This window comes from uncultured Pigmentiphaga sp., assembly GCF_937950555.1.
Taxonomy (GTDB): domain Bacteria; phylum Pseudomonadota; class Gammaproteobacteria; order Burkholderiales; family Burkholderiaceae_B; genus Pigmentiphaga.
Genome location: NZ_CALFCW010000072.1, coordinates 1 through 57127 on the forward strand (window position 1 = coordinate 1; position 57127 = coordinate 57127).

Below are 57127 nucleotides of genomic sequence, written 5' to 3' on the forward strand. Positions count from 1 at the left end.
AAAGACAAGGACGGCTGCGCCGTCCGCGCTATCCTTCCCCGCCCTGAACGGCGGGGCTTGTCGCGCACCGGGTCAGCCAGGCGCTGGGTGAGCGCGGGGGAGCGCAATGTTGCGTTTATCGCATCATTGAGCTTTTGTACCACGGTGTCGGGGGTTTTTGCCGGTGCGAAAACGCCCCACCAAGAACCGAGGGCCAATTCGGGCATCGGCTTGCCCAGCGCTTCGGAGAAGGTCGGCACGTCAGGGAGCAGGGGGGATCGCTTCGTGCCCGTGATGGCGAGGGGACGTACGCGATTTTCCTTGATGTAACCGATTGAGCTGCTCAGCCCGGTGATGACCATGGAAATCTGCCCGCCCAGCAGGTCGGTCAAGGCCGGGCCCGAGCCCTTGTAGGGAATCTGCTGCATGGTGATGCCGGCGGCTTTTTTCAGGACTTCGCCTGCCAGGTGGGTCAGGTTGCCGTTTCCTGCGGTGCCATTGGTCAGCTTGTCAGGATTGGCCTGGGCGTAGGCGACGAGCTCGGGCAGGCTCTTGGCGGGAACGCGAGGGTGCACCACCAGGGCAAGGGGCGCAATGCCTACCGATGCGACGGCGCGCAAGTCCTTGAGCGGATCGAAGGGCATTTCCCGCATCAAGCTCGGGTTGGTCGCGAGGGTCAGGTCGCCGAACAAGAGCGTATAGCCGTCCGCATTCGCACGTACGACTTCCATGCCGCCGATATTCCCATTGGCGCCCGGCTTGTTCAGGACCACGATGGGTTGACCAAGGGTCTTGCTCAGCTCGGCAGACAGCTGCCGGGCGAGGATGTCCGTCGGCCCGCCGGGGGCGTATGGGACGACGAGGGTGACGGCCCGGTCAGGGAAGGAAGCTTGGGCGTAGGCCGGCGTCAATGCGGCCAGACCGCCGATGGCGCCTATCATGCGCAGCATCGTTGTCTTGAATTTGTCCATGGATGTCTCCAGAAAAACGGTATGAATCAGGTACCGAGGTCGTGGGGTAGGCGGACGAAGAGATCGTCAATGGCCACAGGCTCGGGAATGAAACGCTGCTCGTGCATGTACTGGACAAGCGCTTGCAGCGTGGTGCGGTTGGCGTCTACGCCGTAGGGAAAGGCATCGCCGTGGAAAACCTCGTCGATCTCCTCCACGTCATTCCATTGCCATGGCAACATGGTTGCCAGCGTGCCGGAGAAGCGCAGCCGGCGCATCGCCAATCGTTTCGATTGCACGAACGCTTTGTACAGGCTGCTGGCCACCCAGGGATGCGCCTCGTAGAGTTCGCGGCGCATGGCAACGAGATGCATGATCGGGAATATGCCCGTTTCTTCGTAGAATTCGCGCTCTACGTCGCGATAGTTGGGAAAGAGGCGTGCGACGTCCGGACTGGTGTCGAGCGATTCCGGTTTGCGTGAGCCGATCAGCGCGTCGATGTCTCCACGCGCCAATAGCTCGCTCAGCGAATAGGGCGTTTCGTTCTGCTCGATGGATACGCCGGGCGGCAGGGGGACAACGGGCGGCTGGCCATGGGGGCCGGCTTTCTCGACGGCACCTTGTACCCAGTGAACCCCGCCCAGGTCAATGCCATATTGGTGCATGAGGTGGCCGCGTATCCAGATTGCGGCGGTTTGCGTGTACAGCGTGACGCCGATGCGTTTCCCGGCCAGGTCCCGTGGCGCCTGGATCCCGGCTCGTCGGTTGATGTAGATGTGGCCGTGCCGGAAGGCGCGCGACGGGAATACCGGCAGGGCGACGAACGGGCACTGCTTGCGTGCCGTCATGGTGATGAATTCGGAACTCGAGAGTTCCGACACGTCGAACTCAAGGCCACCTACCATGCGATCGAAGGTCTCGCGCGAGTCTTCGATGGGGATGTAATTCAACTCGATGCCTTCGGGTTGGACTTCGCCGCTGCGTAAAGCTTCCATTCGGTCGAAGCGACCACATGCAAAGGTGAGTTTGAGACGAGGCATGGCACATCAGTGGACGGATTCAGTCTCCTATTATTGGGCCTGCGGCCAGGCCTGATGGCCTGGTAAGCGTGATATGACCCATCTCATTTCGGAATGGCGCGGGGGTGACGCTTCCTTAGAATCGGCGCAAACAACAACCCTGCTCCGAGACCATGAACCCCCGTCCTCCTATTCGGCGTCGCGTCCTTGCGCTCGCCGGCGCGCTGCTGAGCCTGAATGCCGTCCCTGGTGCGTGGGCAGCCGACCCCTATCCCTCGCGCACGATTAACCTGGTCGTTCCCTATGCGCCCGGCGGCTCCACGGATCTGCTCGCGCGCCAGTATGCCCAGGCCTTGGGGCGCCGCCTGGGGCAGACCATTGCCGTCCACAACAAGCCGGGGGCGAACGGCAATATTGGCGGGATGGAGGTCGTGCGCGCCAAGCCCGACGGCTACACGCTCTTGTTCGGCGATTTGACGCTGGCCACTAACCCCAGCTTGGTCCGCGACATGCCGTTCCAGCCCATGCGGGATCTGACTCCCATCGTTCCCGTTGGCCATGCGCCGCTCGCTTTGCTGGTCAATCCCAACAAAACGCCGTTCAAGTCGGTACGCGATTTGATCGACTTTGCGCATGCCCATCCCGGCGAACTGACCAACGGGACGGCGGGGAACGGCAATCTTGGGCATTTGGGATTCGAGGTGTTCAAGCTCGCCGCCAAGGTAGAGATCCGCCAGGTGCCTTACAAAGGCTCCGGGCCCGCCGTCACCGATTTGGCAGGAGGGCAAATTTCCATGGTCATGACGGGGCTCAGCGGCACGGAGGGCTATCTGGAATCGGGCCATTTGCGCGCCCTGGCGATCACGGGGACCGAGCGGTCGCAGCAATATCCGCAAATTCCCACTTTGTCCGAGGCGACCGGGTTGCCGCTCCCCGAGCTGAACCTCGGGTCATGGTGGGGCGTCTTCGGTCCGGCAGGGCTGGCTACCGATGTGGTGGCCCGCCTGAACGAAGCCAGTATCCAGGCCATCTCGGATCCGGAAACCGTTGCCCGCTTGCATCGCATGAATGCCCGTCCGAGCCCCGGTTCGCCGCAGGTGTTGCGAGAGCAGCTCAAGAGCGAGACGGAGACGTGGGGCAGGATCATCCGCCAGATCGGATTGCAGCCCAACTGAACTAGCGCAAGGCGTCATCGCTCTCGTTGAGGTGACGGTCGAGTGTCGCGCATGGCGAATGTGGCCCATCTCGCGGGCTAGCCAGGCTGCTGCCCTAATAGGTTGCATGCGAACTAATTTTGAGGAAAAATGGTTCGCATGCAACCTAATTCTTCCATTTCATCGCCAGGCGAGCCGCATGCCCATGCGCGTTTCGGCAGCCTGATCGGCGCGGTGTTTCGTAAATGGCGCCGCGAGGTGACCCAGGATTTCAAGGCCATGGGGCTCACGGATGCCACGTGCGCCCCATTGCTTGCGCTCGTCGAGTGGCCGGTCCAAGCCGTTCGCCAAAAGGATTTGGCCGAACGCCTGTCGCTGGAGAAATCGTCGCTCGTGCGGATCCTGACGCAATTGCGCGACATGGGGTTGGTGGAATGGGAAACCGCTGAGGATGACCGTCGTGCGAAATCCATCCGCCTCACGCTACAGGGCCGGCGCCTGGCTGAGCGCATCGTGGCCAAGAGCATGGAGATCGAAGCCCGCATCCTGGAGGGGCTGACGGCCGAGGAGCTCCAGACTACCCGTGAGGTGCTGGGCAAGATCGTGCGCCGTTTCGAGGTGCAGGAATGAGCGCCGCGGGCCAACCCTTCGCCCCCGCCGTCCGGGCGCCGCTGTGGCTGCTAGTGCTGGTCACGTTGAGCGGCACGATGGCCATGCACATTTTCATGCCTGCCTTGCCGCTGGCGGGAGCCGACCTGGGCGCGAGCCCTTCGGGGATGCAGCAGACCATTACCCTGTACGTCCTCGGCCTGGCATTCGGCCAATTGATCTACGGTCCCATTTCCGACACGATCGGTCGCCGCCCGACGCTGTTGGCCGGATTGGGGCTGTACTTCGCCGCAAGCGTTTTCGCCTTGTTCGCGACGTCGCTGGAGTGGCTACTGGCGGCACGGCTCGTGCAGGCGCTCGGGGGCGCTGCTGGCATCACGCTCGGGCGTTCGATCGTGCGAGACATCTCCACGCCCGAACGCGCCACGAAAGACCTCGCGCTGCTCAATCTGCTCACGCTGGTCGGGCCGGGCCTTTCTCCCATCGTCGGATCCTTCCTAGCCGACAGCTTCGGCTGGCGCGCCGTGTACGTATTCCTGGTGAGCATCGCCAGCGTGATGGTGCTGTGTGCTTGGAAGCTCCTGCCGGAAACCAACCTGAACCGGGCCTCGTTGGCCTTCGGCACCATTGCCAAGGACTACGCCCGATTGGTGAGCAACCGGCGCTTTGTCGGATTCGCGGTGGGCGGTGCGTGCTCCAGCACTGCGCTTTATCCGTATCTCGCCTCAGCGCCCTACATCGTGCACGAGCAGTTGCACTTGCCCATCTCGCACATTGGCTGGTTCGCTGCAGTCACCATCGTAGGCGCCAGCATGGGGTCGGCGCTCACCCGGCGCCTGGTGGGCCGCATCAAAGTCGAGCGCTTTTTATACGCGGGCGCCGGCTTGAGTTTGACGATGGCCTGCCTGCTGCTGATCGTGCAATCCCTGGGCTGGCTGAACATTCCGTGGTTGATCGCCATCACTTTCACGCTCACCGTCGGTTGCGGGCTGTCCAGTCCCGCCGCCTTGTCGCGGGCGCTGTCCGTGGCCCCGGGCTTGATCGGGTCGGCTGCGGGGCTGTACGGTTTCGGCCAGATGGGGGCGGGGGCGATCGGAACCATGCTGGTCGGGTATGGCGCGGATCCTGCTATCTCCTGCGGCGTGGTTCAGGTCTTCCTGACGGTGTCGGCGTTACTCGCCTTCCGGCTTGCCACGTTACCCAAGAAAGAAGAATAGAGACAGCCATGAAATCCGGCATCGAAAACATCGACCTGAATCTACTACTCGTTTTCAAGCATGTTTTCGACTGCCGCAGCGTCAGCAAGGCCGCAGAAAAGCTGGGGCGCAGCCAATCCATGGTGAGCTACGACCTCGCAAAGCTGCGCCGCCACTTCGGTGATCCGTTATTTACCAAAACGTCGACAGGGGTCCAGCCGACTGAGTTGGCCTGCGAATTGGCCGGCCCCATCGCCGGAGGACCTCGCTACGGTCGTGCTCTCGGCGGAAAGGGGTGTAGCCCGAAGGTTCTCTTTTCGAGATAGCTCATATCTCCTGCCTTGTGAAGGGGGGGCGGCACTGATTAAATCCACGCATCGAAAATAATTACGTTGCGAGGATGACTTCGTCATGAAAGTGCTGCGGTTCAACCATGGGCGCCTGGGAATCTCGGATGGCGCCAAGGTCATCGACGTGACCGAGCAGTTCGGCGGCGAACAATGGCCTCCCGTTGGCGTCAATCGCTTGATTCGCGATTTTGCCCAGCATCGTGCCAGGTTCGAGGAAATGCTGGCTTCCGAGGCGGGCGTGCCGCTAGAGGCCGTTCGCCTGGAGACCCCGGTTCCGTGGCCGAACAAGTTGATGGCGTACCCCGTCAATTATCACGACCATGCCAAGGAAATGGCCTCCAAGGGGCTTGCCAGCGTGCAAGGCTATTTCCTGAAGGCAAATTCGTCGTTGGTCGGCCCGCAGGATGAAATTGAGCTGCCGGCTTTGCCGGGGCGGGAAGTCCATCACGAATGCGAGATCGCGCTGATCATTGGCAAGCAGGGGCGCCAGATTGCGCCCGAGGATGCGCATCATTGCCACGGGAACGCCGGCGGGCGTGGACAAGGTCCTGCCCGGGGATGAGGTGACGATCGAAGTCCAGCATGTCGGTAGGATGTCCCTAAAGGTGATCCAGGGCACGAAAGGTGCAAACCTGGTGTTCGACAAGCCGTATGAGTTCGTCCGGGCGGGGTAGTGCCATGAAGGATTGCGCCGCTACGGGATGCGCCGGTTCGTGCTCGATACCCCGGCACACATTCCCGCGGTAGAGATTTCTGATCTGGGTGTCAGCCCAGGCCGGTTCACAGGTCCTGGAGGTTTCCGGCAAACCCGTTCTTGAAGAGGCGGGATGCTTCCGGACGAGCCGACGCTGACGCGTACGCAATGCAAAGGCTGTTCTTCACGCCATCTGGGGCTGCCACTTGTTTCTCGAGGATTTGTCCGCTTTTATCGCCGTCGCCGAGCGGGGCAGTTTTTCGCGCGCGGCCGTGGAGTTGTGCATTGCTCAATCCGCCCTGAGCAAGCGGGTCAGGCGGCTCGAGCAGCGTACCGGTGCGGTGCTACTCGAAAGACGCGCCCGTGGAGTGGTGCTGACGCCGGTCGGCGAGGCATTTCTCCAAAGGGCACTTGCGCTGGTAGAGGAAGCCAACTATCTGGAGCGGCATCTGAGTTCCGCCATCCAGGTCCCCGCCGGCGAGGTCAGCATTGCCTTGCCGCGCCGCTCCGCGGGACTGATCGCTCCGAGGATCGTCGAGCGATGCCGGCTCGAGATACCGCGCGTGCGCCTGAACCTGTTGGAGGGAACTGCTGCGAACGTACATGGCTGGATGGTTCGGGGCGAGGCCGACGTTGCGTTGACGTACAACGCCGATCTCGGCGCAGGCTTCCGTGTGCTCCCTTTCATGTCGGAGCGGTTGGTGCTCTTCTCTTCTCCGGGATTGGCGCTCCAGCACTTCGGCATCGAGGGGCCGCCGCGGGTTTGCGCAGTACAGGACCTCTCCCGCGTGCCCTTGATTCTGCCGCGCAAGCCGGATGTCGTCAGGGTCCTCGTGGAGCGACTGGCGGCGGGCCACGGCTTCAAGCCCAACGTGGTGTTCGAGGCCGATGGCCTATCGACGATCAGGGGCATGGTGGAGTACGGGCAGGGCATGGCCCTCTTGAGTTTGAGTACCTCCTGGAACTATTCGGTCGAGCAGGGGAGGTTGGTGGCCATTCCTTTTTCGTCCCCGCTCGTGAGCTGGAAGCTTCACCTTGCACATAGCCTGAGGTCCGAAGGCGGTGCAGCCGTAAGCCGCGTCTTCGAGATCGTCAGGCGCGAAGCAATCGCGTTGCGCGAGTGCCCGACGTTCCCAGCGCGACGGAGGCGGGCGTGGCCCATCTTTCGTTTAGCTCGTGGAACGGCATCGTGGCGCCCAGCGGCACGCCCAAGAGTGTCATTGCCGTCTTGAACCGTGCGGTGAACCAGACCATCAGCGACCCGGCGGTCCGCAGTGATTTGGAGAAGCAAGGGTACGAGGTCGAAGCGCTGGACGCCGACCAATTCCAAGGCTTCGTGCGCGAGGAGTTCGAGAAGATTCGCGCCATCGTAAAACGGCTCGATGCGACGGTTCGCGATTAAGCCCGTCAGCGCGAGTTCGCGTCCCTACATTTCAACTGGAGTCTGATTCATGTCGTCAAGTTCTCAAGCCAACTGCCTGATTGCGGGCGCCGGCCCGGTCGGGCTTACCCTGGCATACTTGTTGGGAACAAGCGGTGTCAGGGTAACGATCGTGGAAAAGGATCCCGCCTTGCAGAAGGACTACAGGGCTTCCACTTTCCATGCCGCCACGCTCGACCTGCTCGAGCCCTATGGCATTTCCCAGCCATTGATCGAACGTGGCATAAAGTGCCCCATCGTCCAATACCGCACATGGTCCGACGGCGTTATCGCGACGCTGGACCATGCATTGATCGAGGATGAAACGCGCCACCCGTATCGCCTGCAATGCGAGCAATTCAAGTTGTCAGAGTGGTTGCTGGGTGCCCTAGAGAAGATTCCGAACGTCGAAGTCCGATATGGTTGGGAATTGACGGGCTTTACCATGGCCGACGATGCCGTCACCGCGACCGTCACCGACGGGCGCAGCCCCCGGCAGGAGACCTATTCCTACCTGTTCGGCGCGGACGGTGGGAGAGGAGTGACTCGTCGCATCCTGGACATTGCCTTCGAAGGATTCACGTATCCCGAGCGCATTTTGGTCCTGGGGACGCGGGCGGATCTCTCACAGCTGATTCCGGGGCTGGCATCGGTCAATTACGTCGCCGACCCGGAGCACTACGCGCATATTTTGCGAATTCCGGACATGTGGCGCTTGAGCCTGCCTTTGCCGGAACAGGTCGATGATGTGCAGGCCCTCGAGAGCGACTATATCCGGTCGCGGGTGGAACCGCTCATCGCTGGCTTCGATGCGCGCGACATTGCGGTAAAGAAGGTCTATGCCGTTCACCAGCGCGTGGCTGCCGCCTACGGCAGGGGGCGCGCCTTGCTGGTCGGCGACGCTGCGCACCTCAATAACCCCAAGGGAGGCATGGGCCTGAACGGAGGCCTGCACGACGCGGTTAGCCTATTCCGGCACCTGACGGGCCACTGGGACGATCCGGCCATGGTGCTCAGCCTGTATGAGGCCCAGCGCCGGCCGGAGGCAATCCAAGCCATCCATAAACACACGCAAGCCAACTACAACGCACTCAAGGGCGTCAATGTTTCGCGGGAGGCATTGGTCGCACGCTGGCAAGAACTCGAGCGGGACAAGGACGCGCAGCGACGGTTCTTGTTGGATGCTTCCATGCTTTCCTCCGTGCGCCGGTGCGGGTTGCTGACGTAAAGAGGACCATTGCTGCGAATCTTTCCGGTACGCAAAACGCGGGGTTGCGGGGAGGCCGCCGGTTTCCTCCGCACGGAGGAGGCGCGTCCCCGCCGCCACTATGATAGGGGTTCTCATCTTCATCCCAGCGGAGCCCCTATTGTCTGCCACAGCATTCCCCACGAGGTCGCCCGCCGCCGCGCGGGGCATTGCGTGCGTCCTGTTCGGCTGTTTCTGCCTGAGTGTCAGCGATAGCTTTGCCAAGTGGCTGGGCGAGTATTTCTCGCCTTTGCAGCTGGTTTTCATGCGCGGAGTCATCGCCGCCCCACTCGTGGCCTTGGTCGCGATACGTGCGAATGGCTTGCAATCCCTGGTTACCGTTCATCCCTTTCTCCACCTGGCCCGCGGCGCCATCAATGTGGCTGCCGCGTTTTGCTTCTATCTGAGCTTGACCTACATTCCGCTGGCCGAGGCGACGGCCATTGCTTTTTCGGCCCCTTTGTTCGTGACGCTCTTGTCCGTGGTGGTGCTCAGGGAGCGCGTCGGCGCGTGGGCGTGGTGCGCAGTGTGGATGGGTTTTGCGGGTGTGTTGGTCACGGTGCGGCCAGGGTGGGGCGGGTTTCATCCTGCGGCGCTGCTTCCGCTGACGGCAGCCGTGGGCTATGCAGTGATGATGCTGACGGCGCGGCGCATCCGGGCTGAGGAGCGGCTGACCACGACGGCGTTTTACATCGTCGTGGCCCAGGTGGCTGCCAGCGCGCTACTGCAGCCGTGGGTATGGCGACCGATCGATGCCTCCCAATTCGCGGGCATGGCCGCCCTGGCTGTATTCAGCACGCTCGGCTTGACCTTCGTCACGCAGGCGTTCCGGCTGGCGCCGCCCGCGGTGGTGGCTCCCTTCGATTATTCGGGGCTGATTTGGGGTGCGTTGTTCGGGTGGATATTTTGGGGAGAGGCGCTCGACGCCTGGACGTACGTGGGCGCGGGCCTCATTGCTGCGGGAGGGATCTTGGTCGTGACCCGCCAGCCGCGGGGCGATGAACACGTGGCCGCGAGCGAGGAGCGGTGCTCGAGGAATAACGAGGCCGGCGGGAGCAAGGCTGATGCACTACCACAAGTCGGAAAGTGCCAAAATTGCGATTAAATGCGGATTGTTGTAACGTATTTAGCAATTAGAATTAAGTGCAACGTCCCATGGAAAGTTCTTACGACGCGTCCGGCCGGCCATTGCTCAAGCGGTTCGTCCGTGTCCTCGTCGCATTCCTGATCGTCTGTTTCCTCAACGCGGCAATCCTACGGCTGGCCTGCCATTCGGGTGGCGTACCCGAATCGCGCCTCCTCTCCAGCTTTGCCGTGGGTTGCTTGTAAGGCGCGCCGCGCATTCGCAGCGGCGCACCTTCCCCATCACATCCGCCCGTAACCCCCGCCACCCGGCGTTTCGATCTCCACCCTGTCGCCAGCTTGCAGCTCGGCCTGATCGGCATGGTCGAGGGGTTCGACGCTGCCGTCCGTCCTCAAGATGCGCGCCTTGCCCGGCGCGCCGGCTTCTCCGCCGGCCAGCCCGAAGGCAGGGTGGCGCCAACCATTGGCGAGCAGGGACACTGTCATGGGCTCGAGAAATCTCAGCGTGCGCAGGCCGCCGTCTCCTCCGCGCCACCGGCCGGCGCCCCCGGATCCACGGCGGATTTCATAGCGCTCCAGTCGCACCGGGAACCGTAATTCCAACACTTCCGGATCGGTCAGTCGCGAGTTGGTCATGTGGGTCTGCACCACCGACGTACCGTCGAAGCCGCCGATCAGCTCGCCCGCTTCGTTGAACCGGCCACCCGCGCCGGAGCCGCCGGAGATGGTTTCGTAGTACTGGTGCCGGGCGTTGCCGAAGGTCAGGTTGGTCATGGTCGGCTGGCTGCTCGCCATGATGCCCAGGGCCCCGTACAAGGCATTGGTGACGCAAGTCGAGGTCTCGACGTTGCCGGCCACGACCGCTGCCGGATAGCGCGGATTGAGCATGGAGCCTTCCGGCACCACGATGGTGAGCGGCTTCAGGCCTCCGGCGTTCATCGGAATGTCCTCGTCGAGCAGCGTGCGGAAGACATAGAGCACCGCGGCGGAGGTCACCGCGCGGGGCGCGTTGAAGTTGTTGGGCAGTTGCGCCGATGTGCCGGTGAAGTCGAGCGTCGCGCTACGCGCGGCGTGATCGACGGTGACTTTCACGCAGACCTGCGCGCCGTTGTCCAGCGTGACGGTGAAGCTGCCGTCACGCAAGCGGCTGATCGCCCGCCGCACGGACTCTTCGGCGTTGTCCTGGACGTGCTTCATGTACGCCTGTACCACGTCCAGGCCGAAGTAGCGCACCATGGCCATGAGCTCTTCCCGGCCCTTCTCGTTGGCCGCTACCTGGGCGCGCAAGTCGGCAATGTTCTGGTCAATGTTGCGCGCGGGATAGCGGGCGCTCGCCAGTAATTCCCGCATCTCGGCTTCCCGCATCCTGCCGTCGCGCACGAGCAGGAAGTTCGTAATCAGCACGCCTTCGTCTTCGATGGTGCGCGAGTTGGGGGGCATGGAGCCCGGCGTCAGCCCGCCGATGTCGGCGTGATGGCCGCGCGAACCGACGTAAAACAGCACCTGGGAGCCGCTTTCGTCGAAGATGGGCGTGATGACGGTGACGTCAGGAAGATGGGTGCCCCCGGCGTACGGATCGTTGAGGACGTAGACATCTCCCGGCCGCATCGTCTCGCCCGCACTGTCGATGATTGCGCGCACGCTGGCGCCCATGGATCCGAGGTGCACCGGGATGTGCGGCGCGTTGGCGACGAGGTCGCCCTGGGCGTCGAAAATGGCGCAGGAGAAATCGAGCCGCTCCTTGATGTTGACCGAATGCGCCGTGTTCTGGAGCCGCCACCCCATCTGCTCGGCGATGGACATGAACAGATTGTTGAAGATCTCCAGCATGACGGGGTCGGCTTCGGTGCCCACCGCGCGGCGTTGGGCCCGGGGGCGCGCCCGCTCGAGCACGATGTCGCCGCTGGCCAGGGCCTTTGCGCTCCATCCCGGGTCGACGACAGTCGTGGCGTTGGCGTCGGAGATGATCGCGGGGCCGGTGACTTCGTCGCCCGCGCGGAGGTCTGATGCGGCATAGAGCGGCACGTCCCGCCATTCCTCGTCGGCATGCATGGCAACGTGCCCGAGAGGTTCGAGCCGGGTGCCCGCTTGGCGTGCAGGACGGGAAAAATTCGCCGCCCTCGAGCCGTGCAAACCGCCGCAAGCCGTCGCTTCGGCGACCGCAGAGTCGATCACGAGGGCCCGATCCGGCATCAGGAAGGCGAACCGCTGGCGATAGGCGCGCTCGAACTCGCCCAGCATCGCATCCGCTTGCCCGAAGGGCACCGGCAGCGCGGTGTCGGTGCCTTCATAGCGCAGGTAGACGCGCTGCGCGATGCGTATTTCTTCGGGCTTGGAGCCTTGCCCGACCAGCTCATTGCATGCTGCGGCGCCGAGATCGTCGAGCACGCGGCTGAGTTCGGCCAGGCCGTCGGCATCGAAGCGCCGCTCGACGGATCGTTCGCGCACCGCGGTGGCCACTGCCAGGCCCATGCCGTAGGCCGAGAGCACGCCGGCCAGGGGGTGTATCAGCACGCGGGGCATGGCTAGGGCGTCTGCCACGGCGCAGGCGTGCTGGCCGCCGGCACCGCCGAAGGTCGTCAGGGTATAGCGCGTGATGTCGTAGCCGCGCTGTACCGAGATGAGCTTGATCGCGTTGGCCATGTTGGTGACGGCAATTTCAAGGAAGCCGTGCGCAAGCGCTTCCGGCGTGACCAGGCGACCCGTCGCGCGCGAGACCTCCTCGGCCATTTCGGCGAAACGCGCCCGGACGATGTCGGCGTCGAGCGGCTGATTGCCGTCGGGACCGAAGACGGCCGGGAAGTGGGCGGGCTGGATCCGGCCGAGCATCACGTTCGCATCGGTCACGGTCAGCGGTCCGCCGCGCCGATAGCAGGCCGGGCCAGGGTCGGCACCCGCCGATTCGGGGCCCACTCTCAGCCGGGAGCCGTCGAAGCGCAAGATGGAGCCCCCGCCCGCCGCAACGGTATGAATGCTCATCATGGGGGCGCGGAGCCTGACACCCGCCACCAAGGTGTCGAAGGTCCGCTCGTATTCGCCGGCGTAGTGGGAGACGTCGGTTGACGTGCCGCCCATGTCGAAGCCGATCACCCGGTCGAAGCCCGCGGCGGCCGAAACGCCGGCCATGCCGACGATGCCGCCCGCCGGCCCGGACAGGACGGAGTCCTTGCCCTGGAAGGTACGGGCGTCGGTCAGGCCCCCGCTCGATTGCATGAACTGCAGGCGCACGCCCGGCAGGGCTGCAGAGACGCGATCGACGTAGCGGCGCAGGACGGGAGAGAGGTAGGCGTCGACCACGGTGGTGTCGCCACGCGCCACGAAACGGATCAACGGCGATACCTCGTGTGAGACGGAGACCTGCACGTAACCGAGTTCGCGCGCAATCGCGGCCAGGCGCAGTTCGTGGGCGGGATTGCGGTAACCGTGCATCAGCGCGATGGCGACGGACTGATAGCCCTGTTCCCGCCCGCGGGTCAATTCCGCTCGGGCTTGTTCTTCGTCGAGCGGGGCGACGATGCTGCCGTCGGCTGCCATGCGCTCGTCGATTTCCACCACGAGGCTGGCAAGCTGTTCAGGCAGTACGATTTCTCGATCGAACAGGCGGGGGCGGTTCTGGTAGGCGATGCGCAGCGCATCGCGAAAACCCCGGGTAACGGCCAGCAGCACGCGTTCGCCTTTGCGCTCGAGCAGGGCATTGGTGGCCACGGTGGTGCCCATGCGGACCACTTCGATGCGATCGGAGGGTATGAGGTCGCCGGGGGCGAGGCCGAGAAGCCGGCGGATGCCTTCCACGGCGGCGTCTTCATAGCGGCCCGGGTTCTCGGAGAGCAGCTTGGCCGTCACCAGCGATCCGTCGGGCCTGCGCCCGATCACGTCGGTGAAGGTGCCACCTCGGTCGATCCAGAATTCCCAGCGGGCATCGTCGGAGGAAGTAGGGCGGGAGGATGCGGTCATAGCGATGAGGCCGCACGCGCGGCTTGGTCGTAGAGCCCGGAGAGCATGCGCAAACGTCGCGCGACGTCTGATAGCGAGGCGTCGTCCGCCAGTTCCCCTTCGATGCTGGGGAGCAGGCAGCGTCCTCGTATGTCGCGAAAGCGCTCGATCAGCGCGGCGCCTTCGTTCGTGGTGGCGTAGAAGACTTCCTTGCCGATTTTCTCTCCGCGTACCAAGCCCATGCCGGCCAGTTTTTTCAACGAATAATTGATGACGTGGGTGTCTTCGTAGTTGAGCGTAAAGCAGATATCGGCGAGCTTCTTGCCTCGCTGGCGGTGATGCACGTGATGCAGCACCAGGACGTCCGTGATCGCCAGTTCGGCTTCGCCCGCCGCAGCCATGCAGCGTACCACCCAACGGCTGAACGCGTTGTGCGCGATGATCAGGCCGAATTCCAGTTCGGAAAGCTCTGCGTGCGGGCCGGTGGCCAGGTGGGCCGAGGACAGGATGCGCAGGCGTTCGCCCACCCCTTTGCCCGGTTCGCGCTTGCGATCATTCATGCCGCGCCTCGCTCCGGGATGCGGCGCGCCAGTTCGGGACCGGTGCCGATCATTCCTCCTCCTCGTCATCTCCGGCGAACAGCCGTTCCTTGGGCGGCGCGATTTCGGTGATGAGGTCACGCACCAGCGGCTTGTTGGGCAGGGGGGCGACGGTATGCACGGCGCCCGGCTGGAGTTTGGCGAGACACGCGTAGACTACCTTTCCGTCGAGCCGCATCATGCATTCTTTACAGGCGTTGGCGTTGATGCACGCGTAACGGAAAGCCAGCGTGTCGTCGCGATGAATGCGTATCCAGCGCAGGGCGTCCAGCAAGGAAGCAGCCCCTTCGGGCGGAACTTCGAACTCCTCTTCACGGGCGGGCGAACCCGCGCTGGCCCGCTGTATGCGCAGGCGGATGGGGGCGGGGGATGAGGTCATGCGATTTCCTCCTGCCCGGCCGCGAGGCGCTGGACCGGCTGCGTGGCCAGGGTCCAGGCGCCGTCGTGCCAGGCGATGATCTGGTTCAGGGTCCAGGCGTCGTCCTGCGCGGGAAAATCCTCTCGCTGATGGGCGCCCCGGCTTTCGCGGCGCGCAATCGCGCAGCGTGTCACAGCTTCGGCTGCCAGCAGCATGTTTCGCAGGTCGAGGAAGTCCAGGCGCACGGGGTCTTGCGGCCCGCCTCCCGGTATCGTCTCGCCGGCGCGGTCCCGCAGTTCAGCCAGCGCCGACAGCGCGTGCTGCAGGCCGGCCTCGGTGCGGAACGGTCCGACATGCGTTTGCATCACGTCCTGCAAGGTGTTGATCAGTGCGGCGGAATTCGGTTCGCTTCGTCCGGATGGGCGCGGGACCAGTGCTGCCAATGTCGGGGCGGCCAGCTTCTTGAGCTCGGCCAATGTCGGGGCGGAAGCCCCTTCGGCGGCCGTGGCCGCCGAGCGTCCGGCCCTCAGCCCGAACGTGACGGCCTCGGTGATGGCATTGCCGGACAGCCGGTTCGCGCCATTGGCGCCGCCCACGGCTTCGCCGGCGGCGTAGAGGCCTGGGACGTCGGTAGCCATGTCGGTGTCGACGCGTATGCCGCCCATGTGATAGTGGGCGATTGGGGCGACTTCGATCGCCTGTTTGGTCAGGTCGATGCCGGCCTTGGCGAGCTTGTCGATGATGGGGCCGAACGCAGCCCGCAGCTTCGGTTCCGGTACGTGCTCAAAGCTTAGCCACGCCCCGCCTGAGGGCGAGCCGCGACCGGCCTCGACTTCTTTCAGGATGGCATAGGTCGCGGCGTCGCGCGTGGTGGTATAGCCTTGTTCCTCGGCTGGGTTGCCGTAGCGTTCGACGAACTCCTCCCCCTCGCTGTTGAGCAGCTTGCCGCCTAGCTTGTACCGGAAGGGATCCCACATGATGGGGTCGAAGCCGACCAAGCGCGGCGCCAAATGACCGATAGGGAAGAACTGCACGAATTCCATGTCGATGAGCCGTGCGCCGGCGCGCAGCGCCAACGCAAAGCCGTCGCCTCCCATGTTCAGCGACGCGCTGTTGCGCCGATACAGGCGGGTCAGTCCGCCGGTCGCGATGATGGTCGCCGACGCGCGGACCAGGACGGGGTCGCCCGTCGCGAGGTGCAGTGCGACGGCGCCGACCACGCGATCGTCCTTGCGCAGCAAGTCGACTATCAGCAGGTCCCCGACGCGTCGCACGCCCGGTTCGCGCGCGACCTGGGCCCGCAAGGTTTTCGCCACGGCCGGCCCGGTGTTGAGATAGTCCACGTAGACGCAGCGAGGACGATCGTGGCCGGGCGCGCGGGTCTGCGCCAGGCGTTCGCCGTTGCGCGCCCAGCCCACTCCCCAGCGGTCGAGCAGGCGAATGGCTTGCACGCCCTCCTCGCACAGCAGCCGGGCGAGCGGTTCGTTGCACAGGCCCCGTCCCGCCGCGAGGGTGTCCCGCAAATGGTATTCCCAGTGGTCCGGCCCCTGTTCGCCGAGGGCTGCGGCCACCGTCATCTGCGCCATGATCGTCGCGCCGCCGCGACCGATCAGGCTGCGGTCGGCCAGTAGCGCCAGCCTGCCGGCTTGGGAAACGGCGATCGCCGCACTCATGCCCGCACCGCCGGCACCGATCACCAGCACGTCGGTTTCGAGGGTATGCAGGGTGGAATCAGACATATCTTGCTCCGTGACGTCATGCGTCTTGCCCGTTGGGGGCGGGGACCATTTCCGGGCCTTCTCCGCCCAGATAGGCTTCTTGTACAGCGGGGTCCGCGGCAAGGTCGGCGGCCCGGCCGTGCAGCACCACGTGCCCATGTTGGAGCACATAGGCCCGGTCTGCCAGTTCGAGCGCGATGCGCGCGTTTTGCTCGACCAGCAATATCGTTTGTCCGGCATCCTTCCAGCGGAACAACACCTCGTAAACCGCGTCCACGAACTTCGGCGACAAGCCCATGGACGGCTCGTCGATGCACACGAGCCTGGCCCGGCGCAGCCACGCGCGCCCGAGAGCCAGCATTTGCTGTTCTCCCCCGGACAGGGTGCCGGCTAACTGGGAGCGCCGTTCTGCCAGCCGCGGAAAGGCTTGGAATACCTCGTCGAGGTCTGCGGCGACGGCCGCTTTGTCGCGGCGCCGGGGATAGGCACCCAGGAGCAGATTCTCGCGCACCGACATGTCGGGGAACACGCGGCGGCCCTCCGGCACGCTCGCTACCCCCAGGTCAATGACGTCTGCCGGGCGCAGGCCCTGGATTTCTTTCCCGTCGAGTACGATGCGGCCTTTCGACGGACGCACCAGCCCGAGTACGGACTTGAGCGTGGTGGACTTGCCCGAGGCATTGCCGCCGAGCACCGACACCACCTCTCCGGCACGCACCTCGATGCTGACGCCGAACAAGGCTTGGACCGCGCCGTAGTGCACGTCTACGGCATCGATGTGGAGGAGGGGGCGGATAGACGAATCAGCCAAGGTGTGCATCCGAATTGACGGGCCGCTTGCGTGCCCGGCCGAGATAAGCTTCGATGACTTCAGGGTGGCCCAGCGCTTCCCCAGGTTCGCCGGAGGCGAGGATGCGCCCTTGGTTGAGCACGATCACCCGGTCCGCGATCCGGCGTACCAGCGAGAGCTTGTGCTCGACCACGACCATGCCGAGCTCGGGCTGTGAGGCTCGTAGCGCCAGCAGTAAATCGGTGAGCTCCGCGGTTTCGCTCGGGTTCATGCCGGCCGCGGGTTCATCGAACAGGACGAAGCGCGGACGAGCCGCAAGCACGCGCGCCAGCTCCAACCGCCTCCGATTGGCATAGGACAGGCTGTAGGCAGGCTGGCCGCGGCGCGGCCAGAGGCGGTCGCCGAAACGCTGCAGCGCCTCGCGCGCGTCTCGTTCCGCACGTTCGCGCCGGCGCCGCCATCCGGCCAAGCCGAAGAGCTCGCCTGCGACCTCGGCCAGCGGATTGATCAACCCTCCCGAAGGGGACCGGGCGAGCAGGCTGGCCTGGGTTCCGAGCATGGCACTGTCCCAGACGCTGAGCATGGGGAACACCCGCGACGTCTGGAAACTGCGGCCCAGCCCCAGCCGCGCGATCCGCTCTGGCGCCAGGCCGTCGATGCGCTTGCCGTCCAGGTACACGTGGCCGCTGGTTGGCCGCTCCACGCCACTCAACAGCTGGATGAGCGTAGACTTGCCCGCGCCGTTGGGGCCGACCAGCGCCACGGTTTCTCCCGGCGCTACGGTGAAGCTGACGTCATCCACGGCCTTCACGCCCCGGAAGTGCCGGCTCAGGCGTTCAACGCGCAAACCGCGTTCGGAAGGGTAAGTCATGCTCAGCGTGCTCCCAGCAAGCCGTGCGGCCGGACGCGCAGCATGACGAGCAGCGCGATGCCATAGGCCACCATGCGCCACTCCGCGAATGGCCTGAGTAGTTCCGGCAACAACGTCAGCGCGAAACCGGCCAGCGCTGCCCCCGTGAGATTGCCCAATCCTCCCAGCACGGCAATGGTGAGGATCAGGATGGAGGCGCTGACAGTGAAGCTTTCCGGACTGACGACGCTCTGCACATAGGCAAAGAGACCTCCCGCAGTACCGGCAAGCGCACCGGACAATGCGAATGCCAGGAGTATGTAGCGATGTACCGGAAGGCCGGCGGTATGCGCTGCCAGCCGATCTTCCCGTATCCCGCGCCACGCCCGGCCGATGCCGGAGTCCAGCACCCGCTGGGCAACGAAAAGCGCGAGCCCGGCGACGGCAGCCACCAGCCAGAATTTTTCGGCCAGCCCGGTCAATGCGTGGCCGCCGAGGAGGGCGAGGCGAGGGGCCGGGATGCCGATGAAGCCCATGGGCCCGCGCGTGACGTCGAGCCAGCTCATGAACACCAGGTAGCCGATCTGCCCCACTGCAAGCGTGCCGAGCGCAGCGGTATGGCCGCTCAGTTTGAGCAAGGGCAGCGCCGCGACGACGGCAACGAGCCCCGTGACCAGCGCGGCGCCGGCGAGGGCGGCTTCGGCGGGCCATCCCATATTGCGCGCCAACAATCCCACCGCGTAGGCACCGACTCCGTAGAACGCTGCGTGTCCGATGGACAGCAGGCCCAGTGCACCCGAGACCAGGCTGACGCTGGCCACGAGCACTGCGAAGAGTATGCCGTAGACCACGGCCTGCAGCAGGTAGGCACTTTGCGTGACGAGGGGCAGCAGCGCCAGCAGGCAGCCCACGGCGAGAAATCCCCAGGGCGGAAGCTCCCAGGCGCGTACGGTGCCACGCTGGCTGGATGACGAAGCCAGAACGCTGGAGGTCGGCATGGCGCCCGCCGCCCCGCTCGCCCCGCCGAGCGCATCGAGCCTGCGGTCTCCCAATATTCCATGCGGACGGAAAACCAGGAACACCAGCACCAGGCAAAAGGCCACGAGATCGCGCGAGCCCTCGCCCAGATAAGCGCTCGCCAGCGTTTCCACCACACCGAGCAGCAAGCCGCCGAGCACGGCGCCAGGCGTGCTGGTCAGGCCGCCCAGCAGCGCTGCGGCAAAACCCTTGAGCCCGAAGGGCAGGCCCATTTGCGGAAACACGCTCTTGAAATAGAGCGCCACCAGGATACCGCTCAGTGCCCCCAGCGCACCGGCCAGGCCAAAAGCCAGGCTCTTGACGGTTCCGGTGCGAATCCCGAGTTGCGCGGCGGCATCGCGGTCTTGCGCCGTGGCACGTAGCGCCCGGCCCCACCATGAGCGGGACAGAAACACAGACAGTGCCAGGGTGGCGAGCGCCCCGAAGCCGAAGATCAAGAGATCGGTGCTGGTGACGTAGGCGCTGCCGAAATAGTAGGTGGTTTCCTCGAAGGTGACGGGGAAAGCCTGGCTCTCGGGCGACCAGAGGATTTCGGCGAGTTGTTCGATGATGAGGCTGATGGCCAGCGTGGAAAGCACCGGCGCGATATAGGGAGCATTCTCCAGCGGCCGCAGCGCCACGCGCTCGAGCAGCATGCCGAGCAGCGCGACACCGGCGACGGACAGCGTAGCTGCCGCGGGCAGGGGGAGGCCGAAGGCAGTGACGCCAGTAAAGGCGAGGAAGGCGCCCACCATGAAGAGGGCACCCTGGGCGAAATTGATGAGATTGGATACGCCGAACACCAGCGAGAATCCAAGCGCGATCAACGCATAGACTTGGCCGATGGCAAGGCCGTTGAGAATCTGACTGGCGAAAAGCTCGAGCATGAGTAAGCTGCGCAGGCTGCAAATGGCCGTCGCCGGCCGCGCTGGAAGGCGGGCCGGCGACAGCCTCGAATGGAATTATTGGTTCAGTTGGAACTGGCCATCGCGGATGACCAGGAAGGTGGGAGCCTTGCGCACGTTGCCGTTCTCGTATTTGGTCACGCCGGTTACCCCCTCGTAGGCCGGGCCGTTGGCCAACTCGTCGCGAACGGCTTGTCCCGTCAGGGGTTTGCCGGATGCCAGCACGCGCCGGATGGCGGCGACCCCGACGCCGGCTGCGTCATAGGCCAGGGCGGCGAATTGGTCCGGGGTCTTGTTGTACTTGCTGCGGTATGCGTCCACGAAGGCTTTCTTGGACGGATCCCCTGCGAAGAAGATGCTGTGTACGACCACGCCTTCGGCCGCCTTGCCGGCCAATTCAATGAACTTCGGCGAGGTAAGCGGTACGCCGCCGCCCGCCGGGATATTCACCCCCGCCTGGCGCAGCTGCTGGATGAAGATCGACGCTTCCTGATAGGGCAGGGCCAGGAAAACGCCGTCGGGCCTGAGGGACTTGATCTTGCTCACCAGCGGGCGGAAGTCCTTGCTGCCCGGCATGACAGCTTCCCTCAACAGTACTTGGGCACCGTCCTTCTCAAGGGCTTCCGCGGTGGCCTTGACGGTGAATAACCCCCAATCGTCCTGCGAGTAGGGGATGACGATGCGAGTGGCCTTGAGCTGCTTGTGGATGGTGTCGGCGTTGTACTGCGCCAGCACGTCGTCGGTATTGTTCTGGCGGAACTGATACGGGCTTTGCTTGCTGAAGTCGGGGTGCGAGGAGGTCGGGCTGATCTGCGGGATCTTCGCTTCGGTGAAGATGGGGGCCGCAGCCAGCGAGGCCGTGGTGGACCAGGATCCGATAGCCAAGACCACCCCCGGCGTGGCAACGATCTTGCGCGCGACCGTCGCCGCTTCCTGCGGGGAGTTGCGGTCGTCTTCCACCACCAGCTTGACCGGACGGCCGTTGATGCCACCCTCGGCATTGAGCTTATCGAGGTAGAGCTCCACCGCGTTCTTGAAGCTCGCGCCGTACTCGGCGAAATTGCCGGACAGGTGGGCAAACAGGCCTATGGTGATCGGCGGTTCCGCGGCCAAGGAGGGGGCAGACAATAGGCCGGACAGGGCCGCGGCCGCCAGCAGGCGGCGGATTGAAGTACGCGTCAGCACAGCAGTTCCCGAGCGATGGTTGGAGAAACCGGCACCGCCCGCGGCGGTGCTGCAAGTGCGACAACGTTATTCTTTCATCGATAAAACATCAACGTATTGTTACTAATAAGCTTATAAGCTAGAGGGGTGCAAGCCTATCGCTCGCGCCCCTCGCGCGCGCTCTTCCTGGTTCATGTGGGCGGCTGCCCAGCGTGCCAGCTCGAGTCCGGGTAACGCATGCGGCCGCCACTGGCGACGCGGTTCCGGTCCTCGGCCAATACATTCCCTGAGTCGCCATGGGATCAGCGTCCTGGCTCGAACCGGACGATGTAGCTTTCGTCGAACGAAATCTCGTCGCCTATCTCCATCCCGTCGAATTGCGGCGCGCCGTGGCTGAAGCCTGTGATCTCCGCATTGAATGCAAGCGAAACCCGGTTTTTCAGTTTGGCGTAGACGAGCACGTTCGGATCCGCGGCGCTGCGCAAGCAAGCCCGGCTGCCCATTCGGTCTTCCGCATCCGGAAGTGAGTCCGCCAGGGTGAGTGGCTCGGCCGGCACGCTGTCCGCCGGGGTATTCCAACGTTGCGTCAATTTGCTGGCGTCGTGATGTTTCATGAAAAGCTCCCGGCCGTCATGCAATCGTTCAGGCTGCTGGTCCGTTCGATCCCTTCGAGCGCCAGCGTCGCCGCATCCAGCGTATACCAAGATACACTCGCGAAGGTTACAACTCGTTCTCCGCTAGGTACCCGCACCGTGTCCGCTGCCTCCGCACGCTCGTCTCGCCCGTTGGTCATCGCCTCCGTCATGGCCTCGATGTTCATGATCGCGATTGAGGCGACCATCGTCGCGACCGCCATGCCGCAAATCGCTGCCGACTTGGGCGGGCTCAAGCTCTACAGCTGGGTCTTCGCGTCGTTCCTCCTGACCCAGACGGCCATGACGGTCGTGTTCGGAAAGCTGTCAGACGTCTATGGCCGCAAGCCGGTGATGCTGGCAGGCATCGCGGCATTCCTGCTGGGGTCGATCCTGGCGGGCTTCGCATGGTCCATGCCATCGATGATCGTTTTCCGCCTGATCCAGGGCATAGGCGCCGGGGCGATCCAGCCGGTGGGAATGACCATCATCGCGGACCTCTATCCGATGCATGAGCGGGGCAAGATACAAGGCTATCTCGCGAGTGTCTGGGCCGTATCCGGCGTCATGGGGCCCATGCTCGGGGCTTTGATCATTCACCATTTTTCGTGGGCGTGGATATTCTGGATGAACGTTCCCGTGGCATTGCTCGCCAGCGCGGGGTTCATTTACTTTCTCCATGAGCGCCGCGAGCGTCGGCAGCTTTCGATCGACGTGCCCGGGGCCATACTGTTCACGGGGGCGGTTGCGGCGTTGATGGTCGCGCTGACCGATGCCGGAGACGGGCGCGCGACGAGGGCGTGGATCGCGACGGGCGCGTTCCTCGTCTTGCTGGTGCTGTTCATTGCGCAGGAGCGGCGGGCGGCTGACCCCATGGTTTCGTTCTCGCTATGGGGGCGGCGTCCCATTGCTGCCGCCAACGCCGCGATGTTGTTGGGCAGCATGGTCATCATGGGCTTGACGACCTTCCTGCCCATGTACGTGCAGGGTGTCCAGCACCGCACGCCGGTGGTGGCCGGTCTCGCGTTGACCATGATCATGGTGGGATGGCCGGTGGGCTCGACCTTCGCGGCGAAAGTGTTTCCGCGTTACGGCCTGCGTCCCATGATGATTGCCGGCAGCATCCTCGTGCCTATCGGCGCGTGCGCATTCTTGCTGCTTGGACCGGACAACTCGCCCGTGCTGGCCGGCGCCGGTTCGCTGGTCGTCGGCCTGGGCATGGGGTTCATGGGAGTGTGTTCGCTTGTCCTGATCCAGGAAATCGTGGGGCTTGCGGAACGAGGGAGTGCGACCGCGTCGAATATCTTCGCGCGCAATCTTGGCAGCACCTTGGGCGCCGCGGCCTTGGGGGCCGTGTTCAATTTCGGATTGTCGCGCGCGATGAACGGCACGCCGGTCAGTTCTGAGCAATTGACGGCTGCACTGCAGTCCGGGGCGGGGGTCAGCCCGGCCATCGAACACGCGATGCAGCAATCGCTGCATGGGACGTTCTGGGGCGTGCTGCTCATGTCGCTGCTCGTCATGATAGCGACCGTATGCATTCCGCCGACTACGATCGGCCGCCGGCGGCAGGCGGAGGTATCGGGTCCATCCAACGGCACGCATTAGTCCGTGGGTCCTTCGTTTCGACACGAGATGTAACTGCCCTCGCAGCCGCGCGCTCAATACGCTTGCCGGGGGCCGCGGGGCTGTCCTGCGGGGAGCGCGCCGCATGGCGCGCGCTGCGCCACCCGCGGGCCAAGTCCGAGGGCGCTTGGTTCAGCAGTTGTAACGATGCGTGAGCGGGTAGATGGTCGCATTGCATACATATCGCTACCTCCGGTTCGTCGCGCTCTTGGCACCATGGGCGCGTGTAGAAACGAACAGGGAGTAGTTCATGAAATCCATGACCGGCTTGAAGCGGGTTTTCGTTCCAGCCGCAGGCGCCTTGCTGCTCGCGGCGGCGTCGGCGGCTTTTGCGCAGCCGGCCGGCCAGGCGCCAGCTCCGGGCGCTGCGCCGACGCCGCCGTCCGCGCCCGCGCAAAGTGTTTCCGACGACCAACTGCGTAAGTTCGTCAACGCTGCGCAGAAGGTCGGGCTCATCTCTCAGGAATACACGCCCAAGTTGCAGGCGGCACCGGACGCCGCAGCCCAGCAGCAGGTACACAAGGAAGCCGACGACAAAATGGTCGAGGCCGTGCATGCGGAGGGCTTGACGGTGGACGAGTTCAACGGCATTGGGCAGGCCTTGGAGCGCAACCCGGCGCTTGCCCAGCGTGCCCGGGAAATGGCCAAGTAGTCGCGGCGGTATCGCGGCAGGCAGTCAGGGCTTGAACGCGCCGATGAAGATTGCAGGATCGACACGGGCGTCGTTCAGGCTTACGTTCCAATGCAGATGGGGGCCGGTGGCGCGGCCCGTGGCGCCGACCCGGCCGACGATGCCGCCGCGCGCCACGTCCTGACCAGGTTTGACGTCGATTGACGATAGGTGGCAAAACATGCTGATGAGGCCTTGGCCGTGGTCCAGGAAGATGGTCTTGCCGTTGAAGAAGTAATCGCCCACCAGGATCACTTTGCCGTCGGCCGGAGCCTTGACGGGCGTACCCGCCGGGACGGCGAAGTCCAGGCCGGAATGCGGGTTGCGCGGTTCCCCGTTGAAGAACCGCCGTAATCCAAACGGGCTGGACAAGTGGCCGCCGTCTACCGGTTTGTCGAAAAGCACGTTGCTCGGGATGCGCTCCCGGTAGCTGCGATACGCGGCGGTTTGTTCCGCGAGTTCTTTTTCGATGCGCGCCAGGTCCGCCGGTGTGGGATTTACTTGGCGCTTGTTCCTGAGGCGGATGTGCTGCGCCTCGTAGGTCTTGTCGCGTACGGAGAAGTCCAGGGTGCGGGTGCCTTCCGGGGTGCGCACGGAGATCGCCTGGACGCCAGGCTTGACGTCGAGGGGGATGCCAACGATCGCGAGCCAGTCTCCCGCCTCGTCACGCAACACCATGGTCCGGTGTCCGCGGTAGGTCACTGTCGGTGCGGTCGGGGCGTTTCCCAGGGGGATCACGGCTACGCCGCCGGGAACGGGTTTATCGAGCAGGCGCTGGATGAAGCCCCCGGCTTGCGCCGGGATCGATGCAAGCGCCGCGGCGGCGAACAGCATGAGGGAAATTGCAAACGACATGGGCGCGCATAACGATGACAATGGCCCAAGCGTAGCGTCGTGGCGGACCTCGTGCAAACCCGTTATTTGGCGTCCAGTTCCTGATAATGGCGAAACACCCCATCTCCCCAGGGGAGCCGGCGACCGCTTGATAGATACGCTTGCAGTTCGGGCAGTTTGCTTACGCGCTCGTGCAGGGCCATGACCCGGGGATAATGATGGGCGAGGGTGGACATGCGCTTGGGGAATGCATAGAGCAGTCCGTCGACCAGGTGGTAGAGAGAGAGGTCGGCGTAAGTCCACCGTGGCGCGCCGACCCAGCCGTCATCGTTCGTCAGCACGCGCTCGAAGTACCCCAGGAACTTAGGCATCCTGTGACCGCGGAAATGCTCGGCCCGGCGTCGGGCTTCGGTTTTTTGTTCCTCGTAGTAGAGCTCGGAGGCGATCGGATGGTGCACGTCGTGCGCTTCAGCCACCATGTCCGCGATGGTGAGCTGGATTTGGTTTACCCACAGGCGCCCTGAAAGGTCCGCGGGCGCAAGGCCGTGGCGTTCGCCGAGGAACAGCAGGATATTGGCGGTTTGCGCGATTGTCATGCCGTCGGCGACGAGATAGGGCGGCGCGAACGGCGGATGGGTGCGGTCCGCAATCATGTCCGCGACCAGGCCCGATGGTCCGGCGGCTTCCTCGCGCGCGCAATCCCGGTAAGGAATGCCGCCGGCTTCCAAGGCGAGCCGGACGAATTCTCCGCGCCCGGGGATGCCGTTCCAGTACCAGAATTCATAGCCCATGACGGCTCCTTGGCAGTATTTACTTATCTTGCTCTGGCGGGCGGCTCGCGCAAGCGCGAGCTGCAACAAAGTGCAAGCCGCATCGGTCGGGAGCGGGGCATCCTGCGGCCGTGGGGCTCGGTCGCAGCCCGGGGGCGTCGTTTACGCTGAGGCCAGCAGTCCAGCGTCGCCTCCTGCGGCGGCGGTGTTGATGCTGACAGCCCGCTCCACGAACAAGCGCTCGAGCGGAATGTTCGCTTCGCCCGGGGAGAGGTCTACGAGGGGCACTACGGCGTTTTGCGACTCGCCGAGTTTGAGCAGGATGGAACGTAGCCGTTCGCCCAGGGCATGTACTAGTGCGGCTTCGAAACGGGACGACGCGGGATCGCCGAGCCGGATCCGCCCGGAGACGGGAGCAGGCAGCGCAGCGTGCATCGATCGGGCGCGGGTTTCGCTGGGCCAGAGTGCGAAGGCCCCGGTCGCGAGCACGGCAGCCAGCTGGCACAGCCTGTCGGACTCGTCGTCTGCCATGCATAGGATGGTCTCCCGGGGGCAAAGTGCGTAGACGTCCAACTGGCCAGTGGGGCCGGGAAGCCTGACGGCGGCCAAGGAGGCTGCACGGGCTTCGAACGCCTCGCAGCAAGCCGCCAGCTCCGGCATGCCGCGTTGTACGGCCCACCCTTTCAGCGCAGCCAGCGCGGGATTTTCTGCCAGTCGCGGAAAAAGCCACGCCGGCGCCCGCGGTTGCTCATGAAAGATCCGCAGGCCGGCATCCCGCGGCGCGGATGCCAATAAGCGCGGGACGTATAGCGGTCCACCCGCTTTGGGACCCGTGCCCGAGCGATTTTCCCCCCCAAAAGGCTGCACGCCGACGACCGCGCCGATCATATTGCGGTTGACGTAGATGTTGCCGACTCGTGCGCGAGCCACTACGCGTTCGATGGTGTCATCGATGCGCGTGTGCACCCCCAGCGTCAGGCCGTACCCGAAAGCGTTGATTTCGTCGAGCAGGGTGTCGAGCGCCTGCGCTGCATACCGCACCACGTGGAGCACCGGTCCGAAGACTTCCCGGGCCAGTTGACCAGGATGGTCGAGCTCGATCAAGGTAGGCACGACGAAGTGGCCGGCCTGGCATTCGGAGGCGTCCATGCTGCATCGCCTGAACACCCGGTGCCCGGCAGCCTGCATGGCGGCGATGTAGGCTTCGATCGCTTCACGCGCGTTGCGATCGATCACCGGCCCGGCATCGGTGTCGAGCCGGTCGGGGCGGCCGACGCGCCATTCGCTCATGGCTCCGCGCAACATGGCGAGCACTGCGTCCGCCACGTCTTCTTGCACGCAGAGCAGCCGCAGCGCCGAGCATCGTTGTCCAGCTCCATCGAAGGCGGATTCCATCACGTCGGCCACGACTTGTTCTGGTAGGGCCGACGAATCGACGATCATGGCGTTCAGGCCGCCCGTTTCCGCGACGAAGGCAATGGCGTGGCCGCCCTCGGCGAGACGTTCCGCGAGCTTGGCGCGTATTCTCCCGGCAACTTCCAGCGAGCCGGTGAATAGCACGGCTTGCACCCGCGGGTCGGACACCAGCTGCGCACCCACGGTTTCACCGGGGCCGGGCAGCAGTTGCAGCGCACCGCGGGGGATTCCCGCTTTCCGAAGCTCTGCTACCGCACGCGCCGCGATCAAGGGCGTTTGCTCTGCCGGTTTGGCCACGACCGCGTTGCCTGCCACGAGCGCCGCAGCAATCTGGCCGATAAAGATCGACAGCGGGAAGTTCCAGGGGCTGATGCAGGCCACCACGCCCCACGGGCGGTGGGGAACACCATGAAGGGCCGTGCGCGCCTCGGCAGCGTAGTAGCGGAGGAAATCGACGGTTTCGCGCACTTCCGCAGCCGCAGCAGGCAGCGTTTTGCCGGCCTCGCGCACCAGCACAGCCATCCAGTCGGCCATGTCGCGCTCGATCCGATCGGCTGCGCCCTCCAGCAGCGCCGCTCGTGCCGCCGCGGAGACGTCTTGCCATGGCCGCGAGGCGTGGGTTGCGCCTTCGAGCGCCGCGTCGACCTCGGCGGGCGTCGCCTCATACACGTGTCCAACCAGGTCTGTCGCCAGGGCGGGATTACGTATCTCGCGCGCGGTACGGTGTGGGACGCCGCCTTGCTGCATGGGCGCGGCGATGAAGGGGCCAGGCGGCCCGCCGGCCAGCTGGTGCGCGAGCGCGGATAAACAGGCTTCGTTCGACCAGTCCACGCCGCGGGAATTCAGCCGTGCGGGGCCGTAGAGGTGACGGGGCAACGGCAGGCCGGGGTGGAGAGCGCCGACCCCGCCATCGGTTTCGTGCAGCGCATCCAGGGGATCCTCTAGCACGGTGTCCAGGGGCAGGCCGGGATTGGCGATCCTATGGACGAACGAGGTGTTGGCACCGTTCTCGAGCAGCCGGCGCACGAGATAGGCGAGCAGCGTGTGGTGCGGTCCGACGGGTGCGTAAATGCGGCAAGGCCGTTCCAACCCTCCCCGGTGCGAGGGGGCGACTACCTGGTCGTAGAGCGCTTCACCCATGCCGTACAGGCACTGGAACTCGTATTGGCCGGGGCGGAATCGCTCCGGGCGCGCGAGGTGATAGATGCTGGCCAACGTGAGCGCATTGTGCGTGGCGAATTGCGGAAACACCGCATCGGGCGCTGCCAGCAGTCTCCGGGCGCAGGCGAGATAGGCGAGGTCTGTATGGGGCTTGCGGGTATAGACGGGGTAGTCGTCCAGGCCGTGAAGTTGCGCCTGCTTGATTTCGGCGTCCCAATACGCGCCTTTGACAAGGCGCACCATCAGTCGCCGCCCATGGGCGCGGGCCAGGGCGATGAGATGCTCGACGAGGCGCAGGCTGCGTTTCTGATAAGCCTGCACTACGAAGCCGAGGCCGTTCCAGCCGGCGAGGTCGGGCTCGGTGCAGAGCCGCTCGAGCAGGTCCAGGGATACGTCCAGCCGCGCCGCCTTTTCGGCATCGATGTTCAGCCCCATGTCGTAAGTGCACGCGCTGCGCGCGAGCGCAAGGAGCCGGGGGTAGAGTTCGTCCATGACGCGGCCCCGCTGGCTGCGCGCATAGCGAGAGTGGAGTGCGGAGAGCTTGATCGAAATGCCCGGGCCGTCGTAGGGTGTTCCCCCTTGCGATTGCTGGCCGATGCGATGGATGGCTTGTGCGTAGGACCGCGTGTAGCGGTACGCGTCCTCTTCGGTCACGGCCGCTTCGCCCAGCATGTCGTAGGAGTGCAGGTAGCCCCGTTTTTCCCGTTCGCGCGCCAGTTCGAGTGCTTCTTCGATAGTGTGGCCGGCCACGAACTGCTCTCCGAGCAGGCGCATGGCCCCGTTGACTGCGGCCCGCAGGAGAGGCTCGCCGCCCTTGCCGATGAGCCGGGCGAGCGCGGCGTGCAGGCCCGAGCTGTGGCGGGCCTCGTATACGCGGCCCGTTATCAACAACCCCCAGGCCGCGGCATTGACGAATAGGGAGGGGCTGTGGCCGAGGTGGGCGGACCAGCGCCCGCGCCGGATTTTGTCCTGTATCAACGCGTCCCGGGTGGCCGCGTCCGGGATGCGGAGAATGGATTCGGCCAGGCACATCAGCGCCACGCCCTCGTCCGAAGAGAGCGAGAACTCCTGCAGTAGCATTTGCGCGATGCCGGCCGGGGCTGGGGTTTCCTCGCTGGGACGAAGCCGGGATGCGAGCCGGTGCGCGAGGTCCTGGACGGACGGCGTTGCACGCAGGTCGCCGACTTCGTCCAGCAGCTCCTGCACCATTTCCGGTTCGGCGCGTCGATAGTCGGCCGTGATTGCCGCCCGCGCACCCGATTGCTCAAGGACTTGAGATCGCAGCGCGGCGAAGGGCTGGGCGGAGGTTTCAGTGCGCATCATTTTCCACCTCCAGCGTTTCGAGGTTCAGCAGCGTGAAACGTCCGTCGGGCGTCCACCCGCCAGTATCGATGTGGAAAACGTTGCCCAATACCGTGGGCGAGGCGACGGGCGTATGCCCCACCACCAATGCGCGCAAGCCGGCAACGCTGCTCGCATCTTTCCGCTGCAGCCGCTCGCGGGCCCAGATGGTGTGGTCCCGTGCCGTGCGCCGCAATCGAAGCGCCAGGGGGAGGTGGCGCCAGTCGCGGACGGGGCAGTCTGCGTGAACGATGCCTACGGGGCCCCGAGAAGTCTCGACCTCCACGGCAAAGGGCAGTTGCGCAAAACTCCGTGCATAGTCGGAACGCAGGGCGGGATCCAGCGCGATGAACCACTCCCCGCCGTTGGCCAAGTAAATCCCGACGTCTACCGGATGACCCGCGGCATAGCGGATGGCGAAGTCTTCGTGATTACCCCGGACGGCATGGAACCACGGCTGCCCCAGCCACATCAGCGCCTGTTCGCATTCGGGGCCGCGGTCGACCAAGTCGCCCACGCTGAAGAGCCTATCCACGCGCGGATCGAACCCCACGCTTTCGAGGGCTGCCAGCAGGCGGGTGAAATGGCCGTGGATGTCTCCAACCGCGAAATCGCGGCCGCAATCATTACGGGCAAAGCGGACGAGATAGGCGGACATGGGGAAGCTGCACCGAACCCCTGGACATCACAATGATATGCCTGTCCTCTCTCGCTGGCTCGCGCATATGCCCGCGAGTGGGAATCGGGGGGCGATGGCAAGAGACCAAGCGCGGTGTGCGGCACGCCTGCGCTGCGCTTGTCCCCGCCCGGGTTTGGTCGACGGCCTCAGTGCACGCTTGGCCTGGACGGGCCCTCGGGCTGACCGCAGGCGAGGTTGGCAGGAATGGCGACATCCATCAGGCGGGGGTGCGGAAGCTTCAGGTTGCGCATGATCGCCACGTATTCAGACTTGGTCTTGCCCGCGATGCGGGGGTTGTGGCGTTTTTCTTCTCCGATGCTCGATGCCGTCCAACCTTTGTAGTCATGAGCCGGATAGACGATGGTGGAGTCCGGCAGGGCAAACAGGCGGCCGACGATGGACTCCCACGAGCGCTCGGCGTCGCCCCCCTGGAAGTCCGTCCGGCCCGTGCTGCGGATGAGCAGCACGTCTCCCGTGAAAACGGCTTTCGGCGCTTGGGGATCCAGCACGAAGCTAAAGGACTCGTCCGTGTGGCCCGGCGTGTAAACCGCCTGGAGCTCGATGCCATCTATCCGCAGGATTTCTCCGTCCTGGACGCGCCGGGAAACGCATTCGGCGCGCGAGCGCTCGCCCATGAGCGTCGTGCACGCGGTGGCGTCCCGCAGGTCTCCCAACGCCGTAATGTGGTCGGCGTGCGTGTGGGTGTCGATGGCGTGCACCAAGCGCAGCTCCAGCTCCCGGATTGCCTGCAGGTAATGGTCCAGGCGTTCTTTGACAGGATCGATGATCAATGCCTCGCCGCCTGCCCTGGAGGCGAGCAGGTAGGTATAGGTGCTCGATGCGTCGTCAAAGAACTGGCGGAAAATCATATTTCAATAAGAAATAAGCTAATTCTCTAGAAGAATATGTTATGTGCTCGGCGCACCGGCGTCAAAGGTCGGGATTGGGCGGAAGCAGGCCCATCCTGCGCTTGGCCCGATGGGCCGAGCCATTGCGGACCGCCCACCGTAGCACGGGTGCCACGCGGCCGACCGCCAATTCGATCGCCCGCCGCTGCCAAACAGGTTTTTGTAGCGCCAGCATGTCGGCGGCCCAATCGGGCAAAAGTGCTACGCCCGCATGCAGCATGAGTTTGCTGACAGGCTGGGCCCATGGGCTCACCGCGGGAGGATTCGATAACAGGATGTCGGCAATCTCGCGGGTACGTTCGTCGCAGACCAGCTGGGGCTTCATCCGCTCGAGATAGGCTGCGACTTCCTTCCTCGACCGCGGCACGTCGCGCGCCCCGAGCCGATAAGCGATCAGAGCGATCTCGTCGTAATAGCGGTCTTGGTCGGCTTCCGGTAGATGCGGGTTGCGGTAGCGCAGATGCGAGGCCAGGAAGCAGCTGACTTCTGCTACGTGCACCCAGGTGAGCAGATCGGGATCGTTCGCGTGATAAGGCCGTCCGTCAGGCGCCACGCCGCGCACATTCTCGTGGATGTCGCGCACGCGCGCGATGAGCCGTTCGGCATCGGCCGTGCTGCCATAAGTGGTGCCGGATATGAATTGCCCGGTGCGGCGCAGCCTGCCTAGCATGTCGCGCCGGAAATTGGAGTGATCCCAGACGCCGGCGAGCGCGAGCGGGTGCAGCATCTGTATCAGCAGCGCCGCGACGCCGCCGATGAGCATGGACGTGAAATCGCTGTGTACCTGCCAACTGATCGAGTTTGGGCCGAAGAGCCCGGGATCTCCGGGCGGATTCTCGAAATCGACGCCGCCAAGGGCGAGGCCGGTCAGGCCGAGTATTTGTGCTTCGATGCGCTTGCGAATCATCGTGGTTCGGGGACGTCCGGGCGCCATGCGCGGGAGGCGGCGGTTGCCGCCAGGGTGCCGGCGGCCATTGGACTCGAAAAACGCGAGGTGAGCAAATGGCCTGGTGGTTTAGGCTGCCACCTCGATCGCGCGGTGTCGCGGCGTGGAGCCTCGTCTCGGGAACGGATTCTGCTGTGTGCAGGTGTCACCAGGGAGTACGCCATGCGCAAACCGATGCTGCAAATCGTTTTCTTGTCCTCCGTCATCCTGGCCGTGCCGGCTGCCCTCGCGCAGGCCGGCTCCGGCGCCAGCCCGGGCCAAAGCGGCGGCAGTCACCAGCCTAGCGGAACGAGTGCCGAGGGCCCGACCCGCGGCATCTCGAACGCAGGGCCGTCCGGCGCGTCGGGCAATGCGCGTCAAAGCGGATCGACCGAAGGCAAGCCCGGCCCGCGCGGCGACGGAGCCGACCGGTCGCCCGGCACGGCGCAGGGACGCACCGGCGACCGTCCCGCCGACCAGGGAGGGATCGCTCCGGGCACCAAGGATCCCTCTGCCGGCCAGCCGCCCGCTACCGGCAGGGATCGGTCGACGGGCACCGACGCTTCGGGGACGGGAGATCGATCCGGGTCGAATCGAACCGGGAGCCGGCTGTTGCGGTAATACCGGGGCATAGGGAAAAGGCGGGCCGTCGACGTCGTGCGTCTGCGGATTCACTTTCCGGTGAATTAGGGTTTACCGCAGGGCCGGATGACTCTATCCGGCCAGTATTATGTGTTCGCCTTACCCAAGGGTGGCACTTTTGGTTGCACCTTTTGCATGGTGCCACTCGGGGGATTCCCTAGCAAAATCCCAGGAGAACTGCATATGCATCGCCGTTCCTTCTTGACCAAGGCAACCGTGGGCGCCGCCGTGGGCGGGGCGACGCTCTCTGCACCGGTATTCGCCCAGGATTCGCCTACCGTTACGTGGCGGCTTGCCTCGAGTTTCCCTCGCAGCGCCGACGCCATCTACAGCGGTGGGGAGGCCGTGGCCAAGTACGTCTCGGAGGCAACCGGAGGAAAGTTCACCATTCGCGTATTTCCCGCAGGTGAGATCGTTCCCGCCCTGCAGGTGCTCGACAGCGTCCAAAACGGGACGATCGAGTGCGGCCACACAGCTTCGTATTACTACTACGGCAAAGACCCTGTCCTCAGCTTCGATGCCGCCGTGCCGTTCGGCTTGAACACGCGGCAGATGAATGCCTGGATGCGCCACGGGGACGGCCTGAAGCTGCTGCGCGAGGTCTTCAAGAAGTACAACATCGTCAACTTTCCGTGCGGCTATACGGGAACGCAGATGGGGGGCTGGTTCCGCAAGGAGATCAAGTCGGTCGACGACCTCAAGGGCCTGAAGTTCCGGGTCAGCGCATTTGCCGGGGCGGTGCTGTCACGCCTGGGCGTCGTGCCGCAGCAGATCGCGGGAGGCGACATCTATCCTTCGCTCGAGAAGGGCACCATCGATGCCGCGGAATGGATCGGCCCCTATGACGATGAAAAGCTCGGGTTCCACAAGGTTGCCAAGCATTACTACTACCCGGGCTGGTGGGAAGGCACGTTGCAGGTTTCCCTCTATGTCAACCAGGATGCCTACAACAAGCTGCCCAAGCACTACCAGGCGGTCCTGGAGCAAGCCTGCGCCGCGGCGACCAACGACATGATCGCCAAGTACGACGCGGAGAACCCTGCCGCGCTGCGCCGCCTGGTTTCCCAGGGCGCCCAGTTGAGGGCCTTCCCCAAGTCCGTGATGGACGCCTGCTACAACGAGGCCACGAAGCTGTATGCGGAAATGAGCGCGAAGAGCCCCGAGTTCAAGCGGGTCTACGACAGCATGGTCGCTTTCCGTGGCGACGTACTGCCGTGGTTCCGCGTGGCCGAAGGCAATTTCGACGGTTACATGTCCACGATTCGCAGCTAATCCCAGGGTAGCGTGACAGTCCACAAATGCCTGTCACGCCCCGGAAGCCGGAATCGTTCGCCTGGCCCCGGTGCCGGGCGTTTTTTGTTCAGCATCAGGCACAACCATGAATGCTCTACTAGCCTTTTCCCGCCTGGTCGACAAGCTCAACACGTTTGTCGGCAAGTCCGTCACGTGGCTCACCCTCGTGGTGGTATTGGTCAGTGCGGGCAACGCCACCGTGCGCAAGGTTCTCCATACCAGTTCCAACGCATGGCTGGAATTGCAGTGGTATTTGTTCGGCGCCATCTTTCTCTTGGCGTCTGGCTATACGCTATTGAAGAATGAGCACGTGCGGGTGGACATCCTCGCACAGAAGCTCTCGCAGCGCGCGCAGATTTGGATAGAAATCCTCGGCGTCATTTTCTTCCTGATGCCCGCGTGCGTGTTGATCATGTGGCTCTCCTGGCCAGTGTTCGTCGACTCCTACGTCACGAACGAGATGTCGTCGAATTCCGGGGGGTTGATACGCTGGCCGGTCAAGTTGCTGATTCCGGTCGGATTCTTCCTGCTGGTGCTGGCCGGGCTGTCGCACCTGATCAAGTGCATCGCGTTCCTCTTGGGCAAGGGGCCGGATCCACGGGAGCGCGACCGGGCCAAGACTGCCGAAGAGGAGCTGGCCGAACAAATCGCCCGTGAAGCGCAAGCCCGCGAAGCGGCCGCGGCACGCGCGGCTGCTGGGGAGGCGCGCTAATGGCTGAGTTCCTGACTGCCAATTTGGCGCCCATCATGTTCGCCAACCTGGTGATCTTCCTACTGCTGGGATTTCCGGTGGCGTTCGCACTGGCTGCAAACGGCATGCTGTTTGGGCTGATCGGCATCGAGCTGGGGTTGCTTACCCCGGTTCTCTTCCAGGCTTTGCCCCAACGGGTGTTCGGCATCATCGCCAATGACTCACTGCTAGCCATACCTTTCTTTACATTGATGGGGCTGGTGCTGGAGCGATCCGGCATGGCCGAGGACTTGCTCGAGACCATCGGGCAATTGTTCGGTTCCATCCGGGGCGGACTGGCGATCGCGGTCGTGGTGGTTGGCGCCATGCTGGCGGCCACGACCGGCGTCGTGTCGGCCTCGGTCATTTCCATGGGGCTGATTTCTCTGCCCATCATGCTGCGCTACGGATACAACCGGCCGCTCGCGACTGGCGTCATTGCCGCCTCGGGCACGTTGTCGCAGATCATCCCCCCGTCGCTAGTGCTCATCATCCTGGCCGACCAGCTCGGGCGCTCCATCGGCGACATGTATCGCGGCGCCATCCTGCCGGGCTTTTTATTGGCCGCCGTCTATATTCTCTATGTCGTCCTGGTTTCGCTCATCAAGCCGTCGAGCGCCCCGGCCCTGCCGGAAGAAGCCCGCCGGTTCCAGGAGCCCAACGGCACGCGGGGCGGGCGGTCGCTGCTGGTGTTGATGGTGATCTCGGCTGTGATCGCGGTCGTTGCCGGCCGGTATCTCGAGCACGAGACCGCGCCGGTGGATGAGCGCATCGTCGTTACCTTGCTGATTTGGGGGCTTTCCGCCTTCGTCATCGCACTGGCCAATAAGTGGCTGCGCCTCGGATGGCTCTCCGCGCTCGCCGAGCGGGTCACGTTCGTGATGATCCCGCCGCTGTTCCTGATCTTCCTCGTGCTGGGAACCATCTTCATCGGCGTCGCCACGCCGACCGAAGGGGGCGCCATGGGGGCAGTGGGGGCCATCGCCATGGCCCTGGTCCGCAAGCGGTTGACTTTGAACCTGCTCAAGCAGGCCATGGACACCACGACCAAGCTGTCATGCTTCGTCGTGTTCATCCTGATCGGCTCCACCGTGTTCGGCCTGACCTTCCGTGCCGTGAGCGGCGATTTGTGGGTCGAGCACCTGCTGACCTCCGTGCCGGGCGGTCAATGGGGCTTCCTGATCGTGGTCAGCATCCTGACGTTCCTGCTGGCCTTCTTCCTCGACTTCTTCGAGTTGGCATTCATCATCGTGCCGCTGCTGGGGCCGGTGGCGGAAAAAATGGGCATCGATCTCATTTGGTTCGGCGTGCTGCTCGCGGTCAACATGCAGACTTCGTTCATGCATCCGCCGTTCGGCTTTGCCCTGTTCTACCTGCGGTCGGTGGCGCCGAAGGATGACTATACCGACAAGGTGACCGGCAAGCGCGTCGCCAAGGTCACGACCGGCCAGATCTATTGGGGCTCGATACCCTTCATCGTCATCCAGCTGTTGATGGTGGCGGCGGTCATGGTCTTCCCGTCATTGGTCACGCACTACAAGGCCGACCATACCGGCGTGGACCCCAACACCGTCAAGATCGAAGTCGAAAATCCCTACGGCGACGGCTATGGCAGCGGCGGCGCCTATGGTCCGGGCCAGGACGGGCGTGATCCGACTCTCGATTTCAAGTGAGGCAAAGGGGAGGCGGCCGGCAGTCCGGCCGCCTCAACTAGTCCGTTCCGCTGCGGCGGCGATTTTTTCGGTGATCGTCGCCGCACAGCTGCGCACGAGTTCCGCGTAGCCTTCTTCGTTGACCAGTTTTTCCCGTCCTTTCTCGTAGACGAGCGTAATCGCCCCCACGACGTGCTGTCCGTCGTTGAAAATCGGGGCAGCGATGCCAACGAGCCCGGGGTCGATTTCTTCGCGCGAGATGTAATGCCCCTCCTTGCGGATGCGCCTGTAATGCTTGGCGAATGACGCCCAGTCCCGGATGCCTTCGGGCAAGTCGGGATGCGTCGCGTTGCGTTCGTAGAGGCGCTTGAGGCGCGAGGCGGGAAGATTGGCGAGGATGACGGCGGACGAAGCCCCCTTGAAAAGAGGCATGGTATGGCCCCGGTCCAAGCTCATGGGGGCCAGCTCGCCGCCGAGCTCGTGGTGGCTGTGCACGATCTCATCGCCGTAGATGTTGCATAGCACGACGGTCATCGCGGTGCGCTGGGCGAGCTCCTTCATGCTAGGCCGGCTGGCCTGCAGGATGGGCTCGGAGCGCCGGATTCGGTAGTCCAGTTCGATGATTTTCGCGCCGAGCGCGTAGCGGCCGGCGAGCTTGGCCAACAGCCCGGTCTCGCAGAGCTGCTTGACGTAGCGGAAGGCGGTGGGCCGCGATACGTTGAGTAAGTCGGCGATTTCCTCGGCGGCCAGGGTGGTTCGGTCCTCGGAGAACAAATCCAGGACCTTGAGCACTTTTGCGAACTGTGACATGGAAGGGCGGGATCGATGCTCACGGAAAATGAAGCGCCGGCGCCCCCAAGGGGGCGTTCGGCGCCTCAATGGTAATCAATCCCCGTCCGGGCGATGGCTCATTTCGCCTCGACCGGCGCCGCGCTCGACACTGCGAAATCCGGCGTGATCTTGCGGCGGGTCCAATCGATGATGGTCGAAATGCACTCCGCAAGCTGCTTGGGCTGGCCGAGATAGTAGTGGGTGGCGCCATGGATCTGCACGAACTCCTTGTCGGGCGTGCCCAGTGCCTTGTGGATGATCGGGTTGTGGGTGGCGGGCACCGCGTCATCGGCCTCGTTTTCGATCTGCAGCACCGGAACGCGCCGGATGCGGGCTGCATTGACCGGTCCCTTGATGTTGGAATGATCGTAAGACCATTGCGAAAGCCAGCTGCGCAGGGTGCTGAAGCGAGCCAGGCCGACCGGGCCGGAGTTGACCACGCGCGGGTCGCCCAGGTAGCACCAGCCGGGCTTGCGGCCGTTGGGGTCTATCGTGGGGTCTATCCAGCGCACGTCGCACATCGTGCGGTGCACGACGAAGCCCCGTTCGCGTTCACCTTGCGGAGAACGCTTGAGTTTGTCCAGCATCTCCAGCGCCCAGTTGCTGATGCGGCGGTTCCGCGCCAGCTGGGCCGCGCGGAAGTGTGCGACGAAGGCCGGGTCGAAAGGAGGCTTGTTCGGGCAATCGGGCGAATAGATATCGAGTTCGGGATCCCGGTCGTCCGGGTCGAGCTCGTTGCGCAGCGAAGGATCCATCCACTCGGTCAGCGTCTCGGGGCGGCTCAGGTGCGCCGCGATGAAGATGATGCCGTCCGCGGGAGTGAGCCCGGCCTGTGTCAGGTCGTAGGGGTCGCCGGCAGGCGTATGCGTAATCGTCGGCTCTTCGGCCTGGGCTTGGTAGAACAGGGAGAGCGCCCCGCCGCCCGACCAACCGACTAACACGACTTTCTCGTAGCCGAGCTCTTCGCGCGCATAGCGCACATAGGCGCCCATGTCCGCCGCCACTTTTTCCATGATCAACGCCGAGTCGTTCTTGGCATAACGGCTGCCGCCGCACAGCACGTGCAGGCCAGCTTCGGCCAGCGCGACAGGCATGGGCAACAGTTGTAGCGTCGTGGCGGGATGCATGAAGAGGAACACGACCTTGGACGGCGCGTTTTTCGGCACGAGGCGCTGCCCTTCGAGGACGGTGTAGCCCTGGCTTCCATTGAAGCCGTAGGTCTCGACCATCTCGACCGTTTCTCTGAACTGGAGAATGACGGGAATGCGGTCGAATTCGTGCTTGGGGGGCATGGACATGTTGCGGTCTCCGGAAAGAATCATGATGCTTGACGCGCGCCCGGGCCGCCCGCTGGGGGAGGGCCCGGGCGGGCGCGAGCATGCGTGCGTGGCTTATGCGTGGGCTTATGCAGCGGCTGCGGCTTTTTCCCGAACCCAGTCGGCCAATTGCGCGTGGGCCCGTTGCTTGTAGGTTTCGAGCTGTTCGTCAGGCACTGTCCGGGTCGTCAACTCGAGCCGGATGCCATTGGGATCGAAGAAATAAATGGATTTGACGAAGCCGTGGTCGGTGACGCCGACCACCTCGATGCCGGCTTGTTCCAACTTGGCCTTGGCTTCGTGCAGTTCGGCTTCGGAGCCAACCTGCAGGGCAATGTGGTTGACCCAGTCCGGCGTGTTGGGGGATGGCGCGGCGGCCTGTCCGTCGCCGAGGTCGAAGAACGCCAGGTAGGAGCCATCCTGCATCTCGAAGAAGATGTGCACGTACGGACAGTATTCGCCCGTGCTGGGCACGCGTTCTGCGCGGATGACGTGGACGAGAGGAAGGCCGAGGATGTCTTCATAGAAACGGCGGGTTTCCTCGGCGTCCCGGCACCGATAAGCGTAATGGTGCAAGCCGTGTATGGGTACGAGCGCTGCCATGGTGTGTCTCCTTGAGTCGCTCCCCGATGCCGGACCGGGGAGGAACTTCCGTTATCCATGCAGCGAATTCTACGGAAATTTCAAAAAGTATCAATATCAGATACTTTAATTTTGTTTATCGCGAATTCTCTTCGATAAATTTCACAAACTATTTCGGTACTTGCGACAACAAAAAAGCCGCCCCAAGGGCGGCTTGCCAGGTGGTTCGAATGCGTGGCGTCAGAGGAAGGAAGGCCGGGCTTTGAGCGCGGCCGGGCTGTAGCCGGCGATTTTCTTGTAGTTGTCGGAAATGGCCTGCAATTCTTCCTGCGAAACGAAGTCTTCCAGGCGCTCGAAGGGTTTGCCGCCCGTGCGTTCGTACACTTCGCGCAGGATGGTGTCGGGCGGGTTGGCGCGGTTGGTCAGGACGACCTGGGTGGTCGCCGCCACGCGGACCTTGTCGTAGACCTGGAGGGCCTCCGGAACCAGCCCTTTCTCCTTGAGCTGGCCTGCCAGGAAGCGCGCGTCGATGATGGCTTGGCCGGCGCCGTTCGAGCCGCGGGGCACCATGGGGTGCGCCGCATCGCCTAGCAGTGTGAGGCGTCCCTGGGTCCAGGTCGGCAGGGGGTCCTGGTCGACCATGGGATATTCCAGTATGGCGTCCGAGGCACGGATCAGCGCGGGAACATCCAGCCAGTCGAAGTGCCAGTTTTCGAACGTGGGCAGGAAGTCTTCCAGGCGCCCCGGGCGGCTCCAGTCGCGGATGGCGGGATTCGGGTCAGTGATCTCCGCCACCCAGTTGATGAGCTGGTTCCCTTTGCCATCCACGTTGTTGCGGATGGGGTAGATGACCATCTTGCCCACGTCCAGCCAGCCTGCGCGCACCATGCTGGCCTCGCTGAGGAAGGGTTTCCAGACGGTGGTGCCGCGCCACATGTTGACCCCGGAGTAGCGGGGCGCGCCTTCGTCCGGGTAGAGCTGCTTGCGCAATGCGGAGTGCACGCCGTCGCAGCCGATGACGAGGGCGGCTTGCACGCTTGGCAGCTTCTCGCCTTCGGGCGATACGAAATGGGCCGTGATCGAGTCATCGTCTTGGGAAACGCCGGTGCACCGCGCGCCGCACACGACGGCGTCCGCTCCCAGGCGTTGCTTGACGGCGTCGAGCAGCACGGTTTGCAGGTCGCCGCGGTGTATCGAGTATTGCGGCCAGTCGAAGCCGGCGTCGAGCCCGGCCGGCTCGCGGAACACGAACTGGCCATGTTCGGTGAAAAAGATGGATTCGCGGGTGCGGACCGCCACTTTGTCCAGTTCCGGCAGCAGTCCGAGTTCGCTGAGTTCGCGCGCTGCATGGGGCAGGATGTTGATCCCGACGCCCAGCGCCTTGAGTTCCGGCACGGCCTCGTATATGCGGCAGGCAATGCCGGCCTGGTGCAAGCTCAGGGCCAGGGTCAAGCCTCCTATTCCTGCTCCGATGATGACGACGTCTTCCTTGCGGCTCATTTCACACCTGTTTTGGATTGTCTCTTGCCGGCCTTGCCCGGCCGCCGGGGTGGTATTAGGCGACAGATCGAGGTATTTTGGAAATTTAGATGTGATATGGATACATATTAGGTTCTTATGAATCTCTCTTTACGCCAGTTGCAGGTATTCCTGCACGTCGCGCGTATCGGCAACTTCACTCGCGCTGCAGAGAAGGTGCACATGACGCAGGCCGGCCTGAGCATCATGATCCGCGAGATGGAGAAACAGCTCGATTGCCGACTGTTCGACCGCACGACGAGGATGGTCGTGCTGACGCCGGCCGGCCGCGACCTGCTGCCGGTTGCGCAGCGCGTGGTGGGCGATCTCGAGGCCGTCGTGGCCAAGCTTGGCGTAGAGGGGAAGCGGGCACGCCAGACGCTTCGCATCGCCGCCCCACCCATGATCTCTGCCAACATCCTGCCGCACGTTTTCCAGCAATTCAAGGCCGCATATCCCCATGTGGAACTGCGGCTGGCCGACGCCGACCTGCATCAGGTCGAAGCCCTGGTTGCCGGCGGAGAGGCGGACCTCGGCCTGGGGTTTTTTTTCAAGCCCCCGGCCGGCCTGGAACGGGCACCGGTGGGCAAGTTCCGGCTCATGCGGGTCGAGCCGGGGCAGCAGGCGCCGGGCCGCCCCGTGGGAACGACGCCGTGGAGCAACTTGCGGACCGCAACCTTGATCAGCCTGCCTGCCAGCAATCCGATTCAACGGCTAATCGAGCCGCACTTGGAGAAAATCGGGCGGGGAAACGAAGACCGGCCGACTTTCAATTTCTTCGAGACGCTGATCTCTATGGTCGAGGCCGGAATGGGCACGGCAGTCATGCCGACTTTCGCCCTCGTCGCCTGCCACCGTCACCGGGTGGCGGCCGATCTGCTGGTCAAGCCCGCGGTGAGCCTGGACTTGTATCAGGTCACGCGGCGCGGCTTCAAGGCGCCGGAGGTCATGGAGGCCTTCCGGCGTGCCTTGATGGAGGCTCTTCCCGCGGTGGGCGGCTGAGGGGCGGGGGGCCGGCCGGCCCGCCAGGCTTTACCGCGCCTGCGATAATGCGGCTGATCCGCGCCCGGCCGGGCGCCGGACGAGATCAACGAGAGACACCATGTTGTTGCAAGTCATCTACCTCCTGGCCATTACCGCGGAGGCCGCGTCGGGCGCCATCATGGGCATGCGCCGCCGCATGGACGTGTTCGGCGTCTGCGTCGTCGGGACCGTGACTGCCCTGGGGGGCGGTTCCATCCGCGACATGCTCCTTGGCCATTACCCGCTCGGCTGGGTGGCTCACCCCGAATACCTGTTCTTCACGGTGGGGGCGGCGCTGTCCGCCGCCTACCTCGTGCGTTTCATGCATCGCGTCCGCATGGCCTTCCTGCTGCTCGACGCCCTCGGGCTGGTGGCGTTTGCCATCATCGGGTGTGACGTCGCCGCTTCGGTCGGGGTGCATCCCAGCATCGTCGTGCTGATGGGCATGGTCACGGGCATTTGCGGGGGGCTGCTGCGCGACGTTTTGTGCAACCAGGTGCCGCTCGTCCTGCGCCGCGACATGTACGCCTCGGTGGCGCTCGCCACCGGAACGCTATACGTTTTGCTGCAACGGTACGGCGTCGGGCACGACCATGCGACGGGCATCGCGTTGGTGACGGGTTTCCTGTTCCGCTTGGCGTCTATCAAGTGGGGTTTGGCGCTGCCCGTGTTCAAGGCGCAGCGGCATTTGGAAGATTGACCGGATGCGTGCGGCACGGCCTGCCGCCTAGGCTATGCTGCGATGACCCCGTTTCCCCGGAAGGACGGCCCATGAGTCAGACCTCTTTGCAGTACCGCACCTTTTTGTTGCTGTTGGTTTTGGTTACGGTCGCGTTCGGCTGGCTGCTATGGCCATTTTTCGGCGCGGTCTTCTGGGGAGCCATCCTCGCCATCATTTTTTATCCGCTGCAGCGGCGACTGTGTGCGCTGTTCGGCGGGAGAAGGAATCTCGCGGCGCTGACCACGCTGCTCGTCTGCGTGCTGATCGTCATTATTCCCGTGTCTGCCATTGCTGGGGCGATCATCAGCCAGGGCGCCGCAGTGTACGAACAAATCCGCGCGGGCGACATCAACTTCGGCGCCTACATGGAGCGGGCGATGGCGGCATTGCCGCCGAGCGTGCGCGGCCTGATGGACAAGTTCGGCCTGGTCGACGTATCAAGCATCCAGGCCAAGCTGGCCGAAGTCGCCGCCAAAGGCAGCCAGTTCTTTGCCACGCAGGCGCTGAACATTGGCCAGAACACCTTTCAGTTCGTGGTCGGCCTCGGCGTCATGCTGTATCTCTTGTTTTTCCTGTTGCGCGACGGGCCAGGGCTTTCCGCGCGCATCCGCCAAGCCCTGCCGTTGACCGAGGAGCACAAGCGCCACCTATTCCGGAAATTCATTGCCGTGGTGCGGGCGACGGTAAAAGGCAACATCGTGGTCGCGGTCACCCAGGGGATGCTGGGCGGCATCATATTTTGGCTGCTGGGCATCAAGGCGGCCTTGCTCTGGAGCGTGGTCATGGCTTTCCTCTCGCTCTTGCCCGCAGTCGGCGCGGGTCTCATCTGGGGGCCGGTGGCCGTGTACTTCATTCTGACGGGCTCCATTTGGCAGGGCGTGGTGCTTACGCTGTACGGCATCCTGGTCATCGGGCTCGTGGACAACGTGCTGCGGCCCGTCCTCGTCGGGAAGGACACCCGCATGCCCGACTACGTCGTGCTCATTTCCACGCTGGGCGGGATGGCCTTGTTCGGCATTAATGGCTTCGTGATTGGTCCGTTGATCGCCGCGCTGTTCATCGCGGTCTGGGATTTGTTCTCTTCCGTCGAGGAGCCGCCACCGGCGACCGGCGCATAGCTCGCGGGGCCCGCGAGCATTGGACACGGCCATTCCGGTTTTCCGGAATGGCCGTGTCCGTTTATTGCGGGAATCTGCCCATCCCCTGTGTCGTCCGGCGCAAGGGAGCATGCAAAAAATACATAGAAACAATGAGTTAGCCGGAGGGCGAAGAGGGGCTCCCCGCTGGCACGAGCTTTGCAATATCGGCCTTGCCGTAACGACAAGAAGACGAGAAAGAGGCCTTGCCTCAGCTGTGCTACGAGTCCGGGGGGCACGGCGGTTCACGAGACCGCTTCTGCTGCAACACATCGAATGGCCAGGCCCCGTCTCCCGGGCGGGGGTGGCGACGCGTGCGCAAAGGACATCGTGCGTGCCGTCGGGGCGGCAGCTAACGACAAGACTAAATGAGGAGATTTTCATGCGACAGATGCGTACTAGTCGCCTTCGCCAGGGAGGGTATGGACTGGCGAGGTGGGCATGGGCGGTAGGTGCGGCGGCCGTATTGGTAGCTGCCTGCGGCGGAAGCGATGGCGGTGCGCCTTCGCCCGATGATCCGCCGGCGCCTCTACTGAAACTAAGCACCGTTTCATCCCTACCGGACTATGTGACGGGGGGCGATGCGCTCGTCCAAATCGAGGTGCCGCCCGGTGTGGAGGGTGAGCTTGTCGTCATGCTCGACAACAGCGATGTGTCGCGCGCGTTCACCAAGATAGGAAGCTCGACCTGGCAGGGGCTGGTGAGCGGGATGGTGGTGGGCAAGAACACCTTGCATGCACAAATTGGCGAGGCGACGGCGACCCTCGAGGTCACGAACTATCCGATTACCGGGCCGATGATATCCGGCCCCCATGAGAAGCCCTTCCTGTGCACCACGACGAGCTTCGGGCGGCTGGGGGGAGGCACGCTCGACGGTCCCTTGGATGAGCATTGTTCGACGAATACCCGGATCGATTACTTCTATCGCAGGACCACCGGGGGCAACGCGCGTTGGAATACCCCGACGGTCTATCCGGACGACATGGCCTACATCACCATCGATGAGGGCAAGCCAACCGAACGCACGGTGCCGTATCTGGTCCGGCTCGAGACCGGCACGATCAATCGTGGCATTTACCAGTCGGCCATGCTCCACGATCCGTTGAACGAGGGGCCCATCGGTCCCGATAAGCGGTCCAAGGCCTGGAATGGGAAGCTTATCTATCCCTTGGGCGGAGGCTGCCAGGGAGGCTGGTATACGCAAGGCGGAACGTTCAGCACGCTCATCGTCGACGAATGGATGAAGCAGGGCTATGCCGCGGTGACTTCCACCCTCAACATTTTCGGCTCCAACTGCAACGACCTGCTTTCTTCGGAAACAGTCGCGATGACCAAGGAGCGCTTCATCGAGGCCTACGGGGTGCCGGTCTATACCATAGGAACCGGCGGATCGGGCGGTGCCTACCAGAGCTTCCAGACATCGGATAATTATCCCGGGCTGTTCGACGGCATCATCGTGAATTCGGTCTTCCCGGACGTGACTTCGGCCACCCTGTTCAAGCTGTTCGATTCGCGCTTGCTCAACAATTACTTCAACCGCCCGGGCGGACTTGCCTACACGGATGAAAAGAAAAAGGCGATTTCCGGCTATTTGCAAGTAGGCAATATCTCCGCCATGAGCACCAGTGCGGGACGGCTCGACCCAGTCCTCTCGTTCCCATCCGGTTTCCCCGAGGAGCTGAAGTACCATCCGGTCGATCGGCCTAGCGGCGCACGGGCAACCGTTTACGACCACACCGTCAACGTGTACGGGAAAGACTCCCGCGGATTCGCGCTGCGCCCGATCGACAACGTGGGCGTGCAGTACGGGTTGAAGGCGCTCAACGATGGCGTCATCACGGTGGAGGAATTCCTCGACCTGAATGCCAACATCGGTGGCCTGGACGTGGATCTGCAGCCGACGCCGCAGCGCACCTCAGGCGACCTCGATGCCATTCGCCGCGCCTATCAGTCGGGCCGCATCACGTATGGCGGAGGCGGCTTGGCCTCCACGGCCATCCTTGAGCACCGGGATTACTTCGACAAGGCGGTCAACGGCGACATCCACAACAAGATTCACTCCTACTCGGTGCGTGAGCGGCTGAAGGCGGCAAACGGCCATTTCGACAATCACGTCATGCTCGGTCCCGGCCGGGTGTCTGACAGCTTGCTGCAGTTGATGGACCAGTGGCTGATGGGAGTGGTCAACGACAAGTCGGACGAACCCAAGGCGCGAAAAGTCGTCGCCCACAAGCCCGCCGGCCTGGCCGACGCTTGCTGGGACGAGTCTGGCGAGAAGATTGTCGAACCGTCCACGCCATTCGGCGACGGCCGCTGCAACGAGCTCTATCCTGCGGGCATTACGCCCCGGATGGTGGCGGGCGGGCCGTTGGCGGACAACATCGTCAAGTGCCAGCTCAAGCCCGTCGACCCTGCCGATTACAAGGTGCCGTTGACCCCGGGGCAGCTGAGCCGCCTGCGCGAGATTTTCCCGGACGGCGTCTGCGACTGGACCAAGCCCGGCGTCGAGCAGCAGCCGCTCGTGGGTACCTGGATCTCGTTTGGTCCTTCTGAGAAAAACCTGCTGTTCGACGTTACGCGTCCGTAACGGGCCAAGCCAGATGTAGCCGACCCCGTCCAGGGGTCGGCGCGTTCGTCCAATTCATCCGGACAGTCAAACTTTTTTCTACTGACTATATGAAATTCCTATCCAGCATCTCGATGACGATCCTGGCCGCGTCGGCCGCCTTCACCACATGTGCCCAAGAGTATCCGGGCAATGCTCCTGTCATGGCCGTCGTCCCGTTTGCGGCGGGCGGTCCTACTGATAAGGTCGCGCGGGAAGTGACGGCCATCATGAGCAAGCACCTCAAGGCCCAGATCGTGATCGAGAACGTCGGCGGTGCAGGCGGAACGATCGGCGCGCGGAAAGTCGCTTCCGCACGCAATGACGGCCATACCGTGCTGATTCACCACATCGGCATGTCTACCGCACCCGCGTTGTACCGGAAACTGGGCTTCGATCCACTCGAGGATTTCGAGATGGTGGGCGAGATCGCCGACGTACCCATGGTTCTCTTGGGCAACAAGAACCTGCCGCCCCAAGATTTCAAGGAGCTGTTGCCGTACATCCAAAGCAATGCCAGTAATTTGTTCATGGCCAATGCGGGCATCGGGTCAGCGTCGCACCTGTGCGGCCTGCTTTTCATGAGCGCCATCGGCAAGCAGCTTGGAACGGTTCCCTATAAGGGCACGGCTCCTGCGCTCACGGACCTGATCGGAGGCCAGGTCAATCTGATGTGCGACCAGACGACAAACGTGTCGGGCCAAATCAAGGCCGGCGTGGTCAAGCCTTATATCGCCATGCAATCGGCACGTATCGACGCTTTCCGGGATATCCCCGCGGCGTCCGAACAGGGGCTCCCGGGCATCGAAGTGAAGATCTGGCATGCCATGTACGCGCCCAAGGGAACGCCAGCCGATGTCGTCGCGAAATTGTCGGCTGCGCTGCAAGCAGCCGTAGAGGACCCGAGCTTCCGCAAGAAGATGGAAGACCTAGGGGCCCAGGCGGCCACGGCCGACCGTGCAACGCCAAGCTCCCTGCGCAAGCACTTGAGCAACGAAATCAATAAGTGGACGCCCGTCATCCGGGCAGCCGGCGTTTACGCGGACTGACATGGGCCGGGCTTGCGGCGGGCGCAAGGCCGCAAGCCCTGCTGCCCTTCTCGACGCGGGTGCGATACAGTTGCGTCGCATGGCGATAAGGAAAATAGGAAGAGACTTGCGCGCCAGGCTGCGGCTCGTCCGTGGATCTTTCGATCCCCGCCTGGCTTGGGGCGCTGCGTGCCTGTTCGCCGCGGGCGTGGCGGTCGTGGCTGCGTATGCCTGGGGCGAACGGGCCGGCATGCGCGACATGGCTCAGGGCGTGGAGCACCGGCTGGATATCTATGCGGGGGGCCTGCAGAGCGAGCTGACCCGATATGACTATCTGCCTGGCATCTTATCGCTGAACAAAGACGTCATTGCCCTGTTGAAGGATCCCGGAAATCCGGAACGGATTGCCCGCGTGAATCGGTATCTCGAAACCGTCAACTTGAAGGCCGGTTCATCCGAGATCTACGTCATGAACATGGATGGACTCACGCTTGCAGCCAGCAACTGGAACCGGCCTCCAAGTTTCGTGGGGCGCAATTTTTCATATCGCCCTTATTTCATCGATGCGGTCCAAGGATTGCCCGGCCGCTTCTACGGGGTTGGAACGGTCAGCCAGTCGCCGGGGTATTACTTTTCTTACGGCATCTACGATGGCGGCTCGATGCTCGGCGTCGCGGCGCTGAAGGTAGAGCTCGACAAATTGGAGAAGACGTGGGGGCGGGCCGACGAGAAAGTCGCCGTCGTGGATGAGAACGGCGTCATCTTCCTGACCTCCGTGCCCGATTGGGAGTTCAAGACGCTCAGGCCTTTGTCGCCGCAAACGCGGGAGCAGCTCGCCGCGACCCGGCAATACCACGCGGGCTCGCTGGCTTCCCTGGACATGACGGAGGTCCGGCGCTTTCCGGACGGCACCTCCATCGTGCAGTTTGCCGGCGAGGCAAAAGGAGGGGATAGCGGTAATTTCCTGCAGCCTTCTTACCTGTTGCGGAGCCGGTCGATTCCGGGTACCCAGTGGCGACTCATGGCGTTGTCGAACATCGCGCCCATTCATGCGCGTGCCAGCAATGCCGCCATTGCTGCGGCCCTGGTGATGGGTTTCCTGGCGATCCTGGGGCTGTACTTGCAGCAACGCAGGCGGGCGATCGCCCAGAGCCTGGCGGCGAGCGCGGCGCTGCAGCGCGCGCACGACGAGCTGGAGCGCAAGGTTGCCGCGCGCACGCAGGCGTTGAGTGATGCGAACCGCCATCTGCACATCGAGATCGCGGAGCGGAAGCGGGCCGAGGAAGAGCTGAAGGCGACGCTGGACGAACTCGTGCAGGCAGGAAAAATGGCGGCCTTGGGCCAAATGGCCGCCAGCATCACGCACGAATTGAACCAGCCGCTGGCCGCGTTGCGGACGCTCGCAGACAATGCGGCGGTGTTCTTGCAGCGTGGGCGCCAGGGGGATGCGCAAGAGAATCTCGCCCTGATCGGACAGCTGATCGCGCGCATGGGAAAGATCACGGGGCAGTTGAAAAAGTTCGCCCGCAAATCCCCATCGCTGCTCAAGCCCACCTCGATTTCGGTGGCGATTTCCGATGCGTGTTTCTTGCTCGAGCAGCGGCTGCGCCAGGAGCACGTCGAACTGAACGTCGCCGTTCCAGAGGACGCGTGCGCCTTGTGCGACGGCAACCGCCTGGAGCAGGTCTTGGTGAATCTGATGAGCAATGCCATCGACGCCATGGCGCAAACCGGGGAACGGCGCCTGGAGGTGAAAGTGGCGGTCGGGGAGTGGGTGTCCATCATGGTGATGGACAGCGGACCAGGCATTCCGCCGCATGTCATGCCGCGCTTGTTTGAACCCTTCTTTACGACCAAAGAGCAAGGGAGCGGCCTGGGGCTTGGACTGGCGATTTCCGCCGCCATCATGCGGGACTTCGGCGGAAGCCTCCGGGCGTACAACCGTCCGGGGGGCGGGGCGGCATTCGTCTTGCAGTTGCGTCCGGCGACGATAGAAATGGAGGAGGAAGCTGATGTTTGACGCGTTGAGCGTCCTATTCGTCGAGGATGACCCGGCAGTGCAGCTGGGCGGCAAGCAGGCCCTGCAGTTGGCGGGGCTGAACGTCGAGGCCTTGGATACGGCCGAGCAGGCGCTCAAGCGCCTTTGCGCCGGCTATCCGGGCGTACTGGTGACGGATGTGAAGATGGCCGGCATGGACGGACTGGAGCTATTGCGTCGGACCATGGAAATCGACCCCAGCATGCCGGTCATCCTGGTCACCGGGCATGGGGATATTTCCATGGCGGTGCAGGCGATGCGACTGGGCGCCTACGATTTCATCGAAAAGCCGTTTTCTTCCGAGCATTTGATCGAGGTCGTGCAGCGGGCATTGGAAAAGCGTTCATTGACGCTGGAAGTGCAATCCCTGCGCCGCCAGCTCGAAGACCGCCGTGCGATCGAGGGGGTGTTGTTGGGACGCTCTCCGGCAATCGTTGCGCTCCGGCGAGTCATCCTGGAAATCGCCGACACCGACGCCGACGTGCTCATCGTCGGCGAGACGGGAACCGGCAAGGAGCTCGTGGCGCGATGCCTGCACGATTACAGCAAGCGCCGCGAGCACCCCTTTGCGGCGCTCAATTGCGGCGGCATGCCCGAGAACCTGTTCGAAAGCGAGGTTTTCGGGCATGAGGCCGGCGCCTTTACCGGCGCGGTCAAGCGACGCATCGGCAAGATCGAGTATGCCCGGGGAGGCACGCTGTTCCTGGATGAAATCGAGACCATGCCGACCGTGCTGCAGGTCAAGCTGCTCCGTACGTTACAGGAGCGCGTGTTCGAGCGACTGGGGTCCAATGAGCCGCTGCCCATGGATTGCAGGGTGATTGCCGCGACCAAAACCGATTTGTTGTCCGAGGCGAATCGCGGCGTGTTCCGTACGGACCTGTACTACCGCCTCAGCGTCGCCGTGCTGGAGATCCCGCCCTTGCGGGAGCGGCGCGAAGACATCCCGCTGTTGTTCGAGCATTTCGTCCTCCAGGCTGCCATGCGCTATGGACGCGAGGCGCCCGAAGCGTCGAGTACGCAGATTCAGTCGCTCATGGCGCACCATTGGCCAGGCAACGTTCGCGAGTTGCGCAATGTCGCCGACCGGTTCGTGCTGGGGCTTGCCAAGGAGAACTTGGCGGAGGAGGCGTCGCTGCGGCGGCGCTCCTTGGAGGAGCAGGTGACGATGTTCGAGCGGCTGCTGATCGAGGATGCGCTCAAGAGTTGTTCCGGTCGCACTGCGGCAGCCGCGGAAATGCTCGGGCTGCCGCGCAAGACACTCTACGACAAGATGCACCGGCTTGGCTTGAGCACCGAGGACTTCAAGCAGGGATGAGCGTCACCGCCAGGCGGGGAGCGACGGGTGGCCGCCTTTTTTCCGCCGAGGTCGAGGGCTCGGGCACGAGCACGTAGCGGCCACTTTCCGGGGAGCCCTGGTAGCCGGTGCCGCGCAGCAGTTGGTTCAGGCCGTCCTGCACGGTATAGCGGCCTTGCAGGCCGGGCGTGGTCAGGCCGGAGACGCTGGCGGGATCGAAGGCGAGCCGGATGCCGGCCTGCCGCGCGAATTTCTCGAGTGCCGGCCGCAGCTCGCCGGGCGAGACGGCGAAACTCCGGCGGAACTCCTCCGCCGAATCGGCCTGCGGTTGCGTGTGCGGCATGCCCGGCAGCGCGAGCAGCCAGGTGAAGGAGATCACCGCCGGCACCGCGAACATCAACCATTTTCCCGGGACGGGAACCGCTGCCCTCTTGGTGCGGCGTGGCCGCAAGGGAATGACTTGGCAAGTCATACGAGTCTCCAGTTGCAGGGCGGCCCCGGCGGGGCGCCCTGCTTGTAATTGTTCGATGACGATTCAAGCGTATCACGGCATCGGCGTTCGGTCAGTTGTTCTCTTCCAAAAGCGGGGTACCTCCTAGATGCGGCCTGCCGGCGCCGCCCAGATTGCGCCGGGAATGCTTCATGCTGGCCCGAGCCGAACATCAGCTGGAGGAGCATGCATGAAGCCTTCTTCCCATCCTTCCGACCGGCGGTCTTCCGAGGGCGCCGAACACAAGGCACCCCCGGGCGCGACCCCGGATGTTTCCGCCAAGCGCGAGCAAATTTCGCGGCAGAACGATCGCAACACTTCCGCCGACGAGCTGGGACGTGCCCCGAAGTCGAACAAGCTGTCCGGCAGCGGCATCGACGTGGCCGGTCCCGGCGGCAAATAGCGGCGACAGTGCCCTCCTTGCATCCGGGCTCGTACACCTGGGCTCGTACTAATATGCGCCAAGAAGAGTCAGCAAGGAGGCATCTCGATGGCCGTATCCGCGTGGCGGCGCGATTGGTTGTCTAAACCCCTTTTCCGGTGGGCGGCAAGGTCGCTGCCCACGATGTCGGACACCGAGCGGGAAGCGATCGAAGCAGGGGATGTGTGGTGGGACGCGGAGCTGTTTACTGGCGATCCTGCTTGGCGCAAGCTACTCGACACGCCGCCTGCCCGGCTCAGCGAGGAAGAGCAGGCCTTTCTGGACGGCCCAGTGGCCGAGCTCTGCGCCATGATCGACGACTGGCGCATCAGCTGGGAATTGCGCGACCTGCCCGCCGACATCTGGGCCTTTCTGAAGGCGCGCAAGTTCTTCGGGATGATCATTCCCCGCAAGTATGGCGGCCTTGGCTTTTCCGCCTATGCGCACTCCGAGGTGGTCCGCCGCCTGTCTACCCGTTCATTGACGGCGGCGGTTACGGTGATGGTGCCCAATTCGCTGGGGCCGGGTGAGCTGTTGTTGCATTTCGGGACCGAAGCCCAGCGGGAGTATTGGTTGCCCCGGCTCGCCGACGGGCGCGAAATCCCGTGCTTTGGCCTCACCAGCCCGGAGGCCGGCTCGGACGCCGCCTCGATGGTGGACGAGGGCGTGGTCTGCCGGGGGCAGTGGCAGGGGCAGGAAGTGCTTGGCATCCGCCTGAACTGGCACAAGCGCTACATCACGCTCGGGCCCGTTGCCACGGTCTTGGGGCTGGCGTTCAAGCTGCGGGACCCCGACCGCCTGCTCGGGGATCGCGTCGAGCTGGGCATTACGGTCGCCTTGGTGCCCACCCATGCACCGGGCGTGGAGATCGGCCGTCGCCACATCCCCGCGATGCAGGTTTTCCAGAACGGCCCGAATCGAGGCCGCGACGTTTTCATTCCGCTCGACTCCATCATCGGCGGGGTCGAGCGGGCGGGCCAGGGCTGGCAGATGCTGATGAGCGCGCTGGCCGCCGGGCGCGGCATTTCCCTGCCTTCGCTCGCGGCGGCGTCTTGCGTCTTCTCGGCGCATACGAGCGGCGCCTACGCCAGGGTGCGCCAGCAGTTCGGCATTCCCATCGGCAAGTTTGAAGGCGTGCAGGAAAAGCTGGGGCGCATGGCAGCGCTGGCCTACCAGGTCGATGCGGCGCGGCGCCTGACATGCGCGGGACTGGACGCCGGCCACAAGCCGGCCGTGATCTCGGCCATCATGAAATACCACGCGACCGAGCGAATGCGCATCGCGGTGAACGACGCCATGGATGTGCATGCCGGCAAGGGCGTGATCGACGGGCCACGCAATTATCTCTCCAATATTTATCGAGCCATTCCCATCGGCATCACGGTCGAGGGAGCAAACATCCTCACCCGATGCCTGATCATCTTCGGCCAAGGAGCGATTCGCGCGCACCCTTACCTGATGCGCGAAATGGCTGCGCTGGCCGACCCGGATCCGCGACGCGGGCTGGAGGCGTTCGACCGGGTCTTCTGGCGCCACGCCGCGCATGCCGGGGCCAACGCTTTGCGGGCGTTGGCCAGGGCCTGGACGAACGGGCGTTTTGCGCCGGCGCCCCGGGGGGCGGGCGCCGTGGCGGGCTACTACCGCCAGTTGGGCCGTTACGCCTCGGCCTTTGCCCTGGTCGCGGACGTCGCCCTGGCGACGTTGGGCGGTGCGCTCAAGCGCCGGGAAATGCTCTCTGGCAGATTGGGCGACGTGCTTGCCGAGCTTTATCTTCTGTCTGCCGTCCTCAAGCGTTGGCACGACGAGGGTGCGAGCGAGGAGGACTTGCCGCTGGTGCAATGGTGCATGGAGAGCGGCTTGGCAACCATCGAAGAACGCCTCGACGGCGTGCTGGCCAACCTGCCGTCGCGGGCGGTGGCCGGCGTGCTGCGCTGCATCTGCCTGCCCCGCGGGGTGCGCCGCCGGGGGCCGTCGGACCAGTTGACGCAGGCTTGCGCCCGGATCCTGCTCGAACCGAGCCCGGCCCGGGAGCGCCTCCTTCCCGGACTCGCCCGGCCACGTCCGGGCGAGCCGCTGGACTGGCTGGCCAAGGCTTTCGACCTGGTGACGCGGGCCGCACCCGTCCTCGACGCACTGCGCCGTTCAGGGCATGCGGATTGGCGCGAGGCGGTGCGCAGCGGGACGCTGGATGCCTCGCAGGCAACCCTCCTCGAAGAGATGGAGCGCGCGGTGGCCGAGGTCGTGGACGTAGACAGTTTCGGGGCGGCGGACTTGGCAGGCGGCACCGCGCCGGCGCGATGCCGGCGTAATCCTGCGGAATAGGGGTAATTTCGGAGCGGTTCCCGCCAAAATCCCGTCAGGAAGGGTTGCCCTCGCGGGTGTTTTCGAGTAGAATTTTTCGAGTTGAAATCATTGCTCTACGTATCAAGCAAGAGCAATGATTTTTTTTCGTCACGCATTTTGGGAAGTTCGGAAGCAGATGGAACCCACCGGTTCTGCGGCGGAAGCAGGCGTTAACTACAACGTGCGGATCTTGAGAGCTCTGCGGCGCATCACGCGCAACATTGCGCTCCACTCGAAGCAGTTGGCTGCCTGCAGCCACATCACCGCTCCGCAGCTGGTATGCCTTTTGGCAGTCATCGAATCCGGCCCGCTGACGGCCACGGCCATCAGCCGAGAGATTTCCGTCAGCCCGAGCACGGTGGTGGGCATACTCGATCGGCTCGAGGAAAAAGGCTGGATCAAGCGCGAGCGGAGCCGGGAAGACCGTCGCACCGTGCTGGTATCCGCGACCGAAGAAGGGCGCGAAGTGGCCCGGCGTGCGCCGTCGCCACTGCAGAAAACGCTGGCTGATGCCTTGAGTGCCTTGCCCGAGCTGGAACAGGCCACGATCACGCTTTCGCTGGAGCGCATCGTGAGCCTGATGGAAACACCCACGGGCGCCAGGGATACATCGCCCCTGCTTGACCTCAATGCGTCGGATACGTCTCCGGAGTCGGGCCTAGCGGTTTGACCCGGTCCCGTCAACCAGCGCGCCGCGGTGTTCCTGCAGGCGTGCGAAACAATAGGAGGGTCGGAGTCTGAAAGCGATCGACGACACGCTCATCCAACCTGCGGTTTTCAACCCAGCCCTGGAGAACTTCGATCTGAGGCCGCCCGAAGTCGAAGATGCCTCGGAGATCCAGCGGCTGGTCCGAGAATCGCCGCCCTTGGATGTCAATTCCATCTACGCCTATCTCCTTCTGTGCCGGCACTTTCGCGACACGTGCGTCGTGGCCACCCGGCAAGGGCAATTGGCAGGCTTCGTATCTGCCTATATCCCGCCCAATCAATCCAATGTGTTGTTCGTCTGGCAAGTTGCGGTTCACCCCGCGGCGCGCGGCCATCGGTTGGGGCAGCGCATGATCGAACATCTTCTTGCCAGGCCGTTGCCGCAACCCATACGCAGCATCGAAACGACCGTATCTCCATCCAACCTGCCGTCGCGGCGCATGTTCGCGGCGCTGGCAAGGGATCGCGGCGCCGAATGCGTCGAGCAGCCCATGTTCCCGCCCGAATTGTTCGGCCAAAGCGGGCACGAAGAGGAGAGGCTGCTGCGCATCGGTCCGTTCTAGGCCTGGGGCGCGCGTAGCCCTAACCCCGGCCGTACTCCGCGGGGCCGTTCGTAACTGGCTGGATGCCCTCGCGTCTGCCGCCGGTGTCGTACCGCGTCGGCCCACCGTTTTAAGCATAAGCAAGACAGGAGGGAATACCTATGGATCTCAAGATCTTCGACCGCCTCGAATCGGAAGTCCGCGGCTATATACGCTCGTTTCCGGTAGTGTTCAGCAAGGCCAGAGGAGCTTTGTTGTTCGATGAGGAAGGCAGGCAGTACATCGACCTGTTCGCCGGTGCAGGAACCCTCAATTATGGCCACAACAATCCCGCACTGAAGCAGCCGCTGCTGGATTACGTCCAGGCAGACGGCGTGGTGCACGGGCTGGACATGGCCACCTCCGCCAAGAAGGCATTCCTCGAAGCGTTCGAACGGCTCATTCTCCAGCCGCGGGGCATGCAATACACGCTCCAGTTCACCGGCCCGACCGGTACCAACGCGGTGGAGGCCGCGCTCAAGCTCGCGCGTCGGGTCAAGCAGCGTTCCAACATCGTTTCCTTCACGCATGGCTTCCACGGCGTCACCTCGGGCTCGTTGTCCGCCACGGCTAACGCCAAGTATCGAGACGCGGCCGGCGTGAGCCTGGGCAATACGACCTTCGTGCCGTACGACGGGTATTTCGGCCCCGACGTCGACACCATGGCGTACTTCGAGCGCATGCTCGAAGACCGGAGCAGCGGCATGGATGCACCCGCCGCCGTCATCGTGGAAACCGTGCAGGGCGAGGGCGGGGTGAACGTCGCCACGCTGCGCTGGCTGCGCGAGCTGCAGCGCCTGTGCCGCCGCTACGACATGCTTCTGATCGTAGACGACATCCAGGTCGGCTGCGGCCGCACCGGAACCTTCTTCAGTTTCGAGTCGGCGGGCATCCAGCCGGACATCGTGACGCTGTCGAAGTCGCTGAGCGGATTCGGCCTGCCCATGGCCATGGTGCTCATCAAGCCGGAGCTGGACGTCTGGAAACCGGGCGAGCACAACGGCACGTTCCGGGGCAACAACCTTGCCTTCATCACTGCTCGCCAGGCACTCGAGCACTATTGGCGCGACGATGCCTTCACGCGCGAGATCCAGGCCAAGGAAACGCTAGTGCGCGATTGGCTCGAGAACATGGTGCACAACCATCCCGACGCCGATTTGTCGGTTCGCGGGCGAGGGCTCATCCAAGGGCTGGTGAGCGGCGTGCCGGGGCTGGCCAACAAGATCGCCGCCCAGGCGTTCAAGCACGGCGTTGTCATCGAAACCTCCGGTGCCAACGACGAAGTGCTGAAGCTGCTGCCCCCGCTGACCATCGAAGAAAGCTTGCTGAAGCAAGCGTTGGAGGTGCTGGACCGCGCCGTTGCCGAGGTGGTTGCCGCAGAGCGGCCTGGCCAGAAGCAGTCCAACGCCCGCGTGTTGAAGTTTGGAGGAAAAGCACGATGATCGTACGGAATGTCAAGGACATCATAGGAACCGAGAACGAAGTTTCCACGCCGACGTGGACCAGCCGCCGCGTGCTGCTGAAAAAGGACGGCATGGGGTTTTCATTCCACGAGACGATCATTCATCCCGGTACCGAAACGCATATTTGGTACAAGCATCACTTTGAAGCCGTCTGGTGCATCGAGGGTGATGGCGAAATAGAGACGGTCGCCGACGGCAAGAAGTACAAGCTCGAACCCGGCGTGGTGTATGCGCTGAACGAGAACGACGAGCACTACCTGCGGGGCGGCAAGGAGCCGCTGCGCGTCATATGTGTTTTCAACCCGCCTTTGACCGGCCAAGAAGTCCACGACGCCGACGGCGTTTACCCCTTGGTCGAGGAAAAGGCCGCCTGAGGGCAGAGCGCGCCGCAATGGCGCGTCGGCCGGGCGCCGCCCGGCTTCCCCATGACGAGCGGTCCGCCCGAGGTGAGGGCGGCCGCCTACGAGAACAGGAGGGCAAACATGATTACTCCCGCACGAGACCTTTATTCTTCCCGGGCCGATCGCGCGGCTGGCATCGTCCAGCGCCGCGACCCGGTCGTTTACGGCAGCGCCAAGACGGAGCCCGGAACGGGGCTGGATGCTGAACAACTGAGCAGCTATGAGCGCAACGGCTACATCCTGCTCAAGAATTTCTTCTCCAGCCAAGAGACGCAGGCGCTCCTGCACGAGGTCGAGCGCCTGGTGCGAGAC

Annotated in this window: 53 protein-coding genes (1 of these 53 cut by a window edge); 30 read left to right on the plus strand and 23 right to left on the minus strand. The window is 64.0% G+C overall.

The features are described from left to right. Both Q0319_RS17855 and Q0319_RS17860 read right to left on the minus strand, forming a co-directional pair. The coding region (locus Q0319_RS17855) for a tripartite tricarboxylate transporter substrate binding protein (protein ID WP_299454864.1) at nt 1-950 on the minus strand (950 nt) is incomplete at its 3' end. Between the two features lie 26 nt (nt 951-976). Further along, entirely contained in the window at nt 977-1924 is a 948-nt protein-coding gene (locus Q0319_RS17860) for an ABC transporter substrate-binding protein (protein WP_299454866.1), read from the minus strand. A 197-nt stretch (nt 1925-2121) separates the two neighbouring features. Here Q0319_RS17860 and Q0319_RS17865 point away from each other — a divergent pair, with 197 nt between their 5' ends. The 10 genes from Q0319_RS17865 to Q0319_RS17910 all read left to right on the plus strand — a co-directional run bounded on the left by Q0319_RS17865 (nt 2122) and on the right by Q0319_RS17910 (nt 9946). After that, nucleotides 2122-3123 carry a tripartite tricarboxylate transporter substrate binding protein gene (locus Q0319_RS17865; protein WP_296469025.1) on the plus strand — a complete coding sequence of 334 codons (1002 nt, stop codon included), beginning with the start codon at nt 2122-2124 and terminating at the stop codon, nt 3121-3123. Between the two features lie 138 nt (nt 3124-3261). Then, nucleotides 3262-3732, plus strand: a complete 471-nt coding sequence (locus Q0319_RS17870; RefSeq protein WP_296469023.1) for a MarR family transcriptional regulator — start codon at nt 3262-3264, stop codon at nt 3730-3732. Next, complete coding sequence (locus Q0319_RS17875) at nt 3729-4928, plus strand: multidrug effflux MFS transporter (RefSeq protein ID WP_296469021.1); 1200 nt, start codon at nt 3729-3731, stop codon at nt 4926-4928. The genes Q0319_RS17870 and Q0319_RS17875 overlap by 4 nt, the downstream gene beginning before the upstream one ends. 8 nt (nt 4929-4936) lie before the next feature. Then, nucleotides 4937-5233: a LysR family transcriptional regulator gene (locus Q0319_RS17880; RefSeq protein ID WP_299454869.1), complete on the plus strand. Its 297-nt coding sequence runs from the start codon at nt 4937-4939 to the stop codon at nt 5231-5233. A gap of 85 nt (nt 5234-5318) precedes the next feature. Beyond that, nucleotides 5319-5819 carry a fumarylacetoacetate hydrolase family protein gene (locus Q0319_RS17885; protein ID WP_299454871.1) on the plus strand — a complete coding sequence of 167 codons (501 nt, stop codon included), beginning with the start codon at nt 5319-5321 and terminating at the stop codon, nt 5817-5819. 353 nt (nt 5820-6172) lie between these two features. Then, nucleotides 6173-7183, plus strand: coding sequence for a LysR family transcriptional regulator (locus tag Q0319_RS17890; protein WP_299454873.1), 1011 nt, complete (start codon nt 6173-6175; stop codon nt 7181-7183). Next, nucleotides 7105-7353: a tripartite tricarboxylate transporter substrate-binding protein gene (locus Q0319_RS17895; RefSeq protein WP_299454876.1), complete on the plus strand. Its 249-nt coding sequence runs from the start codon at nt 7105-7107 to the stop codon at nt 7351-7353. The genes Q0319_RS17890 and Q0319_RS17895 overlap by 79 nt, the downstream gene beginning before the upstream one ends. Nucleotides 7354-7402: 49 nt before the next feature. After that, a complete protein-coding gene (locus Q0319_RS17900; protein ID WP_299454879.1) occupies nt 7403-8599 on the plus strand; it encodes an FAD-dependent monooxygenase in 1197 nt (398 codons plus the stop codon). A 139-nt stretch (nt 8600-8738) separates the two neighbouring features. Further along, nucleotides 8739-9722 (plus strand): DMT family transporter, encoded by a 984-nt coding sequence (locus tag Q0319_RS17905; protein ID WP_299454881.1) that lies wholly within the window; start codon nt 8739-8741, stop codon nt 9720-9722. Between the two features lie 50 nt (nt 9723-9772). Next, nucleotides 9773-9946, plus strand: coding sequence for a hypothetical protein (locus Q0319_RS17910; protein WP_299454883.1), 174 nt, complete (start codon nt 9773-9775; stop codon nt 9944-9946). A gap of 36 nt (nt 9947-9982) precedes the next feature. On the opposite strand, the gene Q0319_RS17915 is transcribed toward Q0319_RS17910, so the two are convergent. From Q0319_RS17915 to Q0319_RS17960, 10 genes are all read right to left on the minus strand, one after another. Then, a complete protein-coding gene (locus tag Q0319_RS17915; RefSeq protein WP_299454886.1) occupies nt 9983-13654 on the minus strand; it encodes a hydantoinase B/oxoprolinase family protein in 3672 nt (1223 codons plus the stop codon). After that, the gene (locus Q0319_RS17920) at nt 13651-14193 is read right to left on the minus strand and encodes a winged helix DNA-binding protein (RefSeq protein ID WP_296465464.1); all 543 of its coding nucleotides are present in this window, start codon (nt 14191-14193) and stop codon (nt 13651-13653) included. Before Q0319_RS17920 ends, Q0319_RS17915 begins: the two co-directional genes overlap by 4 nt. A 49-nt stretch (nt 14194-14242) precedes the next feature. After that, complete coding sequence (locus tag Q0319_RS17925; protein WP_296465469.1) at nt 14243-14611, minus strand: 2Fe-2S iron-sulfur cluster-binding protein; 369 nt, start codon at nt 14609-14611, stop codon at nt 14243-14245. Beyond that, nucleotides 14608-16329, minus strand: a complete 1722-nt coding sequence (locus Q0319_RS17930; RefSeq protein ID WP_296465472.1) for an FAD-binding protein — start codon at nt 16327-16329, stop codon at nt 14608-14610. Before Q0319_RS17930 ends, Q0319_RS17925 begins: the two co-directional genes overlap by 4 nt. A 16-nt stretch (nt 16330-16345) precedes the next feature. Next, nucleotides 16346-17128, minus strand: coding sequence for an ABC transporter ATP-binding protein (locus tag Q0319_RS17935; protein ID WP_296465474.1), 783 nt, complete (start codon nt 17126-17128; stop codon nt 16346-16348). Beyond that, on the minus strand, nt 17112-17969 hold the full coding sequence (locus Q0319_RS17940) for an ABC transporter ATP-binding protein (RefSeq protein ID WP_296465475.1): 858 nt from the start codon (nt 17967-17969) through the stop codon (nt 17112-17114). Before Q0319_RS17940 ends, Q0319_RS17935 begins: the two co-directional genes overlap by 17 nt. A gap of 2 nt (nt 17970-17971) precedes the next feature. Continuing rightward, on the minus strand, nt 17972-19852 hold the full coding sequence (locus Q0319_RS17945) for an ABC transporter permease (RefSeq protein WP_296465478.1): 1881 nt from the start codon (nt 19850-19852) through the stop codon (nt 17972-17974). A gap of 75 nt (nt 19853-19927) precedes the next feature. Continuing rightward, nucleotides 19928-21055: an ABC transporter substrate-binding protein gene (locus Q0319_RS17950; protein WP_299454893.1), complete on the minus strand. Its 1128-nt coding sequence runs from the start codon at nt 21053-21055 to the stop codon at nt 19928-19930. 281 nt (nt 21056-21336) lie between these two features. Beyond that, nucleotides 21337-21648 carry a hypothetical protein gene (locus Q0319_RS17955; RefSeq protein ID WP_296465484.1) on the minus strand — a complete coding sequence of 104 codons (312 nt, stop codon included), beginning with the start codon at nt 21646-21648 and terminating at the stop codon, nt 21337-21339. Further along, entirely contained in the window at nt 21645-21875 is a 231-nt protein-coding gene (locus tag Q0319_RS17960; protein WP_299454896.1) for a hypothetical protein, read from the minus strand. The genes Q0319_RS17955 and Q0319_RS17960 overlap by 4 nt, the downstream gene beginning before the upstream one ends. Here Q0319_RS17960 and Q0319_RS17965 point away from each other — a divergent pair. After that, on the plus strand, nt 21853-23274 hold the full coding sequence (locus Q0319_RS17965) for an MFS transporter (protein WP_299454899.1): 1422 nt from the start codon (nt 21853-21855) through the stop codon (nt 23272-23274). The two genes, Q0319_RS17960 and Q0319_RS17965, sit on opposite strands and share 23 nt — an antisense overlap. Nucleotides 23275-23542: 268 nt before the next feature. Beyond that, complete coding sequence (locus tag Q0319_RS17970; RefSeq protein ID WP_296465487.1) at nt 23543-23944, plus strand: DUF4168 domain-containing protein; 402 nt, start codon at nt 23543-23545, stop codon at nt 23942-23944. A gap of 24 nt (nt 23945-23968) precedes the next feature. Here the strand turns inward: Q0319_RS17970 and Q0319_RS17975 are convergent, their stop codons facing one another. The 6 genes from Q0319_RS17975 to Q0319_RS18000 all read right to left on the minus strand — a co-directional run bounded on the left by Q0319_RS17975 (nt 23969) and on the right by Q0319_RS18000 (nt 31978). Continuing rightward, entirely contained in the window at nt 23969-24817 is an 849-nt protein-coding gene (locus Q0319_RS17975; RefSeq protein WP_296465488.1) for a peptidoglycan DD-metalloendopeptidase family protein, read from the minus strand. Nucleotides 24818-24879: 62 nt separating this feature from the next. After that, nucleotides 24880-25587: a glutathione S-transferase gene (locus Q0319_RS17980; RefSeq protein ID WP_299454904.1), complete on the minus strand. Its 708-nt coding sequence runs from the start codon at nt 25585-25587 to the stop codon at nt 24880-24882. A 141-nt stretch (nt 25588-25728) separates the two neighbouring features. Further along, the gene (gene putA, locus Q0319_RS17985) at nt 25729-29466 is read right to left on the minus strand and encodes a trifunctional transcriptional regulator/proline dehydrogenase/L-glutamate gamma-semialdehyde dehydrogenase (protein ID WP_299454906.1); all 3738 of its coding nucleotides are present in this window, start codon (nt 29464-29466) and stop codon (nt 25729-25731) included. Then, on the minus strand, nt 29453-30142 hold the full coding sequence (locus Q0319_RS17990; protein ID WP_296465500.1) for a metallophosphoesterase: 690 nt from the start codon (nt 30140-30142) through the stop codon (nt 29453-29455). Before Q0319_RS17990 ends, putA begins: the two co-directional genes overlap by 14 nt. Nucleotides 30143-30309: 167 nt before the next feature. Next, nucleotides 30310-31032: an MBL fold metallo-hydrolase gene (locus Q0319_RS17995; RefSeq protein ID WP_296465502.1), complete on the minus strand. Its 723-nt coding sequence runs from the start codon at nt 31030-31032 to the stop codon at nt 30310-30312. A gap of 61 nt (nt 31033-31093) precedes the next feature. After that, on the minus strand, nt 31094-31978 hold the full coding sequence (locus Q0319_RS18000) for an oxygenase MpaB family protein (RefSeq protein WP_296470673.1): 885 nt from the start codon (nt 31976-31978) through the stop codon (nt 31094-31096). 201 nt (nt 31979-32179) lie between these two features. Between Q0319_RS18000 and Q0319_RS18005 the strand changes: the two genes are divergently transcribed. The 4 genes from Q0319_RS18005 (at nt 32180) to Q0319_RS18020 (ending at nt 36334) form a co-directional block, all read left to right on the plus strand. Then, nucleotides 32180-32617: a hypothetical protein gene (locus Q0319_RS18005; RefSeq protein WP_296470676.1), complete on the plus strand. Its 438-nt coding sequence runs from the start codon at nt 32180-32182 to the stop codon at nt 32615-32617. Between the two features lie 204 nt (nt 32618-32821). Beyond that, nucleotides 32822-33910 carry a TRAP transporter substrate-binding protein gene (locus Q0319_RS18010; protein ID WP_299454911.1) on the plus strand — a complete coding sequence of 363 codons (1089 nt, stop codon included), beginning with the start codon at nt 32822-32824 and terminating at the stop codon, nt 33908-33910. Nucleotides 33911-34016: 106 nt separating this feature from the next. Then, a complete protein-coding gene (locus Q0319_RS18015) occupies nt 34017-34643 on the plus strand; it encodes a TRAP transporter small permease subunit (RefSeq protein ID WP_296470681.1) in 627 nt (208 codons plus the stop codon). Then, nucleotides 34643-36334: a TRAP transporter large permease subunit gene (locus tag Q0319_RS18020; RefSeq protein WP_299454914.1), complete on the plus strand. Its 1692-nt coding sequence runs from the start codon at nt 34643-34645 to the stop codon at nt 36332-36334. Before Q0319_RS18015 ends, Q0319_RS18020 begins: the two co-directional genes overlap by 1 nt. Nucleotides 36335-36367: 33 nt before the next feature. On the opposite strand, the gene Q0319_RS18025 is transcribed toward Q0319_RS18020, so the two are convergent. The 4 genes from Q0319_RS18025 to Q0319_RS18040 all read right to left on the minus strand — a co-directional run bounded on the left by Q0319_RS18025 (nt 36368) and on the right by Q0319_RS18040 (nt 40542). Then, nucleotides 36368-37123 carry an IclR family transcriptional regulator gene (locus tag Q0319_RS18025; protein ID WP_296470850.1) on the minus strand — a complete coding sequence of 252 codons (756 nt, stop codon included), beginning with the start codon at nt 37121-37123 and terminating at the stop codon, nt 36368-36370. Between the two features lie 98 nt (nt 37124-37221). Beyond that, the gene (locus Q0319_RS18030) at nt 37222-38442 is read right to left on the minus strand and encodes an alpha/beta fold hydrolase (protein ID WP_296470845.1); all 1221 of its coding nucleotides are present in this window, start codon (nt 38440-38442) and stop codon (nt 37222-37224) included. 105 nt (nt 38443-38547) lie between these two features. Then, nucleotides 38548-39063, minus strand: a complete 516-nt coding sequence (locus Q0319_RS18035) for a VOC family protein (RefSeq protein ID WP_299454920.1) — start codon at nt 39061-39063, stop codon at nt 38548-38550. Between the two features lie 219 nt (nt 39064-39282). Next, nucleotides 39283-40542, minus strand: a complete 1260-nt coding sequence (locus Q0319_RS18040) for a flavin-dependent oxidoreductase (RefSeq protein WP_296470652.1) — start codon at nt 40540-40542, stop codon at nt 39283-39285. A gap of 117 nt (nt 40543-40659) precedes the next feature. On the opposite strand from Q0319_RS18040, the gene Q0319_RS18045 reads away from it, so the two are divergent. From Q0319_RS18045 to Q0319_RS18075, 7 genes are all read left to right on the plus strand, one after another. Further along, nucleotides 40660-41562: a LysR family transcriptional regulator gene (locus Q0319_RS18045; protein WP_296470649.1), complete on the plus strand. Its 903-nt coding sequence runs from the start codon at nt 40660-40662 to the stop codon at nt 41560-41562. A gap of 106 nt (nt 41563-41668) precedes the next feature. Next, nucleotides 41669-42283, plus strand: coding sequence for a trimeric intracellular cation channel family protein (locus Q0319_RS18050; protein WP_296470655.1), 615 nt, complete (start codon nt 41669-41671; stop codon nt 42281-42283). A 71-nt stretch (nt 42284-42354) separates the two neighbouring features. Continuing rightward, nucleotides 42355-43422, plus strand: coding sequence for an AI-2E family transporter (locus tag Q0319_RS18055; RefSeq protein ID WP_299454924.1), 1068 nt, complete (start codon nt 42355-42357; stop codon nt 43420-43422). A gap of 409 nt (nt 43423-43831) precedes the next feature. Continuing rightward, nucleotides 43832-46027, plus strand: a complete 2196-nt coding sequence (locus Q0319_RS18060) for a DUF6351 family protein (protein ID WP_299454926.1) — start codon at nt 43832-43834, stop codon at nt 46025-46027. Nucleotides 46028-46140: 113 nt separating this feature from the next. Continuing rightward, the gene (locus tag Q0319_RS18065) at nt 46141-47094 is read left to right on the plus strand and encodes a tripartite tricarboxylate transporter substrate-binding protein (RefSeq protein WP_296467955.1); all 954 of its coding nucleotides are present in this window, start codon (nt 46141-46143) and stop codon (nt 47092-47094) included. A 106-nt stretch (nt 47095-47200) separates the two neighbouring features. Further along, nucleotides 47201-49093, plus strand: a complete 1893-nt coding sequence (locus Q0319_RS18070; RefSeq protein ID WP_296467935.1) for an ATP-binding protein — start codon at nt 47201-47203, stop codon at nt 49091-49093. Continuing rightward, the gene (locus Q0319_RS18075) at nt 49086-50429 is read left to right on the plus strand and encodes a sigma-54 dependent transcriptional regulator (protein WP_296467936.1); all 1344 of its coding nucleotides are present in this window, start codon (nt 49086-49088) and stop codon (nt 50427-50429) included. Before Q0319_RS18070 ends, Q0319_RS18075 begins: the two co-directional genes overlap by 8 nt. Here the strand turns inward: Q0319_RS18075 and Q0319_RS18080 are convergent. Then, nucleotides 50416-50880: an STN domain-containing protein gene (locus Q0319_RS18080; RefSeq protein WP_296467938.1), complete on the minus strand. Its 465-nt coding sequence runs from the start codon at nt 50878-50880 to the stop codon at nt 50416-50418. The two genes, Q0319_RS18075 and Q0319_RS18080, sit on opposite strands and share 14 nt — an antisense overlap. A 208-nt stretch (nt 50881-51088) precedes the next feature. Here Q0319_RS18080 and Q0319_RS18085 point away from each other — a divergent pair, with 208 nt between their 5' ends. The 7 genes from Q0319_RS18085 to thpD form a co-directional block, all read left to right on the plus strand. After that, nucleotides 51089-51301, plus strand: coding sequence for a hypothetical protein (locus tag Q0319_RS18085; protein WP_296467940.1), 213 nt, complete (start codon nt 51089-51091; stop codon nt 51299-51301). Nucleotides 51302-51388: 87 nt separating this feature from the next. Further along, nucleotides 51389-53641, plus strand: a complete 2253-nt coding sequence (locus tag Q0319_RS18090) for an acyl-CoA dehydrogenase (RefSeq protein ID WP_296467942.1) — start codon at nt 51389-51391, stop codon at nt 53639-53641. 157 nt (nt 53642-53798) lie between these two features. Continuing rightward, nucleotides 53799-54332, plus strand: a complete 534-nt coding sequence (locus Q0319_RS18095; protein WP_296467944.1) for a MarR family transcriptional regulator — start codon at nt 53799-53801, stop codon at nt 54330-54332. 133 nt (nt 54333-54465) lie between these two features. Further along, nucleotides 54466-54933, plus strand: a complete 468-nt coding sequence (ectA, locus tag Q0319_RS18100) for a diaminobutyrate acetyltransferase (protein WP_299455072.1) — start codon at nt 54466-54468, stop codon at nt 54931-54933. Nucleotides 54934-55073: 140 nt separating this feature from the next. Then, complete coding sequence (gene ectB, locus Q0319_RS18105) at nt 55074-56393, plus strand: diaminobutyrate--2-oxoglutarate transaminase (protein WP_296467946.1); 1320 nt, start codon at nt 55074-55076, stop codon at nt 56391-56393. Continuing rightward, a complete protein-coding gene (locus Q0319_RS18110; RefSeq protein ID WP_296467948.1) occupies nt 56390-56788 on the plus strand; it encodes an ectoine synthase in 399 nt (132 codons plus the stop codon). The genes ectB and Q0319_RS18110 overlap by 4 nt, the downstream gene beginning before the upstream one ends. Nucleotides 56789-56896: 108 nt before the next feature. Continuing rightward, on the plus strand, nt 56897-57127 hold the 5' end (the start) of the coding sequence (gene thpD / locus Q0319_RS18115) for an ectoine hydroxylase (RefSeq protein WP_296467949.1). Its footprint extends 702 nt past the window's final position; 231 of the gene's 933 nt are visible here — the first part of the coding sequence; the start codon lies at nt 56897-56899; its stop codon lies off the right edge, out of view.

Excerpts from the sequence above, each read along its gene's own strand:
- Q0319_RS17925 (WP_296465469.1), bottom strand. The coding sequence starts at position 14,611 with ATGACCTCATCCCCCGCCCCCATCCGCCTGCGCATACAGCGGGCCAGC.
- Q0319_RS18030 (WP_296470845.1), bottom strand. The coding sequence starts at position 38,442 with ATGTCCATGCCCCCCAAGCACGAATTCGACCGCATTCCCGTCATTCTC.
- Q0319_RS17900 (WP_299454879.1), top strand. The coding sequence starts at position 7,403 with ATGTCGTCAAGTTCTCAAGCCAACTGCCTGATTGCGGGCGCCGGCCCG.
- Q0319_RS18110 (WP_296467948.1), top strand. The coding sequence starts at position 56,390 with ATGATCGTACGGAATGTCAAGGACATCATAGGAACCGAGAACGAAGTT.
- Q0319_RS18025 (WP_296470850.1), bottom strand. The coding sequence starts at position 37,123 with ATGTCACAGTTCGCAAAAGTGCTCAAGGTCCTGGATTTGTTCTCCGAG.
- Q0319_RS17870 (WP_296469023.1), top strand. The coding sequence starts at position 3,262 with ATGCAACCTAATTCTTCCATTTCATCGCCAGGCGAGCCGCATGCCCAT.
- Q0319_RS18000 (WP_296470673.1), bottom strand. The coding sequence starts at position 31,978 with ATGATTCGCAAGCGCATCGAAGCACAAATACTCGGCCTGACCGGCCTC.
- Q0319_RS18045 (WP_296470649.1), top strand. The coding sequence starts at position 40,660 with ATGAATCTCTCTTTACGCCAGTTGCAGGTATTCCTGCACGTCGCGCGT.
- Q0319_RS18005 (WP_296470676.1), top strand. The coding sequence starts at position 32,180 with ATGCGCAAACCGATGCTGCAAATCGTTTTCTTGTCCTCCGTCATCCTG.
- Q0319_RS17875 (WP_296469021.1), top strand. The coding sequence starts at position 3,729 with ATGAGCGCCGCGGGCCAACCCTTCGCCCCCGCCGTCCGGGCGCCGCTG.
- Q0319_RS18010 (WP_299454911.1), top strand. The coding sequence starts at position 32,822 with ATGCATCGCCGTTCCTTCTTGACCAAGGCAACCGTGGGCGCCGCCGTG.
- Q0319_RS18015 (WP_296470681.1), top strand. The coding sequence starts at position 34,017 with ATGAATGCTCTACTAGCCTTTTCCCGCCTGGTCGACAAGCTCAACACG.
- Q0319_RS17930 (WP_296465472.1), bottom strand. The coding sequence starts at position 16,329 with ATGTCTGATTCCACCCTGCATACCCTCGAAACCGACGTGCTGGTGATC.
- Q0319_RS17995 (WP_296465502.1), bottom strand. The coding sequence starts at position 31,032 with ATGATTTTCCGCCAGTTCTTTGACGACGCATCGAGCACCTATACCTAC.
- Q0319_RS18040 (WP_296470652.1), bottom strand. The coding sequence starts at position 40,542 with ATGAGCCGCAAGGAAGACGTCGTCATCATCGGAGCAGGAATAGGAGGC.
- Q0319_RS18080 (WP_296467938.1), bottom strand. The coding sequence starts at position 50,880 with ATGACTTGCCAAGTCATTCCCTTGCGGCCACGCCGCACCAAGAGGGCA.
- Q0319_RS17955 (WP_296465484.1), bottom strand. The coding sequence starts at position 21,648 with ATGAAACATCACGACGCCAGCAAATTGACGCAACGTTGGAATACCCCG.
- Q0319_RS18035 (WP_299454920.1), bottom strand. The coding sequence starts at position 39,063 with ATGGCAGCGCTCGTACCCATACACGGCTTGCACCATTACGCTTATCGG.
- Q0319_RS17920 (WP_296465464.1), bottom strand. The coding sequence starts at position 14,193 with ATGAATGATCGCAAGCGCGAACCGGGCAAAGGGGTGGGCGAACGCCTG.
- Q0319_RS17980 (WP_299454904.1), bottom strand. The coding sequence starts at position 25,587 with ATGGGCTATGAATTCTGGTACTGGAACGGCATCCCCGGGCGCGGAGAA.
- Q0319_RS17965 (WP_299454899.1), top strand. The coding sequence starts at position 21,853 with ATGATCGCGATTGAGGCGACCATCGTCGCGACCGCCATGCCGCAAATC.
- putA (WP_299454906.1), bottom strand. The coding sequence starts at position 29,466 with ATGATGCGCACTGAAACCTCCGCCCAGCCCTTCGCCGCGCTGCGATCT.
- Q0319_RS17975 (WP_296465488.1), bottom strand. The coding sequence starts at position 24,817 with ATGTCGTTTGCAATTTCCCTCATGCTGTTCGCCGCCGCGGCGCTTGCA.
- Q0319_RS17865 (WP_296469025.1), top strand. The coding sequence starts at position 2,122 with ATGAACCCCCGTCCTCCTATTCGGCGTCGCGTCCTTGCGCTCGCCGGC.
- Q0319_RS18095 (WP_296467944.1), top strand. The coding sequence starts at position 53,799 with ATGGAACCCACCGGTTCTGCGGCGGAAGCAGGCGTTAACTACAACGTG.
- Q0319_RS17860 (WP_299454866.1), bottom strand. The coding sequence starts at position 1,924 with ATGGAAGCTTTACGCAGCGGCGAAGTCCAACCCGAAGGCATCGAGTTG.
- Q0319_RS18055 (WP_299454924.1), top strand. The coding sequence starts at position 42,355 with ATGAGTCAGACCTCTTTGCAGTACCGCACCTTTTTGTTGCTGTTGGTT.
- Q0319_RS17960 (WP_299454896.1), bottom strand. The coding sequence starts at position 21,875 with ATGGTCGCCTCAATCGCGATCATGAACATCGAGGCCATGACGGAGGCG.
- Q0319_RS18075 (WP_296467936.1), top strand. The coding sequence starts at position 49,086 with ATGTTTGACGCGTTGAGCGTCCTATTCGTCGAGGATGACCCGGCAGTG.
- Q0319_RS18085 (WP_296467940.1), top strand. The coding sequence starts at position 51,089 with ATGAAGCCTTCTTCCCATCCTTCCGACCGGCGGTCTTCCGAGGGCGCC.
- Q0319_RS17880 (WP_299454869.1), top strand. The coding sequence starts at position 4,937 with ATGAAATCCGGCATCGAAAACATCGACCTGAATCTACTACTCGTTTTC.
- Q0319_RS17990 (WP_296465500.1), bottom strand. The coding sequence starts at position 30,142 with ATGTCCGCCTATCTCGTCCGCTTTGCCCGTAATGATTGCGGCCGCGAT.
- Q0319_RS18065 (WP_296467955.1), top strand. The coding sequence starts at position 46,141 with ATGACGATCCTGGCCGCGTCGGCCGCCTTCACCACATGTGCCCAAGAG.
- Q0319_RS17885 (WP_299454871.1), top strand. The coding sequence starts at position 5,319 with ATGAAAGTGCTGCGGTTCAACCATGGGCGCCTGGGAATCTCGGATGGC.
- Q0319_RS17910 (WP_299454883.1), top strand. The coding sequence starts at position 9,773 with ATGGAAAGTTCTTACGACGCGTCCGGCCGGCCATTGCTCAAGCGGTTC.
- ectB (WP_296467946.1), top strand. The coding sequence starts at position 55,074 with ATGGATCTCAAGATCTTCGACCGCCTCGAATCGGAAGTCCGCGGCTAT.
- Q0319_RS17935 (WP_296465474.1), bottom strand. The coding sequence starts at position 17,128 with ATGCACACCTTGGCTGATTCGTCTATCCGCCCCCTCCTCCACATCGAT.
- Q0319_RS17940 (WP_296465475.1), bottom strand. The coding sequence starts at position 17,969 with ATGACTTACCCTTCCGAACGCGGTTTGCGCGTTGAACGCCTGAGCCGG.
- Q0319_RS18020 (WP_299454914.1), top strand. The coding sequence starts at position 34,643 with ATGGCTGAGTTCCTGACTGCCAATTTGGCGCCCATCATGTTCGCCAAC.
- Q0319_RS17915 (WP_299454886.1), bottom strand. The coding sequence starts at position 13,654 with ATGACCGCATCCTCCCGCCCTACTTCCTCCGACGATGCCCGCTGGGAA.
- Q0319_RS18060 (WP_299454926.1), top strand. The coding sequence starts at position 43,832 with ATGCGTACTAGTCGCCTTCGCCAGGGAGGGTATGGACTGGCGAGGTGG.
- Q0319_RS18090 (WP_296467942.1), top strand. The coding sequence starts at position 51,389 with ATGGCCGTATCCGCGTGGCGGCGCGATTGGTTGTCTAAACCCCTTTTC.
- Q0319_RS17945 (WP_296465478.1), bottom strand. The coding sequence starts at position 19,852 with ATGCTCGAGCTTTTCGCCAGTCAGATTCTCAACGGCCTTGCCATCGGC.
- Q0319_RS17970 (WP_296465487.1), top strand. The coding sequence starts at position 23,543 with ATGAAATCCATGACCGGCTTGAAGCGGGTTTTCGTTCCAGCCGCAGGC.